Origin of the sequence: Amycolatopsis sp. H20-H5 (genome assembly GCF_035828755.1) — a bacterium.
Lineage (GTDB): Bacteria > Actinomycetota > Actinomycetes > Mycobacteriales > Pseudonocardiaceae > Amycolatopsis.
The window spans coordinates 3193-58837 of the sequence record NZ_JAYMZS010000050.1; the positions used below are offsets into that span (position 1 = coordinate 3193).

57 protein-coding genes and 1 pseudogene (1 of these 58 cut by a window edge) are annotated in these 55645 nt (G+C 68.1%); 36 read left to right on the forward strand and 22 right to left on the reverse strand.

The window, feature by feature from the left end; translation table 11 throughout:
* Positions 1-42 precede the first annotated feature (42 nt).
* On the reverse strand, positions 43-1002 hold the full coding sequence (pip, locus tag QMK34_RS25330; protein WP_326416843.1) for a prolyl aminopeptidase: 960 nt from the start codon (positions 1000-1002) through the stop codon (positions 43-45).
* 121 nt (positions 1003-1123) lie between these two features.
* Here pip and QMK34_RS25335 point away from each other — a divergent pair, with 121 nt between their 5' ends.
* Complete coding sequence (locus QMK34_RS25335) at positions 1124-1795, forward strand: rhomboid family intramembrane serine protease (RefSeq protein ID WP_326416844.1); 672 nt, start codon at positions 1124-1126, stop codon at positions 1793-1795.
* Between the two features lie 4 nt (positions 1796-1799).
* On the opposite strand, the gene QMK34_RS25340 is transcribed toward QMK34_RS25335, so the two are convergent.
* Both QMK34_RS25340 and QMK34_RS25345 read right to left on the reverse strand, forming a co-directional pair.
* Entirely contained in the window at positions 1800-2651 is an 852-nt protein-coding gene (locus tag QMK34_RS25340; protein WP_442785211.1) for a class I SAM-dependent methyltransferase, read from the reverse strand.
* 180 nt (positions 2652-2831) lie between these two features.
* The gene (locus tag QMK34_RS25345; RefSeq protein ID WP_326416848.1) at positions 2832-3755 is read right to left on the reverse strand and encodes a proteasome assembly chaperone family protein; all 924 of its coding nucleotides are present in this window, start codon (positions 3753-3755) and stop codon (positions 2832-2834) included.
* 183 nt (positions 3756-3938) lie between these two features.
* Here QMK34_RS25345 and QMK34_RS25350 point away from each other — a divergent pair, with 183 nt between their 5' ends.
* Complete coding sequence (locus tag QMK34_RS25350; RefSeq protein WP_326416850.1) at positions 3939-4451, forward strand: PH domain-containing protein; 513 nt, start codon at positions 3939-3941, stop codon at positions 4449-4451.
* Positions 4448-6001: a PH domain-containing protein gene (locus QMK34_RS25355; RefSeq protein WP_326416851.1), complete on the forward strand. Its 1554-nt coding sequence runs from the start codon at positions 4448-4450 to the stop codon at positions 5999-6001. Before QMK34_RS25350 ends, QMK34_RS25355 begins: the two co-directional genes overlap by 4 nt.
* Positions 6002-6101: 100 nt before the next feature.
* Here QMK34_RS25355 and QMK34_RS25360 read toward each other — a convergent pair whose 3' ends face one another.
* On the reverse strand, positions 6102-6719 hold the full coding sequence (locus QMK34_RS25360) for a TetR/AcrR family transcriptional regulator (protein WP_326416852.1): 618 nt from the start codon (positions 6717-6719) through the stop codon (positions 6102-6104).
* 666 nt (positions 6720-7385) lie between these two features.
* Here QMK34_RS25360 and QMK34_RS25365 point away from each other — a divergent pair.
* The 4 genes from QMK34_RS25365 to QMK34_RS25380 all read left to right on the forward strand — a co-directional run bounded on the left by QMK34_RS25365 (position 7386) and on the right by QMK34_RS25380 (position 9440).
* On the forward strand, positions 7386-8168 hold the full coding sequence (locus QMK34_RS25365) for an IclR family transcriptional regulator (RefSeq protein ID WP_326416854.1): 783 nt from the start codon (positions 7386-7388) through the stop codon (positions 8166-8168).
* A gap of 29 nt (positions 8169-8197) precedes the next feature.
* Positions 8198-8707 (forward strand): GNAT family N-acetyltransferase, encoded by a 510-nt coding sequence (locus QMK34_RS25370; protein ID WP_326416855.1) that lies wholly within the window; start codon positions 8198-8200, stop codon positions 8705-8707.
* Positions 8708-8817: 110 nt separating this feature from the next.
* The gene (locus QMK34_RS25375; RefSeq protein ID WP_326416857.1) at positions 8818-9024 is read left to right on the forward strand and encodes a hypothetical protein; all 207 of its coding nucleotides are present in this window, start codon (positions 8818-8820) and stop codon (positions 9022-9024) included.
* Positions 9003-9440: a VOC family protein gene (locus QMK34_RS25380; protein WP_326416859.1), complete on the forward strand. Its 438-nt coding sequence runs from the start codon at positions 9003-9005 to the stop codon at positions 9438-9440. Before QMK34_RS25375 ends, QMK34_RS25380 begins: the two co-directional genes overlap by 22 nt.
* A gap of 78 nt (positions 9441-9518) precedes the next feature.
* On the opposite strand, the gene QMK34_RS25385 is transcribed toward QMK34_RS25380, so the two are convergent.
* From QMK34_RS25385 to QMK34_RS25395, 3 genes are read right to left on the reverse strand one after another with little or no spacing between them, the layout of a single operon-like run.
* Complete coding sequence (locus tag QMK34_RS25385; protein WP_326416860.1) at positions 9519-10790, reverse strand: aminotransferase family protein; 1272 nt, start codon at positions 10788-10790, stop codon at positions 9519-9521.
* A gap of 38 nt (positions 10791-10828) precedes the next feature.
* Positions 10829-12007 carry a CaiB/BaiF CoA transferase family protein gene (locus tag QMK34_RS25390; RefSeq protein WP_326416862.1) on the reverse strand — a complete coding sequence of 393 codons (1179 nt, stop codon included), beginning with the start codon at positions 12005-12007 and terminating at the stop codon, positions 10829-10831.
* Positions 12007-13416: an aldehyde dehydrogenase family protein gene (locus tag QMK34_RS25395; protein WP_326416864.1), complete on the reverse strand. Its 1410-nt coding sequence runs from the start codon at positions 13414-13416 to the stop codon at positions 12007-12009. The genes QMK34_RS25390 and QMK34_RS25395 overlap by 1 nt, the downstream gene beginning before the upstream one ends.
* A 126-nt stretch (positions 13417-13542) precedes the next feature.
* Here QMK34_RS25395 and QMK34_RS25400 point away from each other — a divergent pair, with 126 nt between their 5' ends.
* The 3 genes from QMK34_RS25400 (at position 13543) to cutA (ending at position 15391) form a co-directional block, all read left to right on the forward strand.
* Positions 13543-14028 (forward strand): glycoside hydrolase family 27 protein, encoded by a 486-nt coding sequence (locus tag QMK34_RS25400; protein ID WP_442785212.1) that lies wholly within the window; start codon positions 13543-13545, stop codon positions 14026-14028.
* A gap of 574 nt (positions 14029-14602) precedes the next feature.
* Positions 14603-14749 carry a hypothetical protein gene (locus QMK34_RS25405; RefSeq protein WP_326416865.1) on the forward strand — a complete coding sequence of 49 codons (147 nt, stop codon included), beginning with the start codon at positions 14603-14605 and terminating at the stop codon, positions 14747-14749.
* Positions 14750-15058: 309 nt separating this feature from the next.
* On the forward strand, positions 15059-15391 hold the full coding sequence (cutA, locus tag QMK34_RS25410; protein WP_326416866.1) for a divalent-cation tolerance protein CutA: 333 nt from the start codon (positions 15059-15061) through the stop codon (positions 15389-15391).
* Here the strand turns inward: cutA and QMK34_RS25415 are convergent.
* Positions 15388-16785: a helix-turn-helix domain-containing protein gene (locus QMK34_RS25415; protein ID WP_326416867.1), complete on the reverse strand. Its 1398-nt coding sequence runs from the start codon at positions 16783-16785 to the stop codon at positions 15388-15390. The two genes, cutA and QMK34_RS25415, sit on opposite strands and share 4 nt — an antisense overlap.
* 223 nt (positions 16786-17008) lie before the next feature.
* Between QMK34_RS25415 and QMK34_RS25420 the strand changes: the two genes are divergently transcribed.
* From QMK34_RS25420 to QMK34_RS25470, 11 genes are all read left to right on the forward strand, one after another.
* The gene (locus tag QMK34_RS25420; protein WP_326416869.1) at positions 17009-17296 is read left to right on the forward strand and encodes a hypothetical protein; all 288 of its coding nucleotides are present in this window, start codon (positions 17009-17011) and stop codon (positions 17294-17296) included.
* A 61-nt stretch (positions 17297-17357) separates the two neighbouring features.
* The gene (locus tag QMK34_RS25425; protein ID WP_326416911.1) at positions 17358-17825 is read left to right on the forward strand and encodes a hypothetical protein; all 468 of its coding nucleotides are present in this window, start codon (positions 17358-17360) and stop codon (positions 17823-17825) included.
* 36 nt (positions 17826-17861) lie between these two features.
* Positions 17862-18149 carry a hypothetical protein gene (locus tag QMK34_RS25430; protein ID WP_326416871.1) on the forward strand — a complete coding sequence of 96 codons (288 nt, stop codon included), beginning with the start codon at positions 17862-17864 and terminating at the stop codon, positions 18147-18149.
* 136 nt (positions 18150-18285) lie between these two features.
* Positions 18286-18534 carry an AMED_5909 family protein gene (locus QMK34_RS25435; protein WP_326416872.1) on the forward strand — a complete coding sequence of 83 codons (249 nt, stop codon included), beginning with the start codon at positions 18286-18288 and terminating at the stop codon, positions 18532-18534.
* A gap of 156 nt (positions 18535-18690) precedes the next feature.
* On the forward strand, positions 18691-18891 hold the full coding sequence (locus QMK34_RS25440) for a helix-turn-helix transcriptional regulator (protein WP_326416873.1): 201 nt from the start codon (positions 18691-18693) through the stop codon (positions 18889-18891).
* A 372-nt stretch (positions 18892-19263) separates the two neighbouring features.
* Complete coding sequence (locus QMK34_RS25445; RefSeq protein WP_326416874.1) at positions 19264-20841, forward strand: FtsK/SpoIIIE domain-containing protein; 1578 nt, start codon at positions 19264-19266, stop codon at positions 20839-20841.
* The gene (locus QMK34_RS25450; RefSeq protein ID WP_326416875.1) at positions 20841-21227 is read left to right on the forward strand and encodes a hypothetical protein; all 387 of its coding nucleotides are present in this window, start codon (positions 20841-20843) and stop codon (positions 21225-21227) included. The genes QMK34_RS25445 and QMK34_RS25450 overlap by 1 nt, the downstream gene beginning before the upstream one ends.
* Positions 21227-22948 carry a replication initiator gene (locus tag QMK34_RS25455; RefSeq protein ID WP_442785213.1) on the forward strand — a complete coding sequence of 574 codons (1722 nt, stop codon included), beginning with the start codon at positions 21227-21229 and terminating at the stop codon, positions 22946-22948. Before QMK34_RS25450 ends, QMK34_RS25455 begins: the two co-directional genes overlap by 1 nt.
* Before the next feature lie 26 nt (positions 22949-22974).
* Positions 22975-23187 carry a helix-turn-helix domain-containing protein gene (locus tag QMK34_RS25460; RefSeq protein WP_326416877.1) on the forward strand — a complete coding sequence of 71 codons (213 nt, stop codon included), beginning with the start codon at positions 22975-22977 and terminating at the stop codon, positions 23185-23187.
* 47 nt (positions 23188-23234) lie between these two features.
* Positions 23235-24497, forward strand: coding sequence for a tyrosine-type recombinase/integrase (locus QMK34_RS25465; protein WP_326416879.1), 1263 nt, complete (start codon positions 23235-23237; stop codon positions 24495-24497).
* Positions 24498-24520: 23 nt separating this feature from the next.
* Positions 24521-26077 carry an NPCBM/NEW2 domain-containing protein gene (locus QMK34_RS25470; RefSeq protein WP_326416912.1) on the forward strand — a complete coding sequence of 519 codons (1557 nt, stop codon included), beginning with the start codon at positions 24521-24523 and terminating at the stop codon, positions 26075-26077.
* Between the two features lie 74 nt (positions 26078-26151).
* On the opposite strand, the gene QMK34_RS25475 is transcribed toward QMK34_RS25470, so the two are convergent.
* From QMK34_RS25475 to QMK34_RS25505, 7 genes are all read right to left on the reverse strand, one after another.
* The gene (locus QMK34_RS25475) at positions 26152-26838 is read right to left on the reverse strand and encodes a GntR family transcriptional regulator (RefSeq protein WP_326416880.1); all 687 of its coding nucleotides are present in this window, start codon (positions 26836-26838) and stop codon (positions 26152-26154) included.
* Between the two features lie 5 nt (positions 26839-26843).
* Positions 26844-27635, reverse strand: coding sequence for an SDR family NAD(P)-dependent oxidoreductase (locus QMK34_RS25480; RefSeq protein WP_326416882.1), 792 nt, complete (start codon positions 27633-27635; stop codon positions 26844-26846).
* A 2-nt stretch (positions 27636-27637) separates the two neighbouring features.
* Positions 27638-29362: a hydantoinase B/oxoprolinase family protein gene (locus QMK34_RS25485; RefSeq protein WP_326416883.1), complete on the reverse strand. Its 1725-nt coding sequence runs from the start codon at positions 29360-29362 to the stop codon at positions 27638-27640.
* Positions 29359-31419 (reverse strand): hydantoinase/oxoprolinase family protein, encoded by a 2061-nt coding sequence (locus QMK34_RS25490; protein WP_326416884.1) that lies wholly within the window; start codon positions 31417-31419, stop codon positions 29359-29361. The genes QMK34_RS25485 and QMK34_RS25490 overlap by 4 nt, the downstream gene beginning before the upstream one ends.
* Positions 31416-33056 (reverse strand): thiamine pyrophosphate-binding protein, encoded by a 1641-nt coding sequence (locus QMK34_RS25495; RefSeq protein WP_326416913.1) that lies wholly within the window; start codon positions 33054-33056, stop codon positions 31416-31418. Before QMK34_RS25495 ends, QMK34_RS25490 begins: the two co-directional genes overlap by 4 nt.
* 551 nt (positions 33057-33607) lie before the next feature.
* Positions 33608-34783 carry an NAD(P)/FAD-dependent oxidoreductase gene (locus QMK34_RS25500; RefSeq protein ID WP_326416885.1) on the reverse strand — a complete coding sequence of 392 codons (1176 nt, stop codon included), beginning with the start codon at positions 34781-34783 and terminating at the stop codon, positions 33608-33610.
* Positions 34777-35778 (reverse strand): glutathione S-transferase family protein, encoded by a 1002-nt coding sequence (locus QMK34_RS25505; RefSeq protein ID WP_326416886.1) that lies wholly within the window; start codon positions 35776-35778, stop codon positions 34777-34779. Before QMK34_RS25505 ends, QMK34_RS25500 begins: the two co-directional genes overlap by 7 nt.
* A 108-nt stretch (positions 35779-35886) precedes the next feature.
* Here QMK34_RS25505 and QMK34_RS25510 point away from each other — a divergent pair, with 108 nt between their 5' ends.
* The 6 genes from QMK34_RS25510 (at position 35887) to pqqB (ending at position 40665) form a co-directional block, all read left to right on the forward strand.
* A complete protein-coding gene (locus QMK34_RS25510) occupies positions 35887-37254 on the forward strand; it encodes a WS/DGAT/MGAT family O-acyltransferase (RefSeq protein ID WP_326416887.1) in 1368 nt (455 codons plus the stop codon).
* A 305-nt stretch (positions 37255-37559) separates the two neighbouring features.
* Positions 37560-37652, forward strand: coding sequence for a pyrroloquinoline quinone precursor peptide PqqA (gene pqqA / locus QMK34_RS25515; protein WP_209662225.1), 93 nt, complete (start codon positions 37560-37562; stop codon positions 37650-37652).
* Between the two features lie 68 nt (positions 37653-37720).
* Positions 37721-38422 (forward strand): pyrroloquinoline-quinone synthase PqqC, encoded by a 702-nt coding sequence (pqqC, locus tag QMK34_RS25520; RefSeq protein ID WP_326416889.1) that lies wholly within the window; start codon positions 37721-37723, stop codon positions 38420-38422.
* A gap of 4 nt (positions 38423-38426) precedes the next feature.
* The gene (gene pqqD / locus QMK34_RS25525; protein WP_326416890.1) at positions 38427-38699 is read left to right on the forward strand and encodes a pyrroloquinoline quinone biosynthesis peptide chaperone PqqD; all 273 of its coding nucleotides are present in this window, start codon (positions 38427-38429) and stop codon (positions 38697-38699) included.
* The gene (pqqE, locus tag QMK34_RS25530) at positions 38690-39781 is read left to right on the forward strand and encodes a pyrroloquinoline quinone biosynthesis protein PqqE (protein WP_326416891.1); all 1092 of its coding nucleotides are present in this window, start codon (positions 38690-38692) and stop codon (positions 39779-39781) included. Before pqqD ends, pqqE begins: the two co-directional genes overlap by 10 nt.
* Entirely contained in the window at positions 39778-40665 is an 888-nt protein-coding gene (gene pqqB, locus QMK34_RS25535; protein ID WP_326416892.1) for a pyrroloquinoline quinone biosynthesis protein PqqB, read from the forward strand. The genes pqqE and pqqB overlap by 4 nt, the downstream gene beginning before the upstream one ends.
* A 14-nt stretch (positions 40666-40679) precedes the next feature.
* Here the strand turns inward: pqqB and QMK34_RS25540 are convergent.
* Positions 40680-41654, reverse strand: a pseudogene (locus QMK34_RS25540) (aldo/keto reductase).
* A gap of 105 nt (positions 41655-41759) precedes the next feature.
* Here QMK34_RS25540 and QMK34_RS25545 point away from each other — a divergent pair.
* Entirely contained in the window at positions 41760-42272 is a 513-nt protein-coding gene (locus tag QMK34_RS25545; RefSeq protein WP_326416893.1) for an ArsR/SmtB family transcription factor, read from the forward strand.
* Complete coding sequence (locus QMK34_RS25550; RefSeq protein WP_326416894.1) at positions 42269-43483, forward strand: MFS transporter; 1215 nt, start codon at positions 42269-42271, stop codon at positions 43481-43483. Before QMK34_RS25545 ends, QMK34_RS25550 begins: the two co-directional genes overlap by 4 nt.
* Before the next feature lie 138 nt (positions 43484-43621).
* Here the strand turns inward: QMK34_RS25550 and QMK34_RS25555 are convergent, their stop codons facing one another.
* Positions 43622-45004: an amidase gene (locus tag QMK34_RS25555; RefSeq protein WP_326416896.1), complete on the reverse strand. Its 1383-nt coding sequence runs from the start codon at positions 45002-45004 to the stop codon at positions 43622-43624.
* Positions 45005-45012: 8 nt separating this feature from the next.
* On the reverse strand, positions 45013-45930 hold the full coding sequence (locus QMK34_RS25560; RefSeq protein WP_442785215.1) for a D-2-hydroxyacid dehydrogenase: 918 nt from the start codon (positions 45928-45930) through the stop codon (positions 45013-45015).
* A 164-nt stretch (positions 45931-46094) separates the two neighbouring features.
* Between QMK34_RS25560 and QMK34_RS25565 the strand changes: the two genes are divergently transcribed.
* From QMK34_RS25565 to QMK34_RS25575, 3 genes are read left to right on the forward strand one after another with little or no spacing between them, the layout of a single operon-like run.
* Positions 46095-46835, forward strand: a complete 741-nt coding sequence (locus QMK34_RS25565) for a maleate cis-trans isomerase family protein (protein WP_326416898.1) — start codon at positions 46095-46097, stop codon at positions 46833-46835.
* A gap of 43 nt (positions 46836-46878) precedes the next feature.
* Positions 46879-47610, forward strand: a complete 732-nt coding sequence (locus QMK34_RS25570; protein ID WP_326416899.1) for a maleate cis-trans isomerase family protein — start codon at positions 46879-46881, stop codon at positions 47608-47610.
* Between the two features lie 2 nt (positions 47611-47612).
* A complete protein-coding gene (locus QMK34_RS25575; RefSeq protein WP_326416900.1) occupies positions 47613-48305 on the forward strand; it encodes a GntR family transcriptional regulator in 693 nt (230 codons plus the stop codon).
* A 13-nt stretch (positions 48306-48318) separates the two neighbouring features.
* Here QMK34_RS25575 and QMK34_RS25580 read toward each other — a convergent pair whose 3' ends face one another.
* The 3 genes from QMK34_RS25580 to QMK34_RS25590 form a co-directional block, all read right to left on the reverse strand.
* The gene (locus tag QMK34_RS25580) at positions 48319-48798 is read right to left on the reverse strand and encodes a DUF4262 domain-containing protein (RefSeq protein WP_326416901.1); all 480 of its coding nucleotides are present in this window, start codon (positions 48796-48798) and stop codon (positions 48319-48321) included.
* An 84-nt stretch (positions 48799-48882) separates the two neighbouring features.
* The gene (locus QMK34_RS25585; RefSeq protein WP_326416902.1) at positions 48883-49941 is read right to left on the reverse strand and encodes a tartrate dehydrogenase; all 1059 of its coding nucleotides are present in this window, start codon (positions 49939-49941) and stop codon (positions 48883-48885) included.
* Positions 49938-51401 (reverse strand): NAD-dependent succinate-semialdehyde dehydrogenase, encoded by a 1464-nt coding sequence (locus QMK34_RS25590; RefSeq protein WP_326416903.1) that lies wholly within the window; start codon positions 51399-51401, stop codon positions 49938-49940. Before QMK34_RS25590 ends, QMK34_RS25585 begins: the two co-directional genes overlap by 4 nt.
* Positions 51402-51556: 155 nt before the next feature.
* Here QMK34_RS25590 and QMK34_RS25595 point away from each other — a divergent pair, with 155 nt between their 5' ends.
* From QMK34_RS25595 to QMK34_RS25605, 3 genes are all read left to right on the forward strand, one after another.
* Entirely contained in the window at positions 51557-52813 is a 1257-nt protein-coding gene (locus QMK34_RS25595) for an aspartate aminotransferase family protein (RefSeq protein WP_326416905.1), read from the forward strand.
* A gap of 2 nt (positions 52814-52815) precedes the next feature.
* Positions 52816-53316 (forward strand): DUF3830 family protein, encoded by a 501-nt coding sequence (locus QMK34_RS25600; RefSeq protein WP_326416906.1) that lies wholly within the window; start codon positions 52816-52818, stop codon positions 53314-53316.
* A gap of 397 nt (positions 53317-53713) precedes the next feature.
* Positions 53714-54034, forward strand: coding sequence for a hypothetical protein (locus QMK34_RS25605; RefSeq protein ID WP_326416907.1), 321 nt, complete (start codon positions 53714-53716; stop codon positions 54032-54034).
* Positions 54035-54099: 65 nt separating this feature from the next.
* On the opposite strand, the gene QMK34_RS25610 is transcribed toward QMK34_RS25605, so the two are convergent.
* A complete protein-coding gene (locus QMK34_RS25610; RefSeq protein WP_326416908.1) occupies positions 54100-55065 on the reverse strand; it encodes an ArsR/SmtB family transcription factor in 966 nt (321 codons plus the stop codon).
* 182 nt (positions 55066-55247) lie between these two features.
* Here QMK34_RS25610 and QMK34_RS25615 point away from each other — a divergent pair, with 182 nt between their 5' ends.
* A protein-coding gene (locus tag QMK34_RS25615) for an FAD-binding oxidoreductase (RefSeq protein WP_326416909.1) crosses the window boundary here: on the forward strand, positions 55248-55645 show its 5' portion. Its footprint extends 979 nt past the window's final position; the window shows 398 of its 1377 coding nt (coding positions 1-398); its start codon is at positions 55248-55250; its stop codon lies beyond the right edge, outside the window.

Sequence of the window (55645 nt, forward strand, 5' to 3'; positions counted from 1 at the left end):
GTCATGGTGGCCTTCAGGGGCACGCTCTGGTGGAGGCGGGGGTCAGGGGCGGGTGGCGAAGCGGTCCGTCGCGGCGACGAGGGTTTCGGACATGCCGGGGCCGGAGCTGTGGCCGCCGCCCTCGATGACCACGAGCTCGGCGTCCGGCCACACCTTCAGGAGCTCCCAGGGGGTGATGAGCGGCCCGCTGAGGTCGAGCCTGCCGTGCACCAGCACCGCCGGGATGCCCGCGAGCTTGGCCGCCTCCCGCAGCACGAGGCCGTCGGGCAGGAAGCAGCGATTGCCGAAGTAGTGGGTGACCATGCGGGCGAACGCGTAGCGGTGGTCCGGGTCCTCGAACCGGGGCAACGGCACGTCGTCCGCCTGGACCATCAGGATGGCGTTTTCCCAGTCGCACCAATCCTTCGCGGCCTTCGCGCGCACCGCCGGGTCGGGGTCTTCGAGCAGCCTCGAGTAGGCCCGGCCGAGGTCGCCGTCGCGCTCGGCCGCGGGCACGCCGTCCCGGAAGCGTTCGAACGCTTCCGGGAACAGGATGCCGATCCCCCTGGTGATCCAGTCGAGCTCCGAATGGCGGCCCGTGGTGACCCCGACGAGGACGATTTCGGTGACCCGGTGGGGATTCCGCTCGGCGTAGACGAGCCCGAGCGTCGAGCCCCACGATCCGCCGAACAGCAGCCAGCTCTCGATGCCGAGGTGCTCCCGCAGCAGTTCGAAGTCACCGAGCAGGTGCTCGGTGGTGTTGCCCGACATGTCCGTCGCCGGGTCCAGCACGTTCGGCGTGCTGCGGCCGCAACCGCGCTGGTCGAACAGCACGACGCGGTACTTCGCCGGGTCGAAGTACTGGCGCAGACCCGGGCCGCAACCGCCGCCCGGCCCGCCGTGGACCACCACCGCGGGTTTGCCCTCCGGGTTGCCGCAGGTCTCCCAGTAGACGAGGTTGCCGTCGCCGACGTCCAGCATTCCGTGCTCGTAGGGCTCGATTTCCGGGTACCGCTCCGCCATCACTCCGCCTTCGGGTCGACCCAGTATCCAACAGCACTATCCAACAGCACTGTTACATTACCCGAATTGTCACTCCTCTCCGCTAGTGTCCCGAACACCAACGCACCGACCTGGGGGAAACATGAGCGGCAACGGCGGCGAGGGCTCGGCGAGAGGCCTGGCCCGTGATCCGGCGGCGATGATCGCTGAGGCCCGCAAGGCACTCTGGGTGATGGTCGGTTTCCTCGCGGTGCTCTGGCTCTTGCAGGTCGTCAACGCGCTCGACGGCTACGACCTCAGCCGGGAGTACGGCATCGAGGCGCGGAGCCCGGGTTCGCTGCCGGAGATCTTCACCGCGCCGTTCCTGCACTACAGCTGGGCGCACATCGAGGGTAATTCCGGGCCACTGTTCATCTTCGGCTTCCTGGCGGCGTACCGGGGCGTCAAAAAGTTCCTCGGGGTGACGGTGCTGATTGCCGTCGCCAGCGGGCTCGGCGTCTGGTTCCTGTCGCCGGACTCGGTCACCGTCGGCGCGAGCGGCGTGGTCTTCGGTTACCTGGGCTACATCCTGGTCCGCGGCCTTTTCGACCGGCACCTGATCGACATCGTGCTCGGCCTGGTGATGGCGTTGTGCTTCGCGTACCAGTTCGCGTCACTGCTGCCGGGCGAGACGGGCGTCAGCTGGCAGGGTCATCTGTTCGGTTTCGTCGGCGGGGTGCTGGGCGGCTGGCTCTTCCGCGAACGCCGCCCCAAACCGGACAGCACCGAAACGGCGACGCTGCCCGGCCTCACCCCGCCACCCACCCTCACCTGAGAAATCAGTTCTCGGGGACCTCGGTGATACGAACCGTGACCTGGTTGTCGCAGTAGGTGTACGCCTCATAGGTGAACTGGACCTTCGTCCGCTCGATGTGTTCCATCCAGGCCTGGTACTCGTGACGCTGCCAGCCGGGATAGTTGAAGAACTCGTCGAAGTGCACGATGCTGCCCGGCCGCAACCGCGGGCCGACCAGGTCCAGCACGGTTTTCGCGGAACTGTAGAGATCCCCGTCCACGTGCAGGAAATCGACAGGGCCGGGGTGCTCCGCCAGAAAGCCGGGCAGGCTGTCCGCGAACAGGCCGACGACCAGTTCGGCGCCGGGAACGTCGGGCAGGTCGTCGCGGGCGAAAGCGCCGGCGGGCATGCCGTTGAGCCAGGGTTCGGGCAGGCCGTCGAACGAGTCGAACCCGTAGACCTCCTCGCCCCCGCGAACCTGGGCGATCTTGCGCAGCGTGTTTCCCGTCGCCACCCCGAATTCCAACGTCATTCCGCCGCTCGGCGCCAGCGAAAGCGCGTATTCCAGCGTTTCCGGCGGGGTGGCGAAATGCTTGGCCCCGATCAAGTGTTCGCGGGCGAACCGGTTGCTCTCCACGGCGGCGTCCTGGTCGCCCGCGTAAACGATGTCGCGACGGCTGCGGATTTCGAATTCGACCACCCGATCGAGGCAACGATCACCCTGTCGGATGACCTCGGCCCGCAGTTCGACGGCCAGCTGGTTCAGTTGATTCAACTGTTCGGTGTATGGATCCTGAATGCGCGCGGCCACTTTGTACAGCCCCTGGCCAACCTTACGGCGTGCCGCCCGGCGAAGAGTCTTCCAGGTGGATTGATCGACTACGGTCCCAGTCATCCGGGGACGATAGCCCAACGGTTCGCGGCACCGGAAACGCCCTTCTCCCCATAGGATGTTAAACCGCGCGAAGAAGCCGGGTTTCCATCCTGGAAAACCCTCGTGACGACCCGTTAAACCGCCACGAGGAAAGCAGATTCACCATGATCGAACCAGCGCTTTCCAGCGAAGCCGGGACACCTACCGCTCGGGGGTCTCGCCGGGGCCCTGCTGCTCGGCCAGGAACCGCTCGAACTGGCTGCCCAGCTCCTCAGCGGTCGGCATGTGCTCGACGGACTCGGCGAGCAGGCTCTCCTTGCCCGCGGCTTCGACGAAGGTGTCGTACTGACGCTCCAGCGCCCGCACGACTTCGGCCACCTCGTCGGACTCGGCGACCTGGCGGTTGATCTCCGCGTCCGCCTGGCGGCCAGCCTCGGCCAGCTCGGTGTCGGGCAGGTTCAGCCCGGTGGCCCTGGTGAGCGCGTCGAGCACCAGCACCGCGGAGCTCGGATACGTCGACTGGGCGAGGTAATGCGGGACGTGCGCGGCGAAACCGACGGCGTCGTGGCCCCACTCACCGAGCCGGAACTCGAGCAGAGCGGCGAGGCTGCCGGGCACCTGCATACGGTTCGGCAGCGGGCGGTGCTCGCCGACGAGCTCGTTGCGGGTGGCGTGCGCGGTCACCCCGAGCGGGCGGGTGTGCGGCGCGCCCATCGGGATGCCGTGGAAACCGGCGGTCAGCCGGACGCCCCAGCGCTCGACGAGCCCGCGGACGGCGGCGCTGAACCGCTCCCAGTCGTGATCCGGCTCGGGGCCGGTGAGCAGCAGGAACGGGATGCCGTCCGCGTCGTGCAGCAGGTGGACGACCAGCTCGGGCGCGTCGTAGCTCTCCCAGTGGTCGATCGAGTAGGTCATGGTCGGGCGTCGGGAGCGGTAGTCGATCAGCCGGTCGACGTCGAACCGCGCGACGACCCGATGCTCGAACTCGCTCAGCAGGTGCTCGGCGACCAGCTTGCCAGCGGAACCGGCGTCCATGAACCCGTCGAAGAAGTGCAGCAGTACCGCCCCGTCCAGGTCGGGGACGTCCGAGTCCACCTCGTACAGATCCTCCGGATCCAACGCCACCTGGTCCTCCTGCTCTTGCTTGGTACAGCCGTTCCCGGTTGCAACACGCCCCGGCGGCGAATCCATTCCCCGGTGATGGGCGTGATGGTATCGCCCTCACCGGTCGGCGAACTCACCTCGGCACCGCGAAACCCATGACAACCCACATAAGCACCCGACCTGCGGTTCGGGCAGGCTGAAGGGGTGAACGAAGAGACCTCCGCGACGACCGTGCTGCGCCTGCGCCCGCCGAAACACCAGGTGAGCCGCAAGGCGATGGGATACTGGGCGGTCTGGGCGGCCGTCTTCTGGCTGATCGTGCTCACTGTGCAGACCGTGATCGTCACCACCAGCGACGACGCGCCCACGTGGATCACGGTGACACTGGTCATCTCCTGCGTGCTGACCCCGTTGCATCTGCTCGTGATGCCGCGGTGGCGCTACCGGATCCACCGCTGGGAGGTCACCGGCGAGGCCGTCTACACGCAGTCCGGCTGGATCAAGCAGCAGTGGCGGCTCGCGCCGATCTCCCGCATCCAGACCGTCGACATCGAGCGCGACCCGGTGGAGCAGCTGTTCGGGCTGGCGAAACTCACCATCACCACCGCGTCGGCCGCGGGCCCGCTGCGCATCGCCGGGCTGGACCGCGCGCAGGCCCTCGCGCTGGCGGACGAGCTGACCAGTGCTACGCAGGCAATCCGCGGCGACGCGACATGACCGCGCCCGAGGACGTCGTCATGGCCGCGCCGGTGGACGTGCCGTGGCACCGGCTGGACCGCCGGATGTTGTTCATCCGGCCGGTGCTCGACCTGGTGAAATCGCTCCCGGTGCTGTTCGGCGCGCTGATCCTCGGCCACGGCGACAGCTGGCAGTGGATCGGCGTCGCGGTCACCGCGCTGACCGTGCTGGCCGGGATTTCGCACGTGCTCACCTCGCGGTACCGGATCACCGCCGAGCAGGTCGAGTGGCACACGGGATTGCTGCTGCGCAAGGACCGCGCGATCCCCCGCGATCGCATCCGGACCGTCGACGTCACCTCCGAGCCGAAGCACCGGCTGTTCAAGCTCGCCGCCGTGCGCATCGGCACGGGCCGTCACTCCCACGGGAAGGGGCCGGGCGGGGACGAGCTCCTGCTCGACGCGGTTTCGCTGGACGAAGCGCAGCGGCTGCGCACGACCTTGTTGCACCGCAAGGCCGTCGTCACCGCAGACGAGCCCGCGGTGGAAAGCTCCGAGAAACTGGTCGCGGCGATCGACAAGCGCTGGCTGCGCTACGCGCCGTTCACACTGTCGGGACTGGCCGTGATCGGCGCGATGATCGCGACCGTCTACCACTTCGCGCACGAACTCCACTTCGACCCGGTGGAGTACGGCCCGCTGCGCTCGCTGGTCGCCCGGTCCGCCGAGGCACCGACCTGGCTGGTCGTCGTCCTCGCCGCCGTGGCGTTGCTCGTGGCGGTCTCATTGCTGTCGGTGGGCGGCTATGTCCTGTCGTTCTGGAATTTCCGGCTCACCCGCGAGAGTGAAGGCACCCTGCACGTGCGACGCGGGCTGATCACCACCCGTTCGGTGTCCATCGAGGAGGACCGGCTGCGGGGCGTGGAGGTCAAGCAGCCGCTGCCGCTGCGAGCGGTCGGCGGTGCCCGGTGCACGGCCATCGCGGGCGGGCTGTGGGAGGGCAAGAGCGCGGACAAGGGCGGCGGCCTGCTGCTGCCCCCGGCGCCGCTCGCGCGGGTGCACGAGGTCGTCGACGTGGTGCTCGGCGAGGACTACGACCCGCTGACCGTGCCGCTCACGCGCCATCCCCGGCGGGCGCTGAACCGGCGGCTGAGCCGGGCCGTCGGCGGTGTCGCGCTGCTCGCGGTGGCGCTGTTCCTGTTGTCCTGGATAGATTTCCTGCCCGACTGGCCGTGGCAGGTGGCACTGGTGCTGCTGCCGGTCGCGGCGGTCGTCGGCTGGGACCGCTACCGCAACCTCGGGCACACGATGACCGGGCGCTACCTGGTGACCAGCTACGGCTCGCTCGACCGGACCACCGTGGCGCTGCGGCGCGAGGGCATCACCGGCATCGTGCTGGAGCGCTCGTTCTTCCAGCGGCGCGCGGGGCTCATCACGCTGGTGGCGCCGATCGCGGCGGGCAAGGGTTCCTACAACGTCCTCGACCTCGGCGAGTCCGACGGCCTCGCGCTCGCCGACCAGGCCGTCCCCGGCCTGCTCACCCCGTTCCTCACCCGCGTTCATCCGCAACTCGTCGACGAGTCGTTGTAGTACCGCGCGCCGACAACCGGCGTCCGCAACGACCACACTCGTCGACGAATCGTGGTATCTCGGGAACGAAGAGACCACGACTCGTCGACGAGTTGCGGGTTCAGGGGGTCCGCAGGCCGGTGAGGATCAACGCCAGGCCGTACTCGAAGTGCTCTTCGGGGTGGGGCGCGGGGATGTCGGCGAGCGCGGCGGCGGTGTTCGGGTAGCGCGCCGGGTCGAGGGCCGCCGCGAGCTCCCGCACCTTGTCGTCACCGCCGCCGGGCAGCGCCAGCGCTGCCTGCTCCTCGACGGTGTGACCGACCACGTAGTAGATCAGCGTGTCACCGGACCAGATCGCCTGACGGGCCGAAAGGCCGCCCGCGCGCATCAGGCCGACCATCGTCTCGCCGAACGACAACGCGTGCGGCCCGGCGGAGAACAGCCCGGAGAACAGGCGCGCGCCGTCACGCCGGGCGAGCAGCGCGGTGCGGAACCGGCGCATCAGCTCGGCGAGCCTCTCGTGCCACACGCCTTCGGCGTCGAAGCCGGTGAGGACGTCGCCGAGCACGTCGTCCGCCATCGCTTCGAGCAGCTCCGCCTTGGTGTGGAAATGCCAGTAGGTGGCACCGTTCTGCACCCCGAGGACGGCCGCGAGCCGCCGCATGGACAACTGGTCCAGACCGGTTTCGTCGAGCAGGCGCAGCGCGCCGGCCAGCACGACGTCACGACTGAGCCGCATCCGCGCCGCCTTCCCGTCCCGGTGCCCGAAAGCCGAGGGTACCGCGCACATCCGGGCGAGCCGGGTTGACCGGCCGACGCCGCCGCTCTTAACCTGGGTTCGCCGTCCGACGAGTATTCGTGAGTTCTCCGAGTCCGTGAAAGGACGGCAGACATGGTGCGCAGAACCTGGCTGGCACTGATCGCCCTGATTCTCGCGACAGCCGCTTCACCACCGGCTTCGGCGGCCGAAAAACCTTAGGGTGAAACGAATCTGGTCTCGATGTTCACCGGAAAGGACCTCTCGGGGCACCACCGACCAGGCAGAGCCAGCTTGTCGGCGATCAGGCGATCAGGCGACCGGGGTCGCGCGCCTCGCGTGCCGTCCACTGACCGCGCCTTCGTTCTCCTGTAAGAGATTCGAGGTGCCAGGTTCACCGGCAAGGCCGCGGGCCGGACCGGGCCGCTGGCACTGCAGGTGCACAACGCCGAGATCCAGGACGAGTGCCGGAACCTCTACCTGGAGTCGCCTGTGGTGCTCGCGCCGGGCGGGTTCATCACCACCTGACGCGCCGGAAAAGTGTTGGCACGCAACCGAAATCAGGCCACTTCGACCCTGTCCGGCGGTCGCGCGACATGCTAGCTTGTGCACTCCATGTGCCGTGGTCAGCACCTCGGAGAGGCCAAGATGACACCTGCCGCCCGCCCCGCAGACGGCCCCGTCCCGCCCCGGCGCACGCCGGGCGCGAGCAGCTCCCGCAAGGTGCTCCAGCTCCTGCTCGCGTTTTCCGAACGCCGCCCCGAGGCGAGCGTGGCCGAGCTGGCAGCGACCATCGGCACCCCGGTCGCGACGACGTACCGGTATGTCGCGCTGCTCAAGGAACTCCAGCTCCTGGAGGAGGGCAGGACAGGCCGCTACCACGTCACCAGCCAGGTGATGCCGCTCGCTCGCGCGGCACAGCTGGCCAACGACCTGGCCCGGCTGGCGCGCCCGGTGATGGAGGACGCGTCGAGGGAGCTCGGCGAGACCATCCTGCTGTTCCAGCACTTCGGGGAGGTCGCCGTCTGCGCGGACAGGGTCGAATGCGACCGCGCGATGCGGTTCACCTTCCAGCCGGGACATTCCGTGCCGCTCGGCGTGGGCGCCTCGGGCAAGATGCTGCTGGCGCTGCTGCCCGAAGCCGAGCGCGAACGGCGGCTGCCCGCGCTCATCCAGCGTCGCGGTACCGGGGTGCGCGAGGAGTTGCGGCGCGTCACGGCCAACCGGTACGCGGTGAGCTGGGGCGAGATCGACGAGGGCGTGTGGGGCTGCTCGGTGCCGGTCCACACCGCTGGGCACCGGCCGACGGTGCTGAGCCTGGTGGGCCCCGCCGCCCGGATCCCGGACGAGGCCAAACGGGCCACGATCAGCGCGTTGCAGGGCTACGCGGGCCGGATCCAGAAAGCCGTTTCCTCCTACGCCGTGCAGTGAATCCGGCCTGGCGGTGTACAAAAACAGGCATGATCCGACTTGCCCTGCCCGCAGACCTGGCCGAACTGCGGGAGATCGAACGCGCCGCCGGGGAGCTGTTCCGCGGCCTCGGCATGGCCGCGATCGCCGACGACGAACCCGCGTCCGTGGCGGAACTGGCCGGGTACCAGCAGGACAGCCGCGCTTGGGTGGCCACCGGAGCCGAGGAGCGGCCGGTGGCGTACCTGCTGGCGGAAGTCGTCGACGGCCACGGCCACCTCGAACAGGTTTCCGTCCACCCGAGCCACGCGCGCCAAGGCCTCGGCAGGCTGCTGATCGAGGCCGCGGACGCCTGGGCGGCGAGCCTGAGCCTGGCCGGGCTGACGCTCACGACATACGCCGAGGTGCCGTGGAACGCGCCGTACTACGCGCGCCTCGGCTTCCGGATCATCCCCGAACCGGAGCTGACCGAGGGCCTGCGCACCATCCGCGAGCACGAAAAGGCCCGCGGGCTCGACGCGTGGCCGCGGGTCGGCATGCGACGTCCTGGCCTCGGGTAACCCGGGCAGGGGACCCCCCTGGCGTGATCACTCGAACACATGTTCTACTGGTCGGAGCCGGTCCCGGAGGGGGAAGCTCCGCGGGCCGGCCTCTACTTCGAGGAGGCAGCGTGGCGGTCAAGATCACCCATCTCACCAGCGGCCAGCAGGTCCGGTTCGCCAACGCCGACGGCGCCCGGCGCTACGCCGAAATCATGGGCGGCGGCGTCGAAAAATGGCGGTTCACCGTGGTTCCCGGCGACCAGTCCTCCCCGCTGGCACCGAAACTGTCGGTCCCCGTGGTTAATGTCCCGGTATGGCGTATGACTTCCAGGTGACGATCGATTCAGCCGACCCGCACACGCTCGCCGAATGGTGGGCGGACCTGCTGGGCTGGGTCGTCGAGCCGAGTGACGAGGCATTCATCCGCGAGATGATCGGCAAGGGGTACGCGTCCGACGAGGACACGACGACCCATCGCGGCAACCTCGTCTGGAAGGTGGGGGCCGGGATCCACCACCCGGACACACCCGAGGGCGTACCGCCCCGGCGGATGCTGTTCCAGCTGGTGCCCGAGGGCAAGACGGTCAAGAACCGCGTCCACCTCGACATCCGGATGGGCGCGGACAAGGTGGAGGCGGAGCTGGAGCGCCTCACCGGCCTCGGCGCGAAGGTCCTCTATCGCAACAACCAAGGTCCGTACCACTGGATCACCATCGCCGACCCCGAGGGCAACGAACTCTGCCTGACCTGAGCCCAGCGTGCCCTGAAGGCCACCATCACGGCGTTTAACGCCGTGATGGTGGCCTTCAGGGACCATCGAGGTAGAGCTCTAGAGGGAGAGCGTGTCGAGGGCGGCGGGCAGGGCGTTGGCGAGCAGGTCCAGCTCGGGTTCGGCGGCGATGAGCGGGGGCGACAGCACGACGCCCCTGGCGATCGGCCGCACCAGCACGCCCTCGGCCCGGCACGCGCGCTGCAGTTTGCCCGGCGCGCCGGGGTCCGCGGCGAGCAAGTCGGCCGAGAGCTCGACGGCGGCGAGGAACCCGAGGCCAGCCCGCACCTCGCCGATCAGCGGGTGTGCCGCCGCCCCGGCCAGCGCGTCGGCGAGTGGCTTCTCCAGCTCGCGTCCGCGGGGGATGAGGGCCTCGCGCTCATAGAGGTCGAGGGTCGCGTTCGCCGCGGCGCAGGCGACCGGGTGCCCGGCGTAGGTCGCGCCGTGACGCAGGATCGGCGCGCCCGGCGAGCCGGTGAAGAACGGCTCGGCCACGCGCGGCGCCACGACGAGCGCGCCGAGCGGGATGGTGCCGCCGGTGATGCCCTTGGCCACGGTGATCATGTCCGGTTTCACCGCCCACCGGTCGATGCCGAACCAGGTGCCCAGCCTGCCGAAGGCGGCGATCACGCAGTCGGCCACGAAGAGCACGTCGTGGCGGCGGCAGATCTCCGCGACGGCCTCGATGTAGCCGTCCGGCGGCAGCAGCACGCCACCCGCGCCGATCACCGGCTCGCAGAAGAACGCCGCCACCTTGTCCGCCCCGACCCGCTGGATCTCCGCCTCCAGTGCCTCGGCGCTGTCGTACGGGACGTGGGAGATGTCGCCCGGCAGCGGGCCGAACCCCTGCGCGTTGACCGCGATGCCGCCGACGGCCGTGCCGAAGCCGTGCGTGCCGTGGTAACCCTGCACCCGGCCGATGACGTGCACCTTCTCCGGCCGTCCGGTGTGGAAGAAGTGCGCTCGCGCGATCTTGACCGCCGTGTCGACGACGTCACCGCCCCCGGAACCGAGGAACACCTTCGAGCCGGGTGTGGGCGCCAGCGCGGACACCCGCTCGGCCAGCTCCAGCGCGGGCTTGTTCGCGTAGTAACCGAACAGGTTGTACGAATCCAGCGTGCGGAGCTGGTCCGCGACAGCCTGCGCGATCTCCTCGCGGCCGTGGCCGAAGTTCGCGTACCAGAGCGAAGCGGTGGCGTCGAAGTACCGCTTGTCCTCGTCGTCCCAGACGTAGGAGCCCTGGCCCCGGGTGATGATCATCCGGTCGCCGTCGACCGCGCCCATGTCCGCGAACGGGTGCCACAGCGGGTTCACCGGCTGCTCTGTCGCCATCACTGACCTCCTTGCTCGAAAAATCACCGCACGAAAAATCACAGCTCGAGAAATCCCACGATCTCATCCGGGCCGTAGCCGAGCTCGGCGAGTACCTCGGTGGTGTGCTGACCCAGCGTCGGCGGGGCCGAGGTGGGCCTGGCCGGGGTGTCCGAGGCCTTGACCGGGAACCCGTTGCCCACGTACGTGCCGACGCTCGGATGCGGCAGCCGCACGATCTGGTCCCGCTCGGCCGCCCACGGGTCGGTGTAGACGTCGTCGATCGAGTTGATCGGCGCGGCCGGGACGCCGGCGACGTCGAAGGTGCTCAGCCACTCGGCCGCGGGTTTCGTGACCAGCACGGCGCTGAGCATCGCGTTGAGCTCGTCGCGGTTGGCCGCCCGCGCGGCGTTGGTGACGAACCTCGGGTCGTCGGCGATTTCGAGGCCGAGCACCCCGCAGAACGCGCGCCACAGCTTCTCGCTGCCGATCGCGATGATCAGCCACCCGTCGGACACCTGATAGGCCTGGTAAGGCACCACACTGGGATGCGCCGAGCCCATCCTTTGTGGACGCGGGGTGTCGTAGAAGTGCGCCCCGGCGGCATAGACGTGCCAGGCCAGCTGAGTGTCCAAAAGGGACACATCGAGGTACTGCCCGCGCCCAGTGGTGTGCCGCGCGTGCAGCGCCATCAGCACCGCGATGATCGACCAGGTCCCCGCGTTGAGGTCGGCGACCGGCAGCCCGACCTTGGCGGGCGCGCCGTCCGGCTCCCCGGTCAGCCCCATGATCCCGCCCAGCGCCTGCGCGACCAGGTCGTAGCCCGGCCGGTCGCGATACGGCCCGGTCTGGCCGAACCCGGTGATCGAGACGTGGATGAGCCGCGGGTTGAGCTCGGCCAGCTTCGCGTAGTCGAGGCCCCACCTCTCCAGCGTGCCCGGCCGGAAGTTCTCGACCAGCACGTCGGTGTCGGCCACCAGCCGCCGGACCGCGTCCTGGCCGCGCTCGCTCTTCAGGTCGAGCACGATCCCGCGTTTGTTCCGGTTCGCCGCGAGGTAGTAGACGGCCTCGTTCGTCTCCCCCACGAACGGGGGACCCCACAGCCGGGTGTCGTCGCCGTGGCCCGGCGGTTCGACCTTGATCACGTCGGCGCCCATCTCGCCGAGGTACTGCGTGCAATACGGCCCGGCGAGGATGCGGGAGAGGTCGACGACCTTGATTCCGTCGAGCGGGCGCATCAGAGCTGGATCGCCTTCGTCTCGAGGAACTCCTCCAGCCCGAAACGGCCGAGCTCACGCCCGTTGCCGGACTGCTTGTACCCGCCGAACGGGGCCATCGGGTTGAACGCGCCGCCGTTGACCGTGACCTGCCCGGCGCGCAGCCGCTTGGCGACCGCGGTGGCGTGCGCCTTGTCGCCGGACCAGACCCCGGCGGCCAGGCCGAAGCTGGTGTCGTTGGCGATCTCGACCGCCTCGTCCTCGGTCTCGTAGGTGAGAATCGACAGCGCGGGGCCGAAGATCTCCTCCCGCGCGATGGTCATCTCACGCGTGACGTCGGCGAACACCGTTGGCCGCACGTAGAACCCCGTGCCGAATCCGTCCGGCGCCTCCGGGCCGCCACAGACGAGCGTGGCGCCCTCGGCGATGCCCTGTTCGATGTAGCCGCGCACCCGGTCACGCTGGGTCGCCGAAACCATCGGTCCGAGCCGGGTCGCGGGGTCGCCCGGATCGCCGACGGTGAACGCCGAGGCGGCCTTGCCCGCCAGCTCGACGACCTCGTCACGCTGGCTGGAGTGCACGATCATCCTGGTCAGGGCAGTGCAGGTCTGACCGCCGTTGAGGTAGGCGTTGGACACCCCGTCCTTCACCGCGGCCGCGAGGTCGGCGTCGGGCAGGATCACGTTGGGTGACTTGCCGCCGAGTTCCAGCGCGACCCGCTTGACGGTCGCGGAGGCCACCTCGGAGACCCGGGCACCGGCGCGCGAGGAGCCGGTGAACGACACCATGTCCACGTCCGGATGGGCCGCGATGGCCTCGCCGACCACCGGGCCGAGGCCGCTCACCAGATTGAACACCCCGGCCGGGACCCCGGCCTCCGCGACGATCTCGGCGAAGAGGTACGCGGCGAGCGGGGCGACCTCGCTGGGCTTGAGCACGATCGTGCACCCGGCGGCGAGCGCGGGCGCGACCTTCGCGACGACCTGGTGCAGCGGGTAGTTCCACGGCGTGATCGCGCCGACCACGCCGATCGGCTCGCGCACGATGAGCGAGTTCCCGACCTCTTCGGGCGCCGGGTACAGCGCGGGATCGGCGAAGGTGGCGGAGATCGCGATCGGCAGCGCGGCCTGCACCCGCTGCGAGATGGTGAGCGGACAGCCCATGTCCCGCGAGATCGTCTCGGCGATCTCGCCGTGGCGCTCCTTCAGCTTCGCGGAAATCGCCGCGACGTACTCGCACCGCTTCTCGACCGGCGTCGCCGCCCAGGCCGGGAACGCGCGCCGGGCGGCCGCGACGGCGGCGTCGACGTCCGCCGGGCTCCCGGCGGGCACCCGGTCGATGACCTCCTCGGTGGCCGGGTTCACCACGTCCAGGGTCTCGGGCGAGGCCGAGGGGCCCCACTGGCCGTCGACGTAGATGAGTTCACGCATCAGACAGTCCTAACTCTCGGTGCTCCATACCAACGGCCCATTGACGGTGAGGGCCGCGGTGATGTTGATTGTTGAGTGAGTTTGTGCAGATTTCGTGTGCAGAGTTGCGCACTCCTGGAGGAATACATGCAACGTCTCGCAGTTGCGATGGCCGCCTGCTGCGCGGTCGCCACCGTGCTCGCCGTCCCGGCCCAAGCCGCCGAACTGCCCGTGATCGCCGCCACGGCACCTTCGGCCAGCCCGCCGATGGGCTGGAACAGCTGGAACAGATTCGGTTGCCACATCAACGAACAAGTGATCCGAGCCGCCGCGGACGGGCTGATCTCGTCGGGTATGCGAGAGGCCGGATACAAGTACGTCAACATCGACGACTGCTGGGCCGAGTCGCAGCGCGACGCGGCGGGCCGGTTCGAGGCCAATCACACAACTTTCCCCAGCGGGATCAAGGCGCTGGCCGACTACATGCACACGCGCGGCCTCAAACTCGGCATCTACACCAGCGCCGGGACCCGGACCTGCGCCGACACCATGCCGGGCGGGCTGGACCACGAGGACGTCGACGCGCAGACCTTCGCCGACTGGGGCGTGGACTACCTCAAGTACGACAACTGAAAGCGCGGTGGATGGACCAGCGGGCGCGCGGCGAGGCAGGCCGTTGACCTGCTGGTTTGCACCTGTTGTGTCCGGTTGTGTCCTAGTGGGTCCGGACGTCTGACGGCCTGGTGACGGCCTGGCGGCCACGTTGGCGAGCTCGGCGCGGGTCCAGAGTGTGAGCTGATTCGGCCCGGCTGGGGTGCGTCGCATGGGTGGCCTCCTGGGTTTCTAGTGTCGCCCGTCTTCCTCGCCCCTGCGGCCTCTAGCGCTGAGTCGGCCGGGTCAAGGCATCTTTCCCGCCTTGATGCGGTCGGCTCGGCGTTAGATGCTCAGACGCGAGGAACCCCCCGTGAGCCGCGTTGCGTTTTCCTCGAATCCGTGAAGACTGAAGCTTGCCCCTCGGCGTCCCCTCCCCCTCGTGACGCCGGGGGGCCTTTGCCGCTCGGATCGGGGCTACTCCCGCCGGTGCTTTCCGGAGTGGAGGCTCGGGGCGAGGGCTGCCACGTTTGGGTGGTAAGTGGGTGTTGGTTTGACTGCTGGTCGAGGTGCTCTCTCAGCAGGTACACAGGCTTGCGGACCTAGCGTCGGTGGCATGGTCACGGCGGCGATTGCAATGGGGATCCTTGCGTTGGGCGCGCTGGTGGTGGTGGCGTGGGGATTCGATTGGGCAGAGGGTTCGGACGATGCTGTCGACAAGTCCGAGCCGGACGACGATGGGCGACGCCGCGATGACGCGTAGGTGTGTGGTGTCGGCTGCGGCGGCGCGCGTGCGTGGCTGACGTCTGGCGGCTCCGGCCCGCGACCGGCGGCCGGAGCGGAGCGGCAGGCCGTCCGTGTCGTATGGGGCCGGGGCCGCCAACGGTAGGTGACGGGCGCGCCGCCGTAGGCGGCGCCTTGATCCTATAGAGCCAAATTCGGCAACCACTAGCTATCACGGAGCGCACAGTACTGACCACTGGTACATGAGCCTTAGCAGACGGCCTAAGCGGTGGTGCTGATACTTGGCTAACATGTCCCCTGTACGCCAGAGCTAAAAACGGGAGGTGTCGTGTCAGAGCAATATCGCGTAGTGCTTACGACCACTGACAGCGCGGAAGAAGCTGAAGAGCTAGGGCGCGGAATAGTTGAACAACGTCTGGCCGCCTGCATGCAGATCGTCGGCCCGATCCGCAGTATCTATCGCTGGGAGGAAACCATACAAAACGGGCAAGAATGGCAATGCTGGATAAAGACGACAACTGATTGCATAGAACGTCTTACCGACTTCATTAAGATACATCACAGTTATGATGTGCCAGAAATTGTAGTCCTGGATATTACAGGTGGGAGCCCGGAATACTTGTCTTGGGTGTTGGCCGAGACAAGGCCTTCCAGTACCTAAACTGCTCGCTGCCGACGCAAACTGTAAACGATTTTTTCTCGCAGTGCCGCTGAGGTCCCATGATTGGTGCCAGCATCCAAATTGGACGCGAGCACTAGAAGTCTTTGCCTGGCTAGACTTGTTTCTGTTCGAGTCGTAACGCTAATTGCATCTTCGGCGATGGCGGACGCCCGGTCGAGATCATTATTTCGGGCTGCCAAGATTGTTAAATCAGCCAAGGCAAGTGCGCGTGCTTTGTTGTCCGTTGGCGAGAGAGCCGTAAGCAGTGAATCGGCTGCAACGGAGGCGTCTCGGTGGTTCAAGGCGATGTAGGTAGAGACTGTTAGGCCGCCCAAACGGTTTGCTGTAAAGAACCCCGTCCAAAGACGTTCCGTGCGTGGCCGGGCGAAATCAAACGCAGTAAAAGCGCGCTCTAAAGAACGCAAGGCGGCAGTCTCCTCCCCAAGGCGGCCCAATTCTTCGGCCTCCCTGCCTGCAATCCATGCCCGGGTTGCAGGTGCCGTATTGCCAGGAACGTAGTCTTCAGCTTGCTGAAGTAGACGCACGGCTGGTGCAATGTCATTGCGAGAAGCGGCAAGATAGCTCCAGTATCCGAGCGCACAAGCTGCTAGGGGTCCATCGCCAGTTGCTTTCGAAATTTTTAGCGTCTGACGCCAAGCGCCTGCTGCTTCGGCTGCCCGTCCAAGGTCGAAATATAGCCAACCGATCAGGGCGTGAGTTTCACCCAACATTACCGCGAGCTGATTTCGAATGGCGTCTGTCCGCGCATTTTCCAGCAGCGTGTTAATTATGGCCTTATGTTTCGCCAATGATTCCAGCACTTGGCGCGCTGGCACAGTTTCTTCGGTATCGAAAAAACTGGCTGTTCGATCTTGCATTAGTTGAACCGTGGCGCTATCGACGGGGCGAGCGTGGTCAACTGAGTCTATAAGCCGCTGCCATGGACTATTTGCCAGCAGACTGGCGCTGGCTGCCGCACTGGCGGCCTTTAAAACGTGCCGCCGTGGAACATCTCCACCCGGTTCTTGCCTCGGCGGCTCGCTGTCAGTCTGGCTGGGCTGACTAGAAGGGGCGTGTGTTGATTCCGGCGCGGCCTGAAACCAGAGTAGATGCTTGGGGATATGCAGTAGGCGTGCCCAAAGGTCGAGTTTTTCTAAGTCGTGAACGGGTGAGGCGGCACGCTCTATACGACTTAGTTGCCCCTGAGTGATCCCTATCCAGGCTGCTAGTTGCGTCTGCTGGACTTGTGGCTCATGGGCAAGCCTGTATACGCGTAGGAAGCGACCAAAGTGGCGGTCATTCAGGGCAGCGCGGAGCTCTGGACGTTCCCAGAAGTCGGCGGATTGAATGGGGGCCTCGACCTTCGGTGCGTCATCCTTGTCTTGCCCGTTCATCGCAACTCTCCCCGTGTGCCTGTATGCGCTCTACACATCGAGCCTACCTCAAGGCAGTGCTACTGAACAGCCAGTATGCGCGGCGCGCATATGCATGGGTGTCACTGTCGACGGTTATGCGCGGTCATGCTCCCGGATATGGGCATGTTGACCGATGCTATCTAGGTCCGAGGCGACCCCAGACGGCAGGGAGGAAGACGGACGGCCATGAGAGGACAGAGAGATGACAGCGCGAGCGAGGCGCAAGCAGGAGCCCTGTGCCACCTCACAGGCGACGAACCTCGGGGATGAGGGCGCCGAGCGCTATATGTGGGCCTTCGTTGAAGGCGAACACGTAACGCTCTCGATCCCGGGCGTTCGGGACATGGAACTGAGCAGTGATGAGGCAAGGGCCATAGGCGAAATGCTCGTGTCAGCAGCAAGTCAGGTTGACCAGAGAGAGGATGTGAGCGGCATCGCGTCAATGACTCAGAAGAAAGATGAGAACGAATTTGAAGATGAGTCGCTCTAGAACCTTCTCTTGAAGGTCGGGTAGGTCAGTGCGGGAAGTTAACGAGAAGGGTTACACGAAAATGGCGATTATCAGGGATCACAGGTTTGGTATCGAGTTTGGGGAGGCGTTTCCGCAGGGGTTGGTGATGGTGGGCGAGGTGTCTCCTGACAACGAGTATCAGTCTCGGGAGGACAAGGCGGCGGGTCGGCCGGTGCGGCAGAAGGTTGACGAGGGGTCGGGCCTGCGGCAGTGGGTGTGCACGGTGACGGACCCGGATGAGATCAAGGCTAAGCGGGCGTCGTTTGAGATCACGCTGTTGGCGGCGGTTCAGCCGGTTCCGTCGTCGGCTGAGGTGTTGCCGGGGATGCGGCCGATTGAGTTGGAGGGCTTGACGGCTGCTCCGAAGGTCGCGGGGCAGGGTGAGTACAAGTACCTGTCGTACACGTATCGGGCGACGGGGTTCCGGGCGGCTGGTGTCGCTGGTGGGTCCAAGTCGCGTGCGGGTGGTTCTGCTGCGGGCGGCGACGCGTCGGCTAAGGCGGCGTAGGTCGTGGCGGGGCATGGTCTGCGGACTGTGAAGCGGGTGTCTCCCACGTTCACTGAGCTGGTGTCGGCGTGGGAGGCGGCGTACCGCATGTACATGTCTCACTGGCAGTTGGTCCAGGCTAATGGGTTCTCGTCGGCGGAGGATGCGGCGGTGATCTCGGCGGCGGCGCGTGGTGTGGCTGATGCGTGGCATGAGTTGGCCAAGTGGCGCGGTTTGCCGTGGTGGTGCGTCGCGTCACTGGAGTCCTCGGTGGAGGGTTTCCGGGAGGTGTCGGCGCAGTGGCACGACAAGGCGGTGGCGTCGGGTGCTGGTGATGGCCGGTGACTCGGCGGCGGTTGGTGGTTCGGCTGCGGTGTGTGTTGTGCGGACGGGTGCGGCGGGTGTGGTGGTGGCGGGCGCGGATGACGGTGTGTCGGTCCTGTGTGGACCGTGCGTCGTTGGTGTCACTGGAGTCTGACAGGTGGGACTGAAGAGGTCCGGTCCGCGCACGCTGACGGAAGCACACGGTGACGTGGTGAAGCGTCGGCCCGGTGACAGCGCGACTGCTGTGCAGTGGCAGAAGTTTCATCAGCAGAACAAGAGGGTGTATCAGGCGGTGGCGGACATCGACCGGGGCCACCATCACGAGTTGCTGTACTGGGTGGAATACGAACAACGCAAAGTCGAGGATCTGACGGAACAGATTCGGCAGGGAAAGGCCAACGCATGAGCGGAGACGCTGAGCGGGTCGACAAGCGGGACACGTCACGACGTGATCGGCCCGTTCGGCATCCCCCGCGCGATGCGGACGCTGAGGGTCTCGCGGCGTTCTATCGGCGCAGCAAGGAATTAGAAGAACAGGGAAGGGGCGGCGACAGTGAGCAGGATGGGTCTGATGATGGCGCGTAAGGCTGCGGGCCTCACACAGCAAGCGTTGGGGCAGCGGGTGGGGGTGCATCAGAGCGTGGTCTGTAAGTGGGAGTTGGGCGACAGAACGCCGGACATGCATCTGTATCAGGGCATCGCGGACGCGTTGGGTTTGAGTCTGCATGACATGACGTCAATGCTGGCGTCGGCACCGAAGTAGGTCGACTGTCCATAGTCGATGAGTAGATAACTGAATCAAACAACAGTAAACGCACCTGGTGCGGTGTGGTGATGCCACGCGCCTGGGTGCGTCTACTGTCCACTGTGTATATACGCGCAGAACCGGTTTCCTTGGGTACCAACCTTTTCCACCGGTTCTGCGCTCTCACCCTGGAGGATGAGTAATGGCAACGGTAAAGCATGACAAGAGTGGCGCGGTAGTGGGGGGCACGAGTGTCACCCGAACGGCGTCTAGTACGGCTCGATGCCAGACGTGCCAGCGTTTCGCGGCGCTCGCTGCGGGCGACACCGAATGCGCGGCGTGTGCTGGTCGGCTCCCGCTGGCCGTGTCGGGTGTGGCCGGTGGTCAGCGATGAACGCGGGCATGGTGGTGGCCGGTGTGGTCGGGCTGGGGCTCGGGGTGTGGGTGCTGCACAAGATCGGCCGTGCGTTGGCGGCGGTGCTGGAAGTGCTGGCGGCGTTGGCGGTGGTGTTCGTCGCGCTGCGGTGGCTGGTGCTGGGTCTGGTGTGGACGGTGCGGCAGGTGGTGACCCGCTGGCGGACCAGCCTGACCGTGATCGGTGTGGGTGCCTGGTGTGGCGTGTTGGGTTGGGTGTCGCTGGTGTCGGTGCTCGGCGGCCTGGCGGTGGCTGGTGGTGGTTGGTGGTGGCGCTCGCGGGTGAGTTTCGATCAGTGGTGCGGGCGGTACCTGCGGGCGTCGTGGCTGCGGTGGTCGCTGTATGCGCGCAAGCTCCCGGGCTGGCTGCACGCGTGCGGGCTGAGCGTGTCGGATGGGACGTTGCCGGTGTCGGTGACGGTGAACCTGCTGGGTCGGCGGTCGTCGGCGGCCTCGTCGTCACAGTCGCCTGCGACGGTCGCTGTGCCGAAGCTGCTGGGTGTGAAGTCGGGTCCGTCGTGGGATGAGGTGCGGGTGCGCCTGGCGGTCGGGCAGACCCCGGAGGACTTCGACGCTGCGGCGCGGGCGTTGTCGGTGGCGCGCAAGGTCGCCCGGTGCCAGATTCGGGAGGTCGCTCCGGATGAGGTGTCGATTGACTTTCAGCGCCGGGACCTGCTCGCGGATCCGGTGGGGTGTGCGGCGGTGCCGGACCTGCTGTCGGTGGACGGTACGGGGGTGGATCTGCGCAAGGTCCGTGCCGGTGCGACCGAGTACGGCCAGGAGTGGACGTTGCCGCTGATGGGTCCGGGTGCTCACCTGCTCACGGCTGGTGCGACGGGTGCGGGCAAGGGCTCGGTCATGTGGTGTCCGCTGGTGTCGGCGGCCTCGGCGATCCGCGCGGGTGTCATCCGGATGTCGGGCATTGACCCGAAAGGTATGGAATTGGCCTACGGGCGGGGGATTTTCGCGCGCTACGCGGTGTCGGGGAAGGACGCTCTCGCGGTGCTCGACGCGCTGATCGAGGAAATGGAGTCCCGCAAGGCGGAGTTCGCGGGGCGGGTCCGGACGGTACCGATCTCCACGGAACATCCCTTGGAGGTACTGGAGTTCGACGAAATCGGCGCGTTGACCAAGTACACCGACCGCAAGACCCGGGAGGCCATTGTGGAGCGTGTGGCGCTGCTCAACACCCAAGGTCGGGCGTTGGGGATCACGGTGCGCGGGTATGTGCAGGACCCGTCGAAAGACACCGTTCCGGTGCGAGATCTGTTCCCCCGCAAGATCTGTCTTCGGGTGACGTCGAAGAATCAGGTGGGCATGGTGCTCGGTGACGGCGCGTATGAGCGGGGGGCGTGGGCCAACCGTATTGACGAGTCGGCGGCTGGAACCGGCTACGTGTGGGGCGAAGGCATCCGCGAACCGCTGCGGGTGCGCGCCGGGTGGGTGCCAGACGAGACGGTCAAGGCGTTGGAGAACTACGTCACCAACGGTGGCACGCACCCCTTGGATCTTCCGGTTCCGGGGCTCACGACGAACATCAAGGGGGTGGCGTGATGAATCCGCTGATGGTTTTCCTGGACGCGATCCGGGACCACCTCGACGAACACGAGCTGCCGCCTGCCTCGACGGTGTCGGTGTCGACGTGGTCGTCTCCGATCTCGGTACTGCTGGATGTGAACCGGGTGGCGGCGGTGTCGTCGGCGTTGCTGCGGTGGGCCTCCACACTCGATCTGGTGTCGGCGTCGATCATGCGCACTGAGGTCAGCGGGTCGGTGCATCTGGCGGTGCGGGGACGCACATCGTGTGGTGTCCCGATTCAGGTGTACGGGGCGGTGGCGTTCGACGACGACCTGTTCCCGGACCTGCCGCGCAACATCCGGCAGAACCTTCCGCTGCACACGCTGCGGGGCTGGACCGACAACGAGGGGGCGGTGGCCTGATGAGTACGACAGACAACGTCTCCACGCGGGGATCTGAGCAGACCTCGCCACGGATGCCGGCAGGGGCGGACTCGGCGGCAAAAACGGGCGCTGAGGCTGGGTCGGTGTCCGCTCCGGCCAGCAGGACCCACCCGCGGGGACCGATCGCCTCGGACGTGATCAAGGCCACCGCGGAGCAGCACGGGGTGTGCGTCCGCCCGTTCACGATGGAGGTGTCCGACCGCGACAGCGGTGAGGTGCGGTATGTGCCGGTGCCGTGCGGGTCGACGGTGGAATCGGTGTGCCTGCCGTGTGCGCGCAAAGCCAAGGCGCTGCGGCAGGTTCAGTGCCGGGAAGGCTGGCACCTGAGCGACGAACCGGACCTCACCCCGGCCGCTCCGAGTAAAGACCAGACAGAGCTGTTGACGTTTCGGGCGGATCTCGTGGCGGCCTACCGGGAGGTGACTGACGCCGGGGACCTGGTCGAGGCAGACGAGTTGCGCGCGGAGGTCGCCACGGTGGATGAGGAACTTCGGCAACTGGGGATGCGGGGTCGTCTGCCTGCGCTGGATGTGCCGACGGCCAAGCCGGTGAAGCGGTCGACTCGTCGGCGGCAGGATGCGCCGAACCTTCCTCGGCGGCGGGTCGCGAAGACCACCGTGGGTAGGGAGTTCGCGGGCAAGTTCCGGCCGTCGATGTTCGTCACCCTCACCTGTGACAGCTACGGCAAGGTCCGTGGTGATGGTGCCCCGCTCGACCCGGCGACGTATGACTATCGCCGGGCGGCTCGGGATGCGGTGCATTTCTCGGCGTTGGTGGATCGGTGGTGGCAGAACTTGCGGCGCGTCGTCGGCTGGGACGCGCAGTATTTCGGCACGGTGGAACCGCAGAAACGGGCGGCTCCGCACCTGCACACCGCGATCCGGGGCTCGATCTCGCACGACACCATCCGCATGGTGACCGAGGCGACGTATCACCAGGTGTGGTGGCCGAGTCATGACAAGGTCGTGTATGTCGACCGGATGCCGGTGTGGGACATGCGCAGTAGGTCCTTTGTGGACCCGGACACCACTGTGCCGTTGACGTCGTGGGAGGACGCCGTGGCGCAGGTCGAGTCTCCCGCGCACGTGGTCACCTTCGGGCAGCAAGTACACAGCAAGGGGATTCTCGGCGGCACGGACGAATCAGCCCGTCATGTCGGGTATCTGACGAAGTACCTCACCAAGTCCACGGGCGAAGTGGTGACGGCGGACTCCGCGCGCCAAGCGGACCATCATGACCGGTTGCACGCTGAGCTGTCGGTCACTCCGTGTTCGCCTCGGTGCGCGGTGTGGCTGCTGTATAGCATCCAACCCCAGGGAGCGAACGGGAAGACGACTCCGGGGCATTGCAAGGGCCGTGCGCATCGCCGGACGACGCTCGGGCTGCCGGGTCGCCGCGTGCTGGTGTCGCGCAAGTGGACGGGCAAGACCCTCGTCGATCACAAGGCGGATCGCAAGGCGTTCGTGAAGCAGGCGCTCGCGGTGGTGGGGATCGAGAAGCCGGAACCGAACTATGAGCGGCTGGTGTGGCGCAAGGTCGAATCGGGCGACGCGCATGTGCCACCCCGGGACCACCTGGTGATGGCCGCGATCGCGGAGCGGATCACGTGGAAAGCCGAGTACGACAGGGCGTTACTGGCTGCGGCGGGACCACCCGGTGACGGGAGCTCGGAAACTTCGGCAACTCGGGACGCTGCTTGACCGCTGCGCAGGAAGGGGGTGGGGAGATGACTGGTTCACGGGCGCGGCTGGTGAGCGTGGAAGGGCTGTGGACACCCGATGACCTCGCGGTGTTCCTGGGCATTCCAGAGAAAACGTTGCGGGAATGGCGGTACAAGGGGTACGGCCCGGGGTGGGCGAAGATGGGCAAACACGTCCGGTACAACCCGGACACGGTGCGGTCCTGGGTCGCTGAGCGGGGAGAGAGCGGCGCGGCCTGATCAGGGCAGGTTTCTTTCGGCAAACACACCATGAGAAGGGTGACGTGATGGCACATATCCAAGATCGCTGGTACCGGGACAAGAAGGATCCCGATACCGGCGATATTGTGTTGAACGAAAAAGGGAAACCTGTTCAGGAAAAGACGGAACTCTATGGGAAGGGGTTGCGGTACAAGGTTCGCTATCTGGATCCGGACAAGATTGAGCGGTCTAAGAGTTTCCCGGACAAGCAGCTGGGTCGCGCTCAGAAATTTGAGACGAAGATGGCCAACGACGTCTATGCGGGCACGTATGCCAGCCCGGATGCCGGGAAGGTGACGTTTCGGGAGTTCTGCGTCACGGTGCTGGCGGGTCGCTCACAAGATGAGTCCACAGTGGACAACTTGAAGAATAGGATGGAAAGTCAGGCGTACCCATTCCTCGGCCGTAAGCTGCTGTCCTCGTTCAACACTGAGCTGATCCGTAAGTGGCTCGCGTGGATGAACGAGAACGACACGGTGGTGTCGGCGAACTACCAGCGTCAGGTGTTCGACCTGGTGTCGTCGATCCTCGACGCTGCGGTAGCGGACGGGAAGATCCAAGACAACCCGTGCCGGGACAAGTCGATTACGGCGCCATCCCCGGTCTTTCATCCGGTGAAGCCATGGAAGGAAACACGACTGCGCGCGATAGGCCTGGCGTTGCCGGTCCGGTTCACGCCCCTCATCCCGTTGGGGGCAGGGTTGGGACTTCGGCAAGGGGAGATCTTCGCGTTCAGCCTGGACAACGTCGACCGGGAGGCGATGGTGTACCACTGCGACCGGCAGATGGTCACCGTGGGCGGCGTGCGCAAGTTCAAGCTTCCCAAGGGGCACAAGACGCGCGTGATCCCGCTCGGTCAAGGCGTGCTTGATGATCTCGATGCCTACGCGGAACAGTTCCCGCCGGTGTCGATCACGCTGCCGTGGGCTGAGCGCGACGGTCGGAAGTACGAAACGATCCGGGTTCTGATGGCCAACGACAAAGGAGAGCTCTACACGCGGCAGGCGTTCAACAATGTGATCTGGCGTCCGACGTTCAGGCGTGCCGGACTGTCCTATGAGGACAGAAACGATGGTATGCACGCGCTGCGGCACCTGTTCGCCTCGTCCATGCTCGAACGCGGCGTGAGCATCAAGGAGCTGGCGGCGTACCTCGGTCACGCGTCGGAAGGGTTCACGCTGCGGGTCTACACCCATCTCATGCCGACCAGTTACGACCGTGCCCGCCAGGCCGTGAACGACTTGTTCAAGCCCCGGAGCAAGACCCGGAAGATGGAAGAGACGGCCTGACGGCCTGGTGACGGCCTGGCGGCCTGAGACCCCCCGAAAAGAGGCAACAATCGCCAGGTCAAGAGGCACTTCGAGTTCAGAAGTACGACAACTGCAACAACCAGGGACGGCCCGCGCTCGAGCGCTACACCAAGATGGGTGAGGCGCTGAAGAAGACCGGGCGCGACATCGTCTACGCCCTCTGCGAGTGGGGCGAGAACCAGCCCTGGAAGTGGGGAAAAACGTCCGGCGCACAGCTGTGGCGCACGACCGGCGACATCAGTGACAGCTGGTCGAGCATGACCGGCATCCTCGACCAGCAGGTCGGACTGGAGTCGTACGCCGGCCCCGGCGGCTGGAACGACCCGGACATGCTGGAGGTCGGCAACGGCGGCATGACCGACACCGAGTACCGCTCGCACTTCGCGCTGTGGTCGCTGATGAACGCGCCGCTGCTGGCGGGCAATGACATCAGCGCGATGCCGGACGCGACCAAGAAGATCCTGCTCAACAAGGATCTGATCGCCGTCGACCAGGACTGGGGCGGCAAGCAGGGGCACAAGGTCCGCGACGACGGCGACGCCGAGGTCTGGGCGAAGCCGATGGCAGACGGCTCGGCGACGGTAGTGCTGTTCAACCGCGGCGGTTCCGCCACCACGATCTCCAGCGCCGCCAAGGAAATCGGCCTCGGCAACTCGCCGGACTACCGGGTGCGCGACCTGTGGACCGGCGCGGAGACCGAAAGCACCGGCGCACTGCGCGCCGGGGTGGCGAGCCACGGCTCGGCGGTGTTCCGGGTCTGGCCAGCGAAGCACGCGGACGCGGCTCCGTTCACCACGCTTTCCTTGCAGGCTCCGGAATACGTCACGGGCGACAAGTCCTTCGACGCGACGCTGCGGCTGTCCAACGACGGCAGCACCCAGGTCACGGCGGGCAAGGTGCACCTCGGCGCGCCCGCGGGCTGGAAGGTCCAGGGCAACCCGGACGCGGCGGCCCCGGCCGTCAAACCGGGAACATCCTGGCAGCACACGTGGACGCTCCTGCCCGACTCGCCGACCGGCACCACCGTCGCGCTGACCGGGAAGGCCGACTATCGCACCAGGTCCTGGGGCGCGAGGTCCCTGACGACCGCGGGCGGGCCGACGATCGTCGTCACCCCACCGGCCGGGACCAGCAGGCTGTCGAAGGCCACCTGGGTCTACACGGAGAACGGCTGGGGCCCAGTGGAACGTGGCACCAGCAACGGCGAAAACGGGTCGGGTGACGGGCATCCGATCACCATCGCGGGCACCCGCTACGAGGACGGACTCGGCGTCCACGCACCGTCGAAGATCCGCTTCTACCTCGGCGCCGGTTGCCGCACGCTCACCGCGCTGGCCGGGCTGGACGACGAAGCGAGCGACGTCGGCAGCGTCAAGTTCTCCGTGGTCGGCGACGGCAAGGAGCTGGCGTCGACGGACGTCCTGCGGCGCGGCACCGCCGCGAAGTCGCTGCAGGTACCGCTCAACGGTGTCCAGGTCCTCGACCTCGTCGTGACCGACGGCGGCGACGGCAACACCTGGGACCACGCGGACTGGGCCAACCCGATGCTCACCTGCTGACGGTCCCTCAAGTGTCATGAAAGGGTCTTTCAGGGCAAAAATTGCCCTGAAAGACCCTTTCATGACACTCCCCTTCACGAGTCTCGGCGGTCGTAAGCCGCGAGGAGCTGCTTCTCCGCGTCGCGCAGGTAGCGGTCGAGAGCGCCTTCGGCGGCGGTGAAGCGGCCGTGGGAGAGCTCTCGCAGGATTCGCTCGTGCCGGTCGAGGTAGGGCTCGAAGAACGTCCGGGTGTTCTCCGTCAGCACGAAGAAGAGCCGTGTCTCGGCGAGCACCTGCCGCATCGTCGCGGAGATCCGCTCGCTTCCGGCGAGATCCGCCAGCGCCTGGTGGAACGCGATACTCGCCGTTCCCACTGACTGCCAGTCCTCCTCCGAAGCCGAGGAACGCCCGGACGCAAGCGCTTGCGCGACCGCGTCGAGCGGTGCGGACGGGCGCTCGGACGCCCGGCGGAGCGCCCCGCATTCGGTGAGGCGCCGGACGACGTAGAGGTCCTCGATGTCGTCCGCGGTCAGCTCACGGACGAACACGCCGCGGTTCAGCTCGTGGACCGCGAGCCGCTCGTGGGCGAGCAGCTGGAACGACTCCCGCAGGGTGTTGCGGGAGACGCCCAGCGCGGCGCTGATCGCGGGCTCCGACAGGCGGGTGCCGGGCAGGAAAACGCCTTCTGTGATGCGCTGACGCAGGATCGCGGCCACCCGCTCGGCGGTTCCGCTGCGCTCCAGCAGGTGCCGATCGTCTTCGAGTCTCACCGAGGCGTCCATGGGATTCACCGCACGCCGAGCTCGAAGTCCAGGCTGTAGCGGTTGCCGGGCATCGCACCGGCGGACTTCGCGCCGTCGATCGGGACCACGATGCCGTTGATGAACCGGGCCTCGTCGCTGGCCAGGAACACCACGGTCTTCGCGACCTCCCACGCTTCGCCGACGCGCGCGGCCGGGGTGCTCGCGACGAGCTGGTGCTGCTTCGTCTCGAACTCCTCGGGCGAGTTCAGCGTGCCGCGCAGCATGTCGGTGTCGATCGCGCCGGGGTTGATCGTGTTGACGCGGATGCCCTTGGCGGAATGCGCGACAGCGAGGGACTTCATCATCCCGACCAGCGCGTGCTTGGTGGCGTTGTAGACCGGGTCGCCGGGGCGGCCCATCACGCCGCCGTTCGACGAGGTGATGACGATGCTGCCCGCCTTGCGCTCCAGCATGTGCGGCAGCACCGCGCGGGTGGCCAGGAACGCCGTCCGCACGTTGAGCGCGAAGATGTCGTCGAACTCCGCCAGCGTGGTGTCCACAAGGGACTTTCCGAGGTGGACGCCGACGTTGGCGAACAGCACGTCCACCCGGCCTGCCCGCGCGACGACTTCCCGCACGAACGCGTCGACCTGCGTCTCGTCGGTCGCGTCGACGGTCGTGTGCGTGTACCCGGCGGCGTCGAGCTCCTCGGCGGGCTCGCGGATATCGCTGGAGAAGACGGTCGCTCCCTCGGCGAGGAACTCCTTCACCGTGGCGAGGCCGATCCCCCGTGCCCCGCCGAAGACCACCGCGACCTTGCCGGTCAACCGATCCATGCTCAACTCTCCCTCAACCGTACGGTCATTTCCTGGTCCACGGCGTAGTCCGCTGGCAGCCGGACCAGCGCGTCCGGCCTGCCAAGGTACCGCACCTCGACGCCGTACAGCTCCCGAGCGGCGACGGCCGACACGTACCCCTCGACGACGTCGGCGAGCACGTCGGCGGGCTCCCGCTCGAACGGCCTGCCGTACCCGCCGCCGCCCGGCAGCACCACGTCGACACGGTCGCCGGGCCGCAGGCTCACCCGGCTCTTCGACGGCAGGTCCGGCCCGCCGGACAGTCCTAAGTGTCCGGCCATTCCGGACAGTCCACCATCCACACCGGACGCCGCTCGGCGGATCCGGTCGACGTTGCCGTTGACACTCCAGGAAAGCTCGCCGCGCCCGGTCATCGTCGTGCACTGGCCCAGCCCGCCACGACGTCGTCCGGCGCCGCCGGAGTCGATCCGGAGCACCCGTTCGGTGTGGACCAGCGGCGCGGACGTCTCGATCACCTCGGTCGGGGTCGAACGCAGTCCACTGGGGAATCCGGTGGTGCTGAGCCCATCCTTGCCGTCACGGGCGCCCATGCCGCCGGTCTGGAAGACGTTGAGCATGAACTCGTCGCCGGTTTCCGAGACCCCGCGCCAAATCGTCATCCAGAGTGCGTCCGCGCTGTGCGCCAAAGCGTTGCCCGGCAGGGCCTCGTGCAGTGCGCTGATCAGCAGGGACGGCAGGAAATGGCCGATCAGGTGCCGCGACGCGACCGGCGCGGGCGAAAGGCAGTTGAGCACGGACCCCTCGGGCGCGGTGACGTGCACCGGCCGGAACGAACCCGCGTTGTGCGGAACCTCAGGCGAGATCGCCGCCTTCACGGCGAAGGAGGCATACGCCCTGGTGTAGTTGAGGACGACGTTGATCCCGCGGCGGCTCTGCGGCGACGAACCGGCGAAGTCGAGGTGGATCTCGTCGCCCGCGACGGTGACGGCGACCTTGAGCACGATCTCCTCATCGTCGAACCCGTCGGTGACCAGCTCGCTGGTGTACGTCCCGTCCGGCATCCTCGCCAGCGCTTCCCGCAGCGCGCGCTCAGAGCGGTTCATGATCTCCGCCGCGACGTCGTCGAGCGACTCGAGCTCGAACTCCCCCAGCAGCCGCACCAGGCTCGCCGCGCCGACCTCGTTGCCCGTGACCTGCGCGTACAGGTCGCCGACCGTCTCCTCGGGCGTGCGCACGTTGGCGCGAATGATCCCCTCGAGATCGGCGTTGACCACCCCCGCGCGCAGGAATTTCATAATCGGCAGCCGCAGGCCCTCCTCGAAGACCTCGTTGGCCTCGGCCGAAACCAGCCGCCCGCCGATGTCGGGCGCGTGGCAGCACGAGGCGAACCACGCGACCAGCCGTCCGCGCAGGAACACCGGTGTGGCCACGGTGATGTCGTTGATCTGTCCCGCGGTCTGCCAGGGATCGTTGGTGAGCAGCACATCGCCGGGTTCCAGTGTCTCCCGCGGGTACGCGGTGACGAAGTGGTGCATGCCGGTGGCCATCGCGTTGATGTGGCCGGGCGTGCCGCCGACGGACTGCCCGATCATCTCGCCACGCGAGTCGAACACCGCGCAGGCGAGGTCGAGCGATTCACTGACCACCGACGAGAACGCGGTATTGACCAGCGCGTTTTGCTGTTCGGCGAGGATCGAGTGCAGCCGGTTCCCGAGCACACCCACCAGGATCGGGTCGGGGCTCATACCGTCACCACCAGGCTGGCGTCGTCCCGGATCACACAGCTCGCGCCAGGTGGGACGACCACAGTGGACTCCCGCTCCTCGACGATCGCCGGGCCCCGGACAAGGTCACCGGGCTTGAGCCGGTAGCGATCGAACACGGCCGTTTCGACAAAGCCACCTGTCGACGGGAAGTACGCCTGACGACTGCCCTTGCGCGCGTCACCCTCGGCGCCGGTCGCCTTGAGCCGCAACGCGACCTCGGGTTTGGGGCCGCTGGACACGACGCGCCAGTTCAGCACCTCGACAGCCACGTCCGGGCCGGTGCGCCGGTACAGGGTCCGATAGGTCTCGGTGAACTCCTCGACGAGCGCGTCCGGCCAAGTCTGTTCGGTCGCCGTCACCGGGACGCGGATTTCGTAACCCTGGCCGGAGTAACGCATTTCGGCGACCCGGCTGTGCGTCACGCTGTCCACACCGGACTCCCCGAGCAGCTCCGCGCCTTCCTTCTCCATCTCGGCGAACAGTTCGTCCACTTGGGACCAAGACAGTTCGAGCACCGCCGCCCGCGCGGAACGCACGAAGTCGAATGTCAGTGGCGCGGTGAGGAAACCGACCGCGCTCATCACCCCGGCCGCGGGTGGCGCGACCACCTGGGGCGCGCCCAGCGCCCTGGCGACGCCGACGCCGTGGACCGGCCCCGCGCCCCCGAAGGTGAACAGTGGGAGCTTGGCCGGGTCCTTGCCACGCTCGACGGCGTGCACGCGGGCGGCGTTCGCCATGTCCTCGTTGACACTGGTGTGGATGCCCCAGGCGGCTTCCTCGACGCTGACACCGAGCGGCCCGGCGATCTTCGCGCGGACCGCCTCACGGGCACCTTCGGCGTCGAGATCCATGCCGCCGCCCAGGAAATAGCCGGGGTCGAGGTAGCCGAGCACCAGGTCGGCATCGGTCACCGTGGGTTCCGTGCCACCACGGCCGTAACACACCGGGCCCGGTTCAGAGCCCGCCGAATCCGGGCCGACGGTGAGCAGGCCCAGCGCGTCGATGCGGGCGATCGAACCGCCGCCGACGCCGATCTCGATCATGTCGGTCACCGGGACCTGCACCGGCAGGCCGGAGCCGGGCAGCAGCCGGTACTTGCGGTCGACCTCGAACTCGTGCGTCACCAGCGGAACGCCGTCGGAGATCATGCAGAGCTTCGCCGTGGTGCCACCCATGTCGAAGGCGAGCAGGTCGGTTTCCCCTGCGGCGGCACCGAAAGCAGAGGCGGCGAGCGCGCCACCGGCCGGGCCGGACTCCAGGATGCGGATCGGGTAGCGGGCCGCGGTGTCGACCGTCGCGATGCCGCCGTTGGACAGCATGATGTGCGGCGACGGCCGGACGCCCAGCGCGTGCAGGCGGCGTTCGAGGTCACGCAGGTAACGCTCGGTGAGATCCTGGACGTAGACGTTGGCGACCGTGGTCGACGCCCGTTCGAACTCCCGGATCTCCGGCACGACCTCGCTCGACAGCGCCACCCGCAGCCGCGGCGCGACCTCGCGCAGAATCCCGGCGGCGCGGCGTTCGTGCGCGGGATTGGTGAACGCGTGCAGGAAACAGATCGCGACGGCGTCGATCCCGCGCTCGTCCAGCTCGCGGCCGAGCCGCGCGACGTAGTCCTCATCCAGTCCCGTATGGACGGTGCCGTCGGCGAGCACGCGCTCGGGCACGTCGAAGCGGAGATGCCTGGGCACCAAAGGTTTCGGCAGCTCGATGAGGAGGTCGTAGAGCTCGTACCGGTGCTCGCGGCGCATCTCCAGCACGTCGCGGAACCCGGCGGTCGCGAGCAATGCGGTGCGCGAACCCTTGCGCTCGATCAGCGCGTTGGTGACCAGGGTGGTGCCGTGCACGAACTGCTCGACATCGGCCGCATGGAGGCCCGCGTCGGCAAGTGTCCTGATGAGACCTTCCTCGACCGCGCGGGCGGGTTCGTCGTGCGTGGTGAGCACCTTGCCGACCGCGACGACGCCGGAGTCGTCCAGCACGCAGAGGTCGGTGAAGGTGCCGCCGATGTCGACGCCCACCCGCAGGCCGGTCAAGCGCTTTCCCTGCGGTACCAACGAGGTGAGGTGTTCACGGGCGGCTTGAGCTTCGCGCGGACGACCAGCACGTTCGGCTCGTCGGACTCGATGAACTCGCCGAGCAGCCGCCGGAACGCCCGGCCGAACCCGGACACGCGGTCGGCGTGGACGCCGAAAGACCTTGCCAGGCCGACGAAATCTGGACTGTCCCAGTCGACCCCGCGCCGTTCGAGGCCCGCTCGCTCCTGGTCGTACCGCAGCATTCCGTAGCCGCCGTCGTCGACGATGATCACCGTGACCGGCAGCTGTTCCTGCGCGAGCGTGGCCAGATCCCCGCAGGCGAACAGGAACCCGCCGTCACCGGTGACGCAGACCGCGCGGCCGGTGCCCGCGGCCGCCGCGCCGAGCGACGCGGGGAAGCCGTAGCCGAGCGTGCCCCAGCCCATCGGGTACGCCAGCCTGCGCGGCGCGCGAACCTTGTGGAACCCGCCGATCCAGTAGCCGGCCACGCACATGTCGGAGACGATCGTGGTGTCCTCCGGCAGCACCTCGTCGAACGTGGCCAGCAGGTCGGCGGCCTGCGGCTCCTCGTCGCGGACGCGGTGCTTGACGATGGCGGCGATCTTCGCCAGCCGCTCGACGAGCTCCGCGATCCCCGGCCGCTGCTCGACCGTGAGCGCCTCGGTGAGCGCTTTCGCGTCACCGGCCAAAGTCAGGTCGGGCGGGTAGTTCTTGGCCGCGTCGTCGGGATCGACGTTGATCGCGATGAGCTTCTTCGGCTGCGGCATCAGCCAGTTCTGCGTCATCAGCCCGTCGAAGTCGGTGCCGATGGCGAGCACCAGATCGGCGTCGTCCCACAACGCGCCGACCTCCGGGGCGTGCACCGGGTTCGGGGCAAGGCAGGGGTGATCCGGGGGCAGCAGCCCGCGCGCGGCGAAGGTGGTGATGACCGGGGCGACGAGCTTCTCGGCGAGCTTCCCGATGGCCTCCCCGGCTCCGGCGCGCAGAGCTCCACCACCGGCCCAGATGAGGGGGCGGCGGGAGTTCGCGAGCAGCTCCTCGGCGGCCGCGAGGTCCGGGAGCTCGGACTCGCGTGCGTGTGAAGACGGCGGGTTGCGCGCGGCCGCCCGGGTGGTCAGGAAATCGGTCGGGATGCCGAGGTACACCGGGCCCGACTGCGGCCGCAGCGCGAGCGCTGCCGCCCGCCGTACAGTGCCCGCGATCTGCTGCGGCTCGCGGACGGTGAAGCCACCCTTGGTGATCGGCGCGAACATCGCCTGCTGGTCCGAGGTCTCGTGCAACACGCCCCGCACCACTCCAGGGCGGCGCAGCGTCGACGGGATGTCGGTGGCGACGACCAGGATCGGCGCGGCCGAGGCCATCGCCTCACCGACCGCGCCGAGCGTGTTCGCGGCGCCGGGACCGGTGGTGACCAGCGCGACGCCGAGCCTGCCGGTCGCACGGGCGTACCCGTCGGCGGCGTACCCGGCCGTCTGCTCGTGCCGGACCCCGATGAGCCGGATGTCGGTGGCGGCCAGCGCTTCCCACAGCGGCAGGTTGTGCACGCCGGGCAAGCCGAAGACGACCTCGGTCCCCAGTGCGGTCAGCGCGTCGGCCAGGTGCTGGGCTCCGGTGGGTGAAGGCCCCGCGGGTATTGGCCCAGTGGATGAAAGCACTGCCGAAGTCTGCCAGATCGTTCAACGATCCAGCAACCACCACTGTGGAACTCAGCCCCGCCAACGTGGGACTCGCGCCCGCCAGTCCGAGCGCCCGCGAGTCCCACACTCACGGGCGCGAGTTACACCGTCACGGGGCCGAGTTCCACATTCGGGTCAGTACAGGCTCTGGGCGTAGGCGGGGCCGTAGTAGCTCTCGAGGATCTCCATCGAGTCGTCCGGACGCTCGAGGCCTTGGCGATCGCCGGTCGGGAGGGGGCCGAGTCGGGCGTCCAGGTGTCCTGCTGCCAGAGGTGGGACCGGAGGAAGGCCTTCGAGCAGCGGTGGAAGACCTCGTCGATGTCCACCAGCAGCGCGAACTTCGGCCGCTTTGCCCCCGGCGATCAGGTCGTCGAAGAACGGGGCGTCGCTCAGCAGGCGCGCGTGGCCGTTGATCCGCGGGGTGTCGCCGCGGCCGGGGATGACGTAGATCAGCCCGACCTGCGGGTTGGTCAGACAATTTGGTCAGACAATTTGGTCAGACAATTTGGTCAGACAATGTTGTGCTCCCTGCTCCCGGCCTGATCCCCCGCGAACCGCCGGACGTCGAGCTCCCCGATGTCGATCTCCGGCTCCCGCCCGAGACACAGGTCCCGCAGGACGGCACCGACCGCCGGGCCCATCTGGAAACCATGGCCGGAGAACCCCGTCGCGTAGAAGAAGCCCGGCAGGGAGACGCTCCGGCCCACGATCTGGTTGTGGTCCGGGGTCATCTCGTACAGCCCGGCCCACGCGCTCTTGATCCCCGCGTCGAGCACCGCGGGGACCCGCCGCCCGGCGATCTCCGCAAGCTTCGGCAGCCACTCGCCCGGCTGGTAGCGGGTGTCGAAGCCCGGGTCGCCGTCGCCCTCGCAGAACGACATCGCCAGGCCCGTGCCCTCGCGGTGGAAGTAGAACGTCGAGGGCATCTCAATGGTCAGCGGGACCGACTCGCCCAGCCCCGCGACCGGGCCGGTGAACACCACCTGCCGCCGATACGGGCGAACCGGCAGGTCGACCCCGGCGAACTCGCCGACCCTCCCCGACCACGCACCCGCCGCGCACACCACCACCGACGTCCGCACCAGCCCGGCCGAGGTGCGCACCCCGGTGATCTCGTCGCCGTCACGGTCGATGCCGACGACCTCGACGCCGGTCCGCAGCACGGCGCCGTGCCTGCGCGCGACCTTCGCGTAGCCCTGGACCGCGGAATCCGGAGTGGCCTTCGCGTCGTCCGGGGACCACAACGCCGCGACCACCCCGTCGACGTCGATCAGCGGCGAAACCCGCCGCGCCTCGGCGGGATCGACGAGCCTGCTCCGGACGCCGTAGGAGTTCTGCAGCCCGACACACCGTTCGAACTCGGGCAGCTCGGCGGGATCGGTGATCAGGTACAGGTAGCCGTCGCGCCGGAAGTCGATCTCGACGCCGTGCCGTGCGGCGAACCCGCCGTACTCGGCCAGGCCCCGCAGGCCGAGCTCCAGGTTGACCCGGCTGGTGAACGAGGACCGGATCCCGCCCGCCGCCTTCGCGGTCGAGCCGCCGCCGAGGCTGTCGCGGTCCAGCAGCAGCACGTCGGTCCCCGCCTCGGCCAGTCGATACGCGACGCAGACGCCGATGATCCCGCCGCCGATGATCACGACCTCGGCGTGGCGGGGCAGCTCCGTCACCACTCGGTCATTCACCACTGAGCGGGCACCTCCTCACCCGCCGGCGGCGGACCGGGCGGGGTCCCGTCGCCGAACGGCCGCCCGCCCAGCGCCTCCCGCCCGTGCGGGGTGTCCCAACCGGACAGATCCGGCCCGAGCGGCACGATCCGCGACGGGTTCACCTGCTCGTGGACCTCGTAGTAGTGCCGCTTGATGTGATCGAAGTCGACCGTGTCGCCGAATCCCGGCGTCTGGAACAGATCACGCGAATACGCCCAAAGCACGGGCAGCTCGGTCAGCTTGGTCCGGTTGCACTTGAAGTGGCCGTGGTAGACCGCGTCGAACCGGACGAGCGTGGTGAACAGCCGGACGTCGGCCTCGGTGATGGTGTCGCCCAGCAGGTAACGGCGGGTTTCGAGTCGCTCGGACAGTGCATCCAACCGGGTGAACAAGCGGCGGTAGGCGTCCTCGTACGCGGGCTGTTTCGTCGCGAACCCCGCCTGGTAGACCGCCGCGTTGACGTCGGCGAACACGGCCGCGTTGAGCTCGTCGATCTCGCCGCGCAGGCGCTCGGGGTACAGGTCCGGCGCGCCTTCGCGGTGGTGGCTGGTCCATTCGGTGGAAAAATCGAGGGTGATCTGCGGGTAGTCGTTGCTCACCAGCCGTCCGCTCGGCACGTCCACCATGGCCGGGACGCTGATTCCGCCCAGGTAGTGCGGGTCCGCCGCGTGGTAGGCCTCGGCCAGGTACCTGATGCCCAGCACCGGGTCGATCCCGTCCGGGTCGAGGGTGAACCGCCAGCTCTTCTCGTCCTGGATCGGGTCGGTGCTGCCCACCGAGATCGCGCTTTCCAGGCCGAGCAGGCGCCGCACGATCAAGCCGCGGCTGGCCCAGGGGCACGCCTTGCTCACCACGAGGCGGTATCGGCCAGGCTCGACCGGCCAGCCGTCGCGGCCGTCAGCGGTGATGCGCGCGTCGAAATGGTTGGCAGAGCGACGGAACTCGCCCGTCTTCGCGTCGGTCGGAATGGTCATGTCCCTCACCCTAGAACTTCGGGAGCGGCTTTCGGTGTGCGTAGACTCGCCCCACCTGGCGTGCCAGAGCTCTCCGACAGCGCCCCGCCGGGCGGAAGGTGGTCCCCCATGCCGTTGATGCCCGTGACCGATTCGATGTTCCTTCTGGTGGAGACGCGGGAACACCCCATGCACGTGGGTGGCCTGCAACTGTTCAAGAAACCCGAGGGCGCCGGTCCGGACTATCTACGGGACCTGCGGCGGAACCTGCTCGAAAGCGACAACATGCGGCCGGTGTTTCGGCGCCGTCCGGCCCGGCCGGTGAACACGGCGGGTCACGTCGCCTGGACCACGGACGCCGATCTCGAGCTCGACTACCACTTCCGGCACTCGGCGCTGCCGCAGCCCGGCCGGATCCGGGAACTGCTGGAGCTGGCCTCGCGATGGCACGGCACCCTGCTCGACCGGCACCGCCCGCTCTGGGAGATCCACCTGGTCGAAGGCCTGCAGGACGGCCGGTTCGCCATCTACACCAAGGTCCACCACGCGCTGATGGACGGCGTTTCCGCGCTCAAGCACCTGCAGGGAACGCTGAGCGACGACCCGAACGACCTCGACTGCCCGCCGCCGTGGGGCTCGAAGCGGCCCGCCGACGCGAGCCGGAACGGCAAGAAGCCGTCGTCGCTGCTGCAGAGCGCCGGGAACACCTTCAACCAGCTCGCCGGGCTCGCGCCGGCCGCGGTGAAGGTCGCGCAGGAGGCGTTCCGGGAGCACACGCTCACGCTGCCGATGCAGGCGCCGAAGACCATGCTGAACGTGCCGATCGGCGGCGCGCGCCGGTTCGCCGCCCAGTCGTGGTCACTCGACAGAGTGCGCGCGATCGCCAGCGCGGCCGGAGTCTCACGCAACGACGTCGTGCTCGCGATGTGCTCGGGCGCGCTGCGCGACTACCTGATCGAGCAGAGCGCGCTGCCCGACGCGCCGCTGACCGCGATGGTGCCGGTTTCGTTGCGGCGCAAGAGCGACGGCGGTGACGCGGCGGGCAACAACATCGGCGCGCTGCTCTGCAACCTGGCCACCGACCTGGCCGATCCCGGGCAGCGCCTGGCCGCGATCCACCTGTCCATGCGCAACGGCAAGCGGCTGTTCTCGGAGCTCACCCCGCTGCAGACGTTGCTGCTGTCGGGGATCAATGTGGCGCAGCTGGGCATCTCGCCGGTCCCCGGGTTCGTCAACAACACCCGGCCGCCGTTCAACCTGGTGATCTCGAACGTGCCGGGCCCGCGCAAGCAGATGTACTGGAACGGCGCCCAGCTCGACGGCATCTACCCGGCGTCGGTGCTGCTCGACGGGCAGGCGCTGAACATCACGCTGACCAGCAACGGCGACAACCTCGACTTCGGCATCACCGGCTGCCGCCGCAGCGTCCCGCACCTGCAGCGCATCCTGATCCACCTCGACACCGCGCTGGCCGAGCTCGAAGGCGCCGTCGCGTAGGTCTCCCGAGTGTCATGAAAGGGTCTTTCCTGACAATTTTTGCCAGGAAAGACCCTTTCATGACACTTCGCACGACGGACACCACCGACCGGGTAGCGAAAGCCCGTTCATCCAATGTCTTCCGGTGCCCTGAGTGACGGCGGGGCGTGCTCGATACCCCACAGGAAGGAAACTTTACGAAAGCACCCTGTCAGTTGGCCGGAACTGCTGGCCATGCGGGGCGACACGATCCTAGGGTGGCGGGGCTCGGCCGGTGTTCACGGTGGACACCCGGCGACGAACGACCAGCCATCCGAGGAGTAATCATGATCGAACCCACCGAGGTATGGACCACTCCGGACTTCGTCGAGTACGAGACGCCCATGGAGGTCACCGCGTACGCGGCCCGCATGGAGTGACGTCCCGGGGCGGCGGGAGCCGGGACGCCGGGCCCGCCGCCGTGCTCGACCGAAGTGGGAGGCAGTGCATGTCCAGCTCGCTCCAGCCGATGAGCTCGCCCGAGTTCGTCGCCGCGCTCCGCGGCCTGTCCCACCGCTACTGGGGCACCCATCCGTTCCACCATCGCCTGCATGACGGCGACCTGTCCGAGCATGAGCTCAAGACCTGGGCGGCGAACCGCTGGTACTACCAGTGCATGCTGCCGCAGAAGGACGCGGCGATCGTCAGCAACTGCCCGCTGCCGGAGATCCGGCGCCAGTGGCTGGACCGCATCGTCTACCACGACGGCACCCAGGCGGGTGACGGCGGAATCGAGCGCTGGCTGCGGTTGTGCACCGCGGTGGGCCTCGATCGCGACGAGGTGCTCGACCAGCGGCACGTCGCGCCCGGCGTCCGGTTCGCTGTCGACGCCTACGTCACCTTCGCGCGCACGAAGCCGTGGGTGGAGGCGGTCGCGTCCGGGCTGACCGAGATGTTCGCCGGGCACCTGATGCGGAAGCGCGTCGCGGACATGCTCGCGCACTACTCCTGGATCTCCCCCGGCGACCTGGCGTATTTCACGAACCGCATCGACGCCGTGTCCGGGGAGGGCCAGGCGACCGTCGACATCGTCGTGCGGCACAGCGTCACCCGCGAACAGCAGGACAAGGCGATCGAGGCGTTGTCGTTCAAGTGCGACGTGCTCTGGTCGATGCTCGACGCCATCGAGCGCGCCGCGGCGAAGGACTAGCCCGATGCCCACGATCAGCACCGGGTCCGTCCCGAAACTGCGCCGCGGCGTCCGGCTGACCTACGACAAAACCAGGGAAACGCATGTGCTGCTGTTCCCCGAGGGCGTGCTGGTGCCGAACCCGACGGCGGCCTCGGTGCTCGAACTGTGCGACGGCGCGGCGACCGTCGCGACGATCACCGCGGCCCTGCGCGCGCGGTACGCCGGGGTCAAGGACATCGAGATCCTGGACGTGCTCACCAGGCTGGCAGAACGGCAGGTCGTGGAATGGACATGAACCCGGCCGCGCCGCCGCTTGGCATGCTCGCCGAGCTCACCCATCGTTGTCCTCTGCACTGTTCGTACTGCTCGAATCCACTCGAGCTGATCACCCGTGAGGGTGAAATGTCCACCGGGCAATGGGTTTCCGTGTTGTCCCAGGCGCGCGATCTCGGCGTGCTGCAGGTGCACCTGTCCGGCGGTGAACCGCTGGCCCGCACGGACCTCCCAGAGTTGGTCGAGCACGCGAACTCGCTCGGCTGTTACGTCAACCTGGTGACCTCCGGGCTCGGCCTGACCGAGGCACGGCTGGACGACCTCGTGGCCCGCGGGATCGCGCACATCCAGTTGTCCGTGCAGGGCGCGACGACCCAGCGCGCGGACCTGCTCGCCGGTGCCAGAGCGCACGACCGCAAGCTCGTCGTCGCCGAGCTGATCAAGAAGGCGGAGCTGCCACTTTCGGTGAACGTCGTGCTGCATCGGCAGAACCACGACCAGCTCGCCGGGCTGATCCAGCTCGCCGAGCGGATGGGCGCCGACCGGCTCGAACTCGCGAACACCCAGTACTACGGCTGGGCGCTACGCAACCGTGACGCGCTGATGCCCACGCGGGAGCAGCTCGCCGAGGCCGAGCCGATCGTGCGGGCCGCGACCGAACGGCTGCGCGGGAAAATGCAGATCATCTACGTGGTCGCCGACTACTACGAGCCGTATCCGAAGCCGTGCATGTACGGCTGGGGCGCGCGGCAGTTGACCGTCGCGCCGAACGGGGACGTCCTGCCGTGCCCCGCGGCCACCGCGATCACGACGCTGGACCTGGACAACGTCACCCGCACCCCACTGGCCGAGATCTGGTACGAATCGAGCTCCTTCAACGCTTATCGCGGCGAAGACTGGATGCGGGAACCGTGCCGCACCTGCGACCGGCGAGAACTGGACTTCGGCGGCTGCCGGTGTCAAGCGTTCCAGCTGACCGGCGACGCCGCGGCCACCGACCCGGTGTGCTCGCGCTCGCCGCAACGCGACCTCGTCGACGTCGTCCTCGCGGCGCCGACACGGACACCGGAACTGGTGATGCGCAAGCAGACGGTGCGCCGATGAGGGTGCTGCTGCTGGGCACCGCGGCGGGAGGCGGCTTCCCGCAATGGAACTGCGCGTGCCGTCTGTGCACTTCGGACGCGCCGCCGCGCGGCCAGGACTGCGTGGCGGTGAGCGCGGACGACCGGAGCTGGTACCTGCTCAACGCCTCACCCGACATCCGCGCCCAGATCCTGTCTTCGACCGCGTTGCGAGCGGGCCCGGGTCCCCGCGAGATCCCGCTGCGCGGCGTGCTGCTGACCGACGCCGAACTGGACCATTCGATGGGCCTGCTGATGCTGCGCGAAGCGGGCGGGCTGCCGGTGTGGGCGCCGGACGCGGTCCTGCACGCGCTGAGCCAGCACTTTCCGGCCCGCTCGATCATCGACGGCTACGGCGGCTGGGACTGGCTCCCCGCCTCGTCGGCGTCGCTCGGCGGGTTGCGGGTGAGCGTGCTCCCGGTGAGCGACAAGCAACCCAAGTACGCCCGTTCGTCCACTGAGGACGGACCGTGGGTGGTCGCCTACCGCATCGTGGACCCGGTGACCGGCGGCGTGCTGGTGTACGCGCCGTGCCTGAAAAGCTGGCCGGAGGGCTTCGACCAGCTCGTCGAGGGAGCGAGCCTGGTCCTGCTGGACGGCACGTTCTACGCCCCCGACGAGATGTCCGGCGCGACGAAAGCCGTCGGCGACGGCGCCCAGCTGGCAATGGGCCACCTCCCGATCGCCGGCCCGCACGGCAGCCTCACCCGGATCACCCGGCACCGCGCGAACCGCCCGGGAACGCGCTGGGCCTACACCCACCTGAACAACACCAACCCGATCGTCGACCCGGCCTCCCCGGAGCACGCAGCCGTGCTGGCGGGCGGGGCCGAGCTACCCGGGGACGGAACCGAGTTCGAGCTCTGAGCGGCGAGGGAGTGTCAGGCGATGCCCTCGGGGGAGGCGCCTTCGACCTGGACGGCGTCGGCGGTGAGGCGGTCGATCTCGGCCAGGTCGGCCGCGGTCAGCTCGACGTCGGCGGCGGCGAGGCTGGCCTCGATGTTGGCCGGCTTGCGCGCGCCGACGATCGCGACGTGCACGCCGGGCCGGGTGAGGGTCAAGGCGATGGCGAGCTGGCCGACCGAAATCCCTTTGTCCGCGGCGAAAGCGGCGAGTTCGTCGACGACGCCAGGTTGCGGCGCAGGTTCTCGCCGTGGAAGGCCGACGACCGCGAGCGCCAGTCGGACTCCTCGAACGTCGACTCCGGGGTGAACGCGCCGGTGAGCAGGCCGCTGCCGAGCGGGCTGTAGACGAGGACGCCGATGTCGTTCTCCCGCGCGTACGGCAGCGGATCGGCTTCGATCCCGCGGCGGAACAGGTGATACGGCGGCTGCAGCGTCTCGACCGGCCGGGTCCGATCGAAGGCCGTGAGCTGCGCGGTGTCGTAGTTGGACACCCCGGCGTGGCGGATCTTGCCCGCGTCCACCAGCTCCTGCAGGAGCCCGGCGGTCTCCTCGGCCGGGGTCTCGTTTGTCCGGCCAGTGGATCTGGTACAGGTCGATGTGGTCGACGTCCAGGTGCCGCAGGCTCTCTTCGACGCCCTTCGCCAGCCACTCGCGACGGCTGTCACGGGGGCGTTCACTGCGCGGGTCGGTCCCGCCCTTCGTGGCGACGACCAGGCTGTCGCGGTCGCGCTTGAGCTCTTCCCGTAACGCCTTGCCGATCATCGCCCCGGACTTGCCGAAGCCGTAGGCCTGCGCGGTGTCGGACAGGGTGACCCCGAGTTCGCGCGCGTGGCGGACGGCGGCGATCGCGGCGTCCTCGTCGAACGAGCCCCAGGCGCCGCTCAGCTGCCACGTGCCGAAGGCGATCCTCGAAACCTCGAGACCGCTCCTACCCAAAGTCGTCGTACGCATGGGTCCAGAGAGCGCAACCAGCCCGTGTCCTCGATCAACTTCCCGGCCATCGACACCCCCAAATAACTGTTTGACAGTCGCGGCACAAGATCGGACACTGGCCGCATGCCCGAGTCCCCGCCCCTGGACAGCCTGCGCGTGCTCGCCCACCCCCTGCGCCTGCGCATCCTCTCGTTACTGACCGGCGCGGCGATGAGCGCCGCCGAAGCCGCGCGGGAGCTCGGCGAGACCCAGGCGAACATCAGCTACCACCTGCGAAGGCTGCACGACGCGGGCCTGGTCGACATCGCCGAGGAGCTCCAGATCCGCGGCGGCAGGGCCAAGCGCTACCGCCACGATCCGGACTCCGGCGGCGGCTTCACCAGCCGGGACCTGGGCGAAGAGCAGCTGCTCGTCACCGCGCTGACCGAAGAACTCAAGCGCCGCACGGAATTTCGCGCCGCCGATCGCCCGGGGTCGACGACCGACGCCGAGGTGTGGATCGACGAGGCCAGCTGGAGCCGGGCGCTCGGCCTCGCCCGCGAGCTCAGCCACCTGCTACACAATGCGGCCGAACCGCCCCGCACCCCCGGCGCCGTCCACGTAAGCGCGACCGTCTCCCTGTTCGAGCTGAGGTGAACCGGCGCGAACTCCTCGCACCGCTGCGCGAGCGCAACTTCCGGCAGCTGGTCAGCGGGCGGACCTTCGGCGAGTTCGGCAACTCGATCGCACCGTTCGCACTGGCCTTCGCCGTGGTCCACCTCAGCGGCTCGGCGGTCGACCTCGGCATCGTCGTCGGCGCCCGGTCGGTGGCCAGCGTGCTGCTCCTGCTCTTCGGCGGCGTACTCGCCGACCGGCTGCCACGCTCGGTCATCCTGCAAGGCACCGAACTCGCGGCGATGCTCACCCAGGCGGCCATCGCGGCCAGTGTCCTTTGTGGATTCGCGTCGATCCCGCTGCTGGTGGCGCTGAGCGTCGCCAACGGCGCCGTCGCCGCACTGTCCATGCCCGCCGCGGCCGCGATCACCCCGCAGACCGTCCCGGCCCCGATGCTCACCCAGGCGAACGCGCTGTCCCGCCTCCTGGTCAACACCGTCCGGATCGCCGGCGCCGGCCTGGCCGGGATCCTCGTCGCCGCCGTCGGCCCCGGCTGGACCCTCGGCGCGAACTCACTCCTGTTCCTGTTCGCCGCCCTGTCCTACCGCGGCGTCCGGCTCGACCGCCGCACCCGCGTCCCCGGCAGCAGACCGCTCGCCGAACTGGCCGAAGGCTGGCGGGAGTTCAGCTCACGCACCTGGGTTTGGGTGGTGGTCATCCAGTTCATGGTGGTGAACGCCGTGACCGTCGGCGCCCTGCTCGTCCTCGGCCCGATCGTCGCCAGCGGCACCTTCGGCCCCGCGGGCTGGGGTCTGGCGCTGGCGTTGCAAACCCTCGGCTCGCTGGCAGGCGGAATCCTCGCCGCGCGCTGGCAACCCCGGCACGCACTGCTGATCGGCGTCGCGGTGACGGCGCTGGACGCCCTCCCGATTCTCACCCTGGGACTGTCGCCCTACCTGCTGCCGATCATGGTCGCGATGTTCCTGTCCGGCATGGGGATCGAGCAGTTCGTGGTCGCCTGGGACGTGTCACTGCAGGAGAACGTGCCCGAGGAGAAACTGGCACGGGTTTATTCTTACGACATGCTCGGGTCTTTTGTCGCGCTGCCGCTTGGTGAGGTGAGTGCCGGGCCGCTGGCAGAGCACTTCGGGAGACAGACGACTTTGGTGGCGGGTGGGGTTTTGGTGGTTGTTGTCACGGGTTTTTGCTTGTGTAGCCGGGAGGTTCGGGGGCTGGTGCGGGTGGGTGGGTAGCCTGGCGCCCAGCGGCGATACGGGTTGGTGGTTTAGTCCTGAGGTGCGACTGGAAGCCTGTGTTTTGGCCAGCGCGCTCACAAACTCGCGCCGCCAGGTCGCCCTACCGTCGCGGAGCCACGATCCGGCTGGAGTGCTTCAGCGGGGAGACCAGGGGCGGATTTCTTCCAGGAGCTTGGCCACTGCCAGGACCAGGTCGTCTGAATGGCGGGGACCTACCAGTTGGAGACCGACTGGGAGACCGGTGGACGTCTGGCCTGCCGGGATGCTTATTGCTGGTTGCTGGGTCATGTTGAAGGGGTAGGTGAAGGGGGTCCAGTCGGGCCAGCCGCTCAGGCCGCTGCCAGGGGGGACGTCGTGGCCCGCTTCGAAGGCCGGGATCGGCATTGTCGGGGTGATCAGGATGTCGTGGCGGGTGTGGAACTCGCCCATCAGGATGCCCAGTGCCGCGCGTTCGGCGTTCGCGCCGAGGTAGTCGCTCGCCGAGAATGTCCTGCCCTGCTCCCATACCCGGCGCAGGCCCGGGTCGATCTTGGTCTCCGAGCCCGAGGGGAAAGAGTCCAGCCATTTTGCCGCGCCCGTCGACCACAGGATGTCGAAGGCGTCCTTGGGATCGCTGAAACCCGGGTCGATCTCCTCGATGTGCAAGCCCGCTTCGCTGAGCGCGGTCACCGCGGCGCGGACGATCGCCGCCACCTCGGGGTCCACGTCCACATAGCCGAGGTCGGGCGAGAACGCCGCGCGCAGACCCCGGACGTCGCGGCGGACAGCCTCGCGGAAGGTGCCGATGGGCGGGGCCAGCGCTGCCGGGTCTCGGTGGTCAGGCAGGGAAAGGACGTCGAGCAGCAGGGCAGTGTCGTCCACCGAACGCGCCATCGGGCCAGCGTGGGCTAATGCGCCGAAAGGGCTTGCCGGGTACAGCGGAATCCGGCCGTGTGTCGGCTTCATCCCGACGATTCCGCAGAACGACGCCGGGATACGCACCGAACCGCCGCCGTCGGTGCCGACGGACAACTCCCCCATGCCCGCCGCGACGGCCGCCGCGCTGCCGCCGCTCGAACCGCCGGAGGTCCTGGTCGGGTCGGCCGGATTGCGGGTGATGCCGGTCAGCGTGTTGTCGGTGACGCCCTTCCAGCCCAGCTCCGGGGTGGTGGTCTTGCCGAGCAGGACCAGGCCGTTCTCGCGGAGACGGGCGGTGACCGGGCTGTCGACGTCCCAGTGCTGGTCCTTGTCGATACAGCGCGAACCGCGCAGGGTCGGCCAGCCCTGGCTGAGGAACATGTCCTTGATCGAGGTCGGCACCCCGTCCAGCCAGCCGATCGGATTGCCGTCGCGCCAGCGGATCTCGGACGCCTTGGCCTGCTCCAGCGCCCCTTCCTCGTCGACGAGGCAGAACGCGTTGCACTCCTCGTCCCGCTCTGCGATGACCTGCAGAGCGTTCTGCGTGGCCTCGACCGGAGAAAGCTCTCCGGTCGCGTAGGCGGCTACGAGCTCACTGGCGGTCAACTTCGCGTCGTTCATCCAACCCCTTAACTCACCGACGGCACATAACCGAGCTGCTTGTCCACGACATTGTGCAACGCTTCCCCGGCACGCCACCGGGTGAAATTCCCGGCGAAGACCTCCACCAGCGCATTACGCCAGCCAAGGAAGTCACCGGACATGTGCGGCGAAACCAGCACGTTCGGCAATGTCCACAGTGGACTCTCCGACGGCAGTGGCTCGATGTCGAACACGTCGAGCGCGGCCCCGGCGAGCGCGCCCTCGCGCAGCGCGGCGACCAGGTCCGCCGTCACCACGAGCTCACCGCGGCCGACGTTGACGAACCGGGCGGACGGCTTCATGGCCGCGAACGCCTTCGCGTCGAACAGGCCCTTGGTGTGTTCGGTCAGTGGCGCGACGGCCACCACGTAGTCGGCCGAAGGCAGATGGAGGGCGAGCTCCGACGAGGCGTGCACGTCACCGAAGTCGGGGTCGCCGGTGCGAGCGCGACGACCCACCCCGGAAACCCGCATCCCCGCCGCGCGCAGCAGCCTGGCGATCGACCGGCCGATCGGGCCGGTGCCCACCACCAGTGCCTCAGTGCCGGCGATCCGCTCGCTTTCCCGATGCTGCCAGCGCACCTCACGCTGCAGTTCGAGCGAACGGGCGAAGCCCTTGGCGAAGGCGAGCACCACACCCAGCACGTACTCGGCGATCGCGTCGTCGAAGACGCCACGAGAGTTCGTCAGCACGACTTCGCTCTCCCGCAACCCCGGGAACATCACCGGGTCCACTCCCGCGCTGGCGATGTGCAGCCAGTGGAGCCTGTCCGCGGCGTGCCAGGCTCCGGGCACGGCCATGGACAGGAAGTCGTAGACGAAGAGCGCGTCCGCGCCGGACAACGCTTCCGCCAGACCACCCGCGTCGGTGTAACGAACCACCGCTTCGGCTTCGATGGCGCGCATGTCCGGCGGGTGCTTGTCGCCGCACAGTACTGCCAGCACCGGCGCTTCCGAGGCAATCACCGTTGACACGCTATGAGCCACTCGTATGATTGTCAACAATCCGAGGAACGACCCCCGGAGCACCGGGCGTGTCCACCGCACAGACGTTCTCCGGAGGCTGAGACTTGGATTTCGACTTCCTCTCTTTCGAGGGCCCACTGGCCCAGCGAGGCATCGGCGTCATCGCGCCGTTCGACCTCGCGCTGGAACGCGAACTCTGGCGCTGGGTGCCGATGGAGGTCTCCCTCCACCTCGCGCGGACCCCGTACGAACCGGTGCCGGTGAGCCTGGAAATGGCCCAGCTGGTCAGCGACAGCCGCCACCTCGCGGCCGCCACCAGGGACGTGCTGCACGTCGAACCCGAGGTGGTCGCTTATCTGTGCTCCTCGGGCAGCTTCATCAACGGCGTCGACTACGAGCGCTCGCTGACCAAGGCGATCTGCGACGCGGGCGCACCGGACGCCGTGACCACGTCGGGCGCCCTCGCCGAGGTGCTGCACCAGCTCGACCTGCACCGGGTCTCGGTGCTGACCCCGTACGTCGGCGACCTGACCGAGAAACTGCACGACTTCCTCGCCGAGCTCGACGTGCGGACGGTCTCCAGCGACCACCTCGGCCTCGGCGGCGGCATCTGGAAGGTCAGCTACCGGACCATCGCCGAACGGATACTGGCCGCCGACCACTCCGACGCCGAAGCGATCTTCGTCAGCTGCACGAACCTGCCGACCTACGACCTGATCGAGCCGCTGGAGACCGCGCTCGGCAAACCGGTCCTGACGGCCAACCAGCTGACGATGTGGGCCTGCCTGCGCCGGATGAACCTGCCGATCGTCGGCCCCGGCCGATGGCTGCGTGAAGTCTCTTGACCACTCCCCTTAGGATTGTCGACAATCTGCGACCGGAGGTTCCGTGACGACGATCGGCTTCATCTACCCCGACCACGCCGCCGAAGACGACTACCCACTCGCCGAGCAGCTGCTCGGCAGTGACGCGAGTGACTTCCGGCTGCCTGTCGAGCACATCTACGGCACCGATCTCCACGCCGTGCCAGAGCTGCTCGACCTGGGCAGCCCCGCCCGTCTTGCGGACGGCGCGGCGCTGCTGGCCAAGCACGAGCCGGACGCGGTGGTCTGGGCCTGCACCAGTGGCAGCTTCGTCTACGGCTGGGACGGCGCCCGCGAGCAGGCCGACAGGCTCGCCGCGGTGGCCGGAGTCCCGGCTTCGAGCACCTCCTTCGGATTCGTGCACGCGGCGCGGGCGCTGGGCGTGCGGCGGGTCGCCGTCGCGGCCAGTTACCCCGGCGACGTGGCCCAGCTGTTCGTGGACTTCCTCGCCGCCGGCGGCATCGAGGTCGTCTCGATGTCCGCCGAGGACATCGAAACCGCGGCGGCTGTGGGAGAACTGACCCCCGAGGCCGTGGTCGAGCTGGCCGCTGGCCACGACCATCCCGAAGCCGAGGCGCTGCTGATCCCCGACACGGCGATGCGCACCCTCTCCGAGATCAACGCCATCGAGACCCGCATCGGCAAGCCCGCGCTGACGGCCAACCAGGTCACCGTGTGGGAAGGACTGCGGCTCGCCGGGCAGACTCCCCCGCTCGTGCGCACACTCGGCGCCTTGTTCCGCACCAGGAGCGCGTGACGATGGCCCTGCCCGATATCGAACCGGTCAGCCGCGAGTCCACGGCGGGCATCATCGCGCGCCAGCTGCGCGACGCGATCATGACCGGCGCGCTGCCGCCCGGCACCCAGCTCGGCGAGACCGACCTCGCGTCCCGGTTCCAGGTTTCGCGGGGGCCGCTGCGCGAAGCCATGCAGCACCTCGTCTCCGAAGGGCTGCTGCGCAGCGAGCGGCACCGGGGCCTGTTCGTGATCGACCTCGAGCCCGGGGACGTCTACGACATCTACTCGGCGCGCTCGGCCATCGAGCGGGCGGCGATGCTGCGGGCACTGCGCGGCGACCGGGAACGGGTCGCCGCCGTGCTGGAGGAGGCCGTGTCGGCGATGGCGATCGCGGCCCTCGACGACGACCCGACCGCGCTCTCCTGGGCCGACCTGCGGTTCCATGAGGCACTCATCAACGCCTCCGGCAGCAAACGGCTCGCCAGGATGGCACGGACGCTGCTCATCGAGACCCGGATGTGCCTGACCGCGCTGCAGGGGACCTACCAGCGGGTGGAAGAGCGGGTCGACGAGCACAACCGGATCATTGAGGCCCTGCGCGCCGGGGACGAACCGACGGCGCTTTCGCTGCTGGAGGCGCATATGGAGGACGCGGTGCAACGCCTGGCACCCGGCACGAGCCTGCGCACCGGCGAAGCGCCTGAGGTGCCTTAAAGACCTGAGCAACTCACGCACGGGCACGCACCCCCAGCACCGGCTGACCACCGCGGACGCCGCGGAAACCCGGCTCCCACGGCCAATTCCCGCGATCGTCGCTGTGGACCAGTTGCAGAGCCCGCACCCGCGAGCCGTACAGGTCGACCGCGGTGATGAGCTGGGCCGAGGGATCGGCCACCTCGACTATCTCGATCTCCGGTAAGCCACGCAAGGGAATGCGCTCGCCCGGTTCCGGTGCTTCGTCATGGATGGTATGGGAGCCAACGGAAACGAGCAGTTCGGTCGCCTCGTCCTCTGGCAGGCCGGTGACGACCAGCTCCGGCAATCCCATCTCGGTGAGCCCCACCGTGTGCGACCACGGTGGGCGGGTTCTCTCTCTTCCCACCGACAGCATCGTCCAGCCGTCTCTCAAGACGGTCTCCCGCACCCTGGCGAGATGTTCGGCGTAGGTCATTCCTGGCTGTTCACGCTGCCCGCACTGCTTGCACATCGGTGCTCCTCCGCTTAGGAATGTCCGCTCGGTGGTTCTGATGATCACCACTATGCGGAGGAGCACCGACAAAAACCGCGACGCCTAGGACAGGGAGTCGGCCACCGCGCTGCCCAGCCGGGCCGTCGTGCCGGTGCCACCGAGGTCGGGCGTGAGCTCCGTGCCACCGGCGAGCACCTTCTCGACCGTCGCGTTGATCGCTTGTGCCGCAACGGTTTCCCCGAGATGGTCGAGCAGCATCGCCCCCGCCAGGATCTGCGCGACAGGGTTCGCGATGCCCTGTCCCGCGATGTCCGGGGCGCTGCCGTGGACGGCCTCGAACATCGACGGGAAGTCACCCGAAGGGTTGATGTTTCCGGACGGCGCCATGCCCAGTCCGCCGGTCACCGCGGCCGCGAGATCGCTCAGGATGTCGCCGAACAGGTTCGAGCCGACGACCACGTCGAGCCGGTCCGGCGCCTGCACCATCCGCGCGGCCAGCGCGTCGACGTGGCACTGTTCACTGTGAACGTCCGGGAACTCCACCGCGATCTCGGCGAAGATCTCGTCCCAGAACGGCATCGAGTGGATCAGCCCGTTCGACTTGGTCGCCGAGCAGACCCGCCCGGTGCGCGTCCGCGCGAGCTCGAAGGCGTACCGGATGATCCGTTCGACCCCGACCCTGGTGAACACCGACTCCTGCAGCACGAACTCGCTCGGCTGACCGCTGTTGTGCCGCCCGCCGATCTCCGAGTACTCCCCTTCGGAATTCTCGCGGACGATCACCATCTCGAGCTCTTCCGCGGTACGCCCGGCCAGCGCCGAGGTGGTGCCCGGCAGCAGTCGCACCGGGCGCAGGTTGACGTACTGCGAGAACGCCCGTCGGACCGGGATCAGCAGGCCCCACAAGGAGATGTGGTCCGGGACCCCGGGAAAGCCGACCGCGCCGAGCAGGATCCCGTCGAACGCCGACAGCTGCTCGATGCCGTCGCCGGGCATCATCTTCCCGGTCTTGGTGAACCGCTCGCAGCTCCAGTCGAACTCGGTCCAGTCCAGGCCGAACCCGTGCAGCTCGGCGGCCCGGTCGAGGACCTTGCGGGCCTCGACCGTGACGTCCACGCCGATCCCGTCGCCGGGGATGCTCGCGATGCGGTAGGAGTTCACAGGTTCACCGCGATGTACTTGGTCTCGAGGAACTCGTCGATGCCCACGGTGCCGCCCTCCCGGCCGAGACCGGACTGCTTGGTCCCGCCGAACGGCGCCGCCGGGTTCGACACGATGCCCTGGTTGAGGCCGATCATCCCGGCCTCCAGTTTCTCCGAAACCCGCAGCGCCCGCTTGAGATCACTGGTGAAAACGTAGGAAACCAGCCCGAATTCGGTGTCGTTCGCCGCCGCGATGGCTTCGTCCTCGGTGTCGAACACCGAGATCGGCGCGACCGGGCCGAAGATCTCCTCGGCCGCCATCCTGGCGTTCGCCGGGACGCCGGTGAGCACGGTGGCCTGGTAGAAGTTGCCGGGACCGTCCACAGTGGCCCCGCCGGTCAACACCCGCGCACCCTTGTCGACAGCGTCGGAGACCAGGCTGCTGACCTTGTCCACCGCGGCCTGGTCGATGAGCGGACCGACGACGACGCCGTCCTCGGTGCCCCGGCCCATCGGCAGCGCCTCCATGCGCTCGGTGAGCCGCCGCGAGAACTCCTCGACGACGTCGCGCTGCACGTAGAACCGGTTGGCCGCCGTGCACGCCTCGCCGATGTTGCGCATCTTGGCCTGCATGGCGCCTTCGATCGCGACGTCCATGTCGGCGTCGGCGAAGACCAGGAACGGGGCGTTGCCGCCGAGCTCCATCGACGTCCGGAGAACCTTCTCGGCGCACTGTTCGAGCAGCCTGCGGCCGACGCCGGTGGACCCGGTGAAGGAGAGCTTGCGCGCCCTCCCGTCGCGGATCAGCGGCTCCATCACACCACCTGAATCGCTGGTGGTCAGCACGTTGAGCACGCCTTCGGGCAGCCCGGCCTCGGCCAGGATCCCGGCGAGCGCGAGCATCGACAGCGGCGTCTGGGCGGCGGGCTTGATGACCATGGTGCAGCCCGCGGCGATGGCCGGGCCGATCTTGCGCGTGCCCATCGCCATCGGGAAGTTCCACGGCGTGATGAGCAGTGCCGGGCCGACCGGCTGCTTCATGACCAGGAACCGGCCGGCGCCGTTGGGCGCGATCGCGTATCCGCCGTCGATGCGGACGGCCTCCTCGGCGAACCAGCGGAAGAACTCGGCGGCGTAGGTGATCTCGCCCTTGGCCTCGGCGACTGGCTTGCCCATTTCCAGCGTCATGAGCAGCGCGAGTTCGTCCCGGCGCTCGATGAGCAGACCGTACGCGCGGCTCAGGATTTCGCTGCGCTCGCGAGGCGGCACAGCGGCCCAACCGTCCTGCGCCGCGACGGCCGCGTCCAGCGCGCTGACGCCGTCGGCGGGTGAAGCGTCCGCCACCTCGCACAGGGCTTCACCGGTTGACGGGTCGAGGACGGCGAAGGTCTTTCCGCCGGTCGCGGGCACCCACTTGCCGCCGATGAAGAGTTCCTTGTCGACCGCGCCGACTACGCCGGTCTCAGTGATCGCGCTCATCCAGCTTGCTCCTCCATGTTGTCCCGAAGGCCATGCTATGGATATTGTCAACAATCGACAACCGTGTCGTCTGGGGCCGAGCCCCAGACCCGAGCCCGGGGGCAAGCCCCCTGGACCCCCCAGTAATTTCCCGGCAACCAAGGAGCGCCGCCGCTATGACCCAGCTCTCCCCGCTGCTGAAGCAGGCAACGCCCGTCGTGGTCGACCACGGCGAAGGGGTGTACCTCTACGACACCGACGGCAACCGTCACCTCGACTTCACCGCCGGGATCGGCGTCACCAGCACCGGTCACTGCCACCCGCACGTGGTGCGCGCGGCGCAGGAGCAGATCGGCAAGCTGATCCACGGCCAGTACACAACGGTCATGCACAAGCCGCTACTCGAACTGACCGAACGACTCGGCGACGTCCTTCCCCCGGGGCTCGACTCTCTCTTCTACGCCAACTCAGGCAGCGAAGCGATCGAAGCGGCCCTGCGGCTTTCACGCCAGGCGACCGGGCGGCCGAACGTCATCGTGTTCCAGGGCGGCTTCCACGGCCGCACGGTGGCCGCGGCGTCGATGACGACGTCCGGGACGCGCTTCAGCGCGGGGATCTCGCCGCTGATGGCCGGTGTCCACGTCGCGCCGTTCCCGTACGCCTATCACTACGGCTGGGACGAGGAGACGGCGACGAAGTTCGCGCTGCGCGAACTCGACTACCTGTTCGCCACGGTCTGCGCGCCGAACGAGACGGCCGCGTTCTTCATCGAGCCGGTCCTCGGCGAAGGCGGCTACGTGCCCGCCAACACCGCGTTCATGGCCGGGCTGCGCGAGCGCGCCGACGCACACGGGATCCTGCTGGTCATCGACGAGGTGCAGACCGGTTTCGGTCGCACCGGCAGGTTCTGGGGACACGACCACTTCGACGTGCGCCCCGACATCATCCTGATCGCGAAGGGCCTGGCGAGCGGCTTCCCGCTGTCCGGCATGGCGGCTTCGCAGGAGTTGATGGCGAAGGCGTGGCCGGGGTCGCAGGGCGGAACCTACGGCGGCAACGCGGTTTCGTGCGCGGCGGCCGTCGCGACGCTCGAGGTCATCCGGCAGGAGAAGCTGGTCGAGAACGCCGCCGAGCGCGGGCGTCAGCTGCTCGAAGGCGCCCGGCTGGTCGCCGACAAGACCCCGGTGATCGGGGACGTCCGCGGGCTGGGCCTGCTGGTCGGCTCGGAGTTCACCAAGCCCGGCGGCGAGCCGGACGCCGCCACCGCGGCGGCAGTGCAGAAGGCCGCCGCGGCGAGCGGACTGCTGCTGCTCACCTGCGGCGCGTTCATGAACGTCGTCCGCATGGTGCCGCCACTGGTCGTCAACGCCGCTCAGGTCGACGACGCCCTGCGCATCTGGGGCGAGGTCGTCGCGTCCGTCACGGGGAGCTGAGCGTGGCCCGGTACATCACCATCACCCTGGACAAGCGTGGCGTTTCCTGTCGGGCCCGGCTGCTCGACGCGGAGGCTCCGCGCACGTGCAAGGCGGTGTGGGACGCGCTCCCGCAGAGCGGCTCGGCGTATCACGCGAAGTACGCGCGCAACGAGGTCTACACGCTGGTGCCGCCGTTCGCGGAACCCAAGCCAGGGCGGGAGAATCCGACGATCACCCCGATCCCGGGCGACGTCGTCTACTTCGGTTTCGAGGCCTGGGAAATCGGCAATCCCGCGTACGGCTACGACGACGGCAGTGAGGCGCACGGCGATCAGGGCGCGACGGATCTCGCGATCTTCTACGGCCGGAACAACCTGCTGATCAACGGCGACGCGGGCTGGGTGCCCGGCAACGTGTTCGCCACGATCGAGGAGGGCCTCGCCGAGATGGCGGCCGCCGCACAGGACCTCTGGCTGCGCGGTGTCGAGGGCGAAACCCTGTCCTACGCCCGCGCCGAGTAACCCGAACGACCGGCGGCAGGGGGCGAGTCGCCCCCTGTCGCCGAAGGGATCACCGGCCTGATCCAGCGGTAAGGGAATTCGGGAATCGGTATCCCTTTTTCACGAAAATTACCCGATAATCGGGACCACCTTTTCAGATACGTGAACGGCACCGCCATATGGTGTCCCCGCGCCCGCCGGATACCGCATTCACCCGGGAATCCGGCACGGATCCGGGACCCTTCGGGCCTGCCCGAAACGTGCCGCCGGGCCTTGCCAGCCCCGGCCGTCACTGGCACGGTCATGTCGTGATCAACAGGTGCCCCCACCAGGGCGACTGGACATCACGGAGACAGCCACGGCTTTGTTCCGGCGTGGCCATCGGTACCGGTGTTTCACTTTGAGTAAGGACTCGGGTATGTCAAAAACTGTCAAGCTGCTGCTGGCCTCAGCGGCCACTCTCGGCTGCCTCTTCGTGGCGGGCTCGCCTGCCTCCGCTGCCGAAAACACGGCCGCCGCGGCCCCCTCGTGCAAGTTTGACATTTCTTTCGCACGCAACGCCATTGCCGCCCGGTGTGCCAGCGGCCCCGGCACCGAATTCGCGGCCGCGATCCAGTGCACCAACTCTTCGACGATCCGGCTCGGCCCCTTCCGCAAGTACGGCGTCACGGCCTCCGCGGTCGGTTGTCTCGGCAGCGGCACCATCGTCGGAAACCAGTACGGCGTCGTCACCCGGTAAGACCCCGCACCGCTGAGGGGTGTGTTCCGCTGCTCGGTGAAACCTGCGCCGGGCAGCGGAGCGCCTCAGCCCGCCCGGATGATCGCCAGCCCGAGCGGGCTGACCTGGTGGGACTTCGCCCGTCCCTGCCTCACCGCACAGCTCAACCCGCTGTCGCGAAGCACCGACGCGTGCTGACTCGCCGACGCGACGGAGATCCCGGTGAGCAGGGCGAGCTCGCTGGTACTGCAGCTGCCCCCGGCGATCGCCATCAGCACGCGGGCCCGGGTGGGGCCCAGCAAAGCCGACAGCGACGCACCCGGCTCCGAGCCTCGCTCCAGCATCGGGTGATGATCGATCGAATAGACCAGCACCGGCGGCAGGTCGGTGTTCTTGTACGTCGTCGGCATCCCGTGCCCGAAGAACGCCGGGATCAGCCGCAACCCGCGGCCGTCCAGGTGCAGGTCCTGCTCGACCGGGAAACGGACCGCCAGCACCGGCGGCCGCCACTGCATGTCCGGATGCAGCGTCGAGAGCACCAGCTGCGGACCGCCACGTTCGAGCGCGGCGAGAAGACGGGCTCGCTCCTGCGCGACGGCCTTGCTCAACACCGGCCAGTAGGGCGCGATGTGCCCGCTGAAGTATCCACGCACCGCGTCGCCGAGTTGTCGCAGGTCACGCCGGTTCCCGTAGCGAAGCCTGCCGAGCCATGGCGGCAGGCGGGGGTTCTCGGCGGCGAGCTCGTCGATGTCCCGCCGCAACGTCCGCGACGACGTCTCTTCGAGCGCGGCGACCCCCTCGGCGAGCGTGGTCGACGGCATCGCCGGGGTGAGGAAATCGGGGCAGTAGCCATAGGGAGGCACCGCGCTCATCAGCTGGCGTCCGGGTGCGGACACCGCCGACCGGGTCTCCCGGCGCCACCGGCCGAAGAACGGCTCGCCCTCGGGACGGCGAAGCCGATAGAGGCTGGTCAGGAGCTCCCACATCGGGTCGGCACTCTCGGCGATCGTCAGTTTGGCCAGATCGGCGTCCGTGAAATGGACTTTCAGCATCTAACCCCCAGCCAGCTTCCTCGCGACACTACCGGCTTCCTCGCCGGTCATCGCCCGTTTCAGGCCGGATCGTCCGGCTGAGACGCGATCCACAAAACATGAATCTCTTTCATAGCGGTGACCTCCTCCGACGTACTACGCTGCGGTAACCAAGCGAAGACACGTAAGGAAGAGGACTGTCGATGGGCGACGTTGCGGCACGGCTGGCCGAGATCGTCGGGGACAAACACCTGCTCACAGGTGCCGCGATCCCTGAGGACTACGGGCACGACGAGGCGCTGACCATCGCCGCCCAGCAGCCCGCCTACCTGGCCAAGCCCGCGACGGCGGAGGAAGTCGCCGCGCTGCTCAAGGCGGCCGGCGAGGACGGCGTCCCGGTTACCGCGCGCGGCTCGGGCAGCGGGCTCTCGGGCGCCGCCCGCCCGCAGGAGAACGGCCTGGTCATCTCCTTCGAACGGATGAACGCCGTCCTGGAGATCGACACCGAGAACCACGTCGCCGTCGTCCAGCCGGGAGTCACCCTGCAGGAACTGGACGTGAAGACCGCCGCCGCCGGGCTCAGCTACACCGTGTACCCGGG

Bases quoted from the DNA above. Each gene is read 5' to 3' on its own strand.
- pip (WP_326416843.1), bottom strand. From the start codon at position 1,002: ATGGCGGAGCGGTACCCGGAAATCGAGCCCTACGAGCACGGAATGCTG.
- QMK34_RS25335 (WP_326416844.1), top strand. From the start codon at position 1,124: ATGAGCGGCAACGGCGGCGAGGGCTCGGCGAGAGGCCTGGCCCGTGAT.
- QMK34_RS25340 (WP_442785211.1), bottom strand. From the start codon at position 2,651: ATGACTGGGACCGTAGTCGATCAATCCACCTGGAAGACTCTTCGCCGG.
- QMK34_RS25355 (WP_326416851.1), top strand. From the start codon at position 4,448: ATGACCGCGCCCGAGGACGTCGTCATGGCCGCGCCGGTGGACGTGCCG.
- QMK34_RS25360 (WP_326416852.1), bottom strand. From the start codon at position 6,719: ATGCGGCTCAGTCGTGACGTCGTGCTGGCCGGCGCGCTGCGCCTGCTC.
- QMK34_RS25365 (WP_326416854.1), top strand. From the start codon at position 7,386: ATGACACCTGCCGCCCGCCCCGCAGACGGCCCCGTCCCGCCCCGGCGC.
- QMK34_RS25370 (WP_326416855.1), top strand. From the start codon at position 8,198: ATGATCCGACTTGCCCTGCCCGCAGACCTGGCCGAACTGCGGGAGATC.
- QMK34_RS25380 (WP_326416859.1), top strand. From the start codon at position 9,003: ATGGCGTATGACTTCCAGGTGACGATCGATTCAGCCGACCCGCACACG.
- QMK34_RS25385 (WP_326416860.1), bottom strand. From the start codon at position 10,790: ATGGCGACAGAGCAGCCGGTGAACCCGCTGTGGCACCCGTTCGCGGAC.
- QMK34_RS25390 (WP_326416862.1), bottom strand. From the start codon at position 12,007: ATGCGCCCGCTCGACGGAATCAAGGTCGTCGACCTCTCCCGCATCCTC.
- QMK34_RS25395 (WP_326416864.1), bottom strand. From the start codon at position 13,416: ATGCGTGAACTCATCTACGTCGACGGCCAGTGGGGCCCCTCGGCCTCG.
- QMK34_RS25400 (WP_442785212.1), top strand. From the start codon at position 13,543: ATGCAACGTCTCGCAGTTGCGATGGCCGCCTGCTGCGCGGTCGCCACC.
- QMK34_RS25405 (WP_326416865.1), top strand. From the start codon at position 14,603: ATGGTCACGGCGGCGATTGCAATGGGGATCCTTGCGTTGGGCGCGCTG.
- QMK34_RS25415 (WP_326416867.1), bottom strand. From the start codon at position 16,785: ATGAACGGGCAAGACAAGGATGACGCACCGAAGGTCGAGGCCCCCATT.
- QMK34_RS25420 (WP_326416869.1), top strand. From the start codon at position 17,009: ATGACAGCGCGAGCGAGGCGCAAGCAGGAGCCCTGTGCCACCTCACAG.
- QMK34_RS25425 (WP_326416911.1), top strand. From the start codon at position 17,358: ATGGCGATTATCAGGGATCACAGGTTTGGTATCGAGTTTGGGGAGGCG.
- QMK34_RS25440 (WP_326416873.1), top strand. From the start codon at position 18,691: ATGGGTCTGATGATGGCGCGTAAGGCTGCGGGCCTCACACAGCAAGCG.
- QMK34_RS25445 (WP_326416874.1), top strand. From the start codon at position 19,264: ATGAACGCGGGCATGGTGGTGGCCGGTGTGGTCGGGCTGGGGCTCGGG.
- QMK34_RS25450 (WP_326416875.1), top strand. From the start codon at position 20,841: ATGAATCCGCTGATGGTTTTCCTGGACGCGATCCGGGACCACCTCGAC.
- QMK34_RS25455 (WP_442785213.1), top strand. From the start codon at position 21,227: ATGAGTACGACAGACAACGTCTCCACGCGGGGATCTGAGCAGACCTCG.
- QMK34_RS25460 (WP_326416877.1), top strand. From the start codon at position 22,975: ATGACTGGTTCACGGGCGCGGCTGGTGAGCGTGGAAGGGCTGTGGACA.
- QMK34_RS25465 (WP_326416879.1), top strand. From the start codon at position 23,235: ATGGCACATATCCAAGATCGCTGGTACCGGGACAAGAAGGATCCCGAT.
- QMK34_RS25475 (WP_326416880.1), bottom strand. From the start codon at position 26,838: ATGGACGCCTCGGTGAGACTCGAAGACGATCGGCACCTGCTGGAGCGC.
- QMK34_RS25480 (WP_326416882.1), bottom strand. From the start codon at position 27,635: ATGGATCGGTTGACCGGCAAGGTCGCGGTGGTCTTCGGCGGGGCACGG.
- QMK34_RS25485 (WP_326416883.1), bottom strand. From the start codon at position 29,362: ATGAGCCCCGACCCGATCCTGGTGGGTGTGCTCGGGAACCGGCTGCAC.
- QMK34_RS25505 (WP_326416886.1), bottom strand. From the start codon at position 35,778: ATGACCATTCCGACCGACGCGAAGACGGGCGAGTTCCGTCGCTCTGCC.
- QMK34_RS25510 (WP_326416887.1), top strand. From the start codon at position 35,887: ATGCCGTTGATGCCCGTGACCGATTCGATGTTCCTTCTGGTGGAGACG.
- pqqA (WP_209662225.1), top strand. From the start codon at position 37,560: ATGATCGAACCCACCGAGGTATGGACCACTCCGGACTTCGTCGAGTAC.
- pqqC (WP_326416889.1), top strand. From the start codon at position 37,721: ATGTCCAGCTCGCTCCAGCCGATGAGCTCGCCCGAGTTCGTCGCCGCG.
- pqqD (WP_326416890.1), top strand. From the start codon at position 38,427: ATGCCCACGATCAGCACCGGGTCCGTCCCGAAACTGCGCCGCGGCGTC.
- pqqE (WP_326416891.1), top strand. From the start codon at position 38,690: ATGGACATGAACCCGGCCGCGCCGCCGCTTGGCATGCTCGCCGAGCTC.
- pqqB (WP_326416892.1), top strand. From the start codon at position 39,778: ATGAGGGTGCTGCTGCTGGGCACCGCGGCGGGAGGCGGCTTCCCGCAA.
- QMK34_RS25545 (WP_326416893.1), top strand. From the start codon at position 41,760: ATGCCCGAGTCCCCGCCCCTGGACAGCCTGCGCGTGCTCGCCCACCCC.
- QMK34_RS25555 (WP_326416896.1), bottom strand. From the start codon at position 45,004: ATGAACGACGCGAAGTTGACCGCCAGTGAGCTCGTAGCCGCCTACGCG.
- QMK34_RS25560 (WP_442785215.1), bottom strand. From the start codon at position 45,930: ATGCGCGCCATCGAAGCCGAAGCGGTGGTTCGTTACACCGACGCGGGT.
- QMK34_RS25575 (WP_326416900.1), top strand. From the start codon at position 47,613: ATGGCCCTGCCCGATATCGAACCGGTCAGCCGCGAGTCCACGGCGGGC.
- QMK34_RS25580 (WP_326416901.1), bottom strand. From the start codon at position 48,798: ATGTGCAAGCAGTGCGGGCAGCGTGAACAGCCAGGAATGACCTACGCC.
- QMK34_RS25590 (WP_326416903.1), bottom strand. From the start codon at position 51,401: ATGAGCGCGATCACTGAGACCGGCGTAGTCGGCGCGGTCGACAAGGAA.
- QMK34_RS25595 (WP_326416905.1), top strand. From the start codon at position 51,557: ATGACCCAGCTCTCCCCGCTGCTGAAGCAGGCAACGCCCGTCGTGGTC.
- QMK34_RS25605 (WP_326416907.1), top strand. From the start codon at position 53,714: ATGTCAAAAACTGTCAAGCTGCTGCTGGCCTCAGCGGCCACTCTCGGC.
- QMK34_RS25610 (WP_326416908.1), bottom strand. From the start codon at position 55,065: ATGCTGAAAGTCCATTTCACGGACGCCGATCTGGCCAAACTGACGATC.